Below are 49,830 nucleotides of genomic sequence, written 5' to 3'. Positions count from 1 at the left end.
CCGCGCGTCGCGCATCAAGCGCCCACACTTATCGGCTGTTAATTTTTAAAGATCGAGTCCGCATTCACTACCGAATCCGCACCGTGCTGCCCACCTGCACAACCACCGGTACTGCTTCGTTCTGCGTCGCTGCATCAGCAGCAGAGAAACGAGATTATGGAGATCGGCCCGCATGTCGTCAATCCCCTTTGTGCAATTATTTTCAGAAACCTGATCCTCCCCGAACCAGTCCCACCCAGGCACTCAAAAAATACTTAGTCATCCGATATAATTAACGAGCAATACCAGTGACGGCAATTTTTTGCAAGTCATAAAACGCAAACCCCATTGAAGAACACGGGCAACGAAATAGTGGGGGGACACGAAAGCTGCGGAGGGAAGAGGCCCATAGAGTGCGCAAAATAGAAATGGCACACACCCCGAAGACAAGCAGGCACCCACCAAAGAACACCACCGGGCGTGAATCCGAGCGTGGTTTCAAGAGATGCTCTTCGGCGCGCGCAGCGCCGCCGGAGGTATGACTGCCTTGTCACCAAGGCGAAGTGTGCGAGGCGACAGATTCCAGATGCACCACTACCGCTACTGCGCGGGGGACCCGCTTATGAGCTGGCGGGGTGAAGCCGCTTTCTTTGCTTATCTTTCTTTGCGGCGGCAAAGAAAGTAAGTGCCGCCCCGCACAGGGGCAACACTAATAGACCACTAACACAGCAAGGAAAGGCCAAAGCCCAAAGCCGCCACCCACCATGCAACCAACATAAAAGAGCACCAAGACCACCAAAACCCCTAAAGCCTCCACCCGGCACAGCCGTAAACAAGTAATCCAGTCACATATTTAGCAGCCGACCATGGAAAACCCAGCAGAAGACCAGCCAGAGGCTCAGGCAGAATCTCAACCCCCAAGCCAGTCGCCACTTCTAACGTTAGAAGCGATCCCCATAGGCAGCCCACTGGACTGGCCGATCGCCGATTCCGACGGCACACTCCTCTTCGCCGCCGGCACCATCCTCGCGACCACGGACGAGCGCAAATTCCTGTTCGACAACTTCAACCCGCACCGCGGCGACCTGCTGGACACGACCGCGCAACCCGAACCGCCAACCGATCACCCAGCCAACACCACCGACAACCTCACCCTGAAAGACATGCACCTGACGATAGGTGCATTAATCGGCGTGCGCTCCCAACTCGGCAGCGGCGCCCCGATGCATCCATGCCGCATCATCGGCTTCGCACCCAACCACGCGCTCTTCGTGACACCGCCGCTACAGGACGGCCGCATCCTGCCGCTGCGCCTCGGTGAAAACATCGAGATCGTCGCCATAGCAAGCCATGCTGTTTTTCGTTTTGTCTGCACGGTCGAGTCGGTTTGCCGCGCCCCATTCGATTACGTGGTGCTATCGAAACCCGGCGTGATCCGCCGCCTGCGCGAGCGCAAATCGATCCGCGTCCATGCCCATCTCGCAGTGCGCTTCGGCATCGGCGAAACGGGCGATTCCTATGAAGGTCTGGGCCTCGCCAAAAGCATCAGCGCACTCGGTATGTCGCTGACCACTCCGTGGACGCTGGGTCAAGTCGGCGAGCGGCTACGCGTCGCTTTCAGCCTCCAATCGGCGGTGCTGCCAACCGAGATCGAAACGACTGCCGTGATCCGCAACGTGCAGAAAGGCAATACGCCGGGCGAGCCCTCGACCCATGGCCTCGAATTCGACCAGCTCGACGTCGCGCAACAGATGGCGATGAAGGTCTTCGTATTCGACCGCCAGGACGACGTGCAGTACTGGTCCAACAGTTTGAAATAAACGCACGAAAACGCGCCGCACGGCGCGTGTGCTACTCAGGCTGCGAGGCAGTGGGCCAGTCAGACGATCAGTTCGTCCGGCGTAAGCAGCGCCGCGCCCCACGCATCGGCAAGCGCGCGGCAGCGGCCCAGTCGTATCGCCTCACGCTCGAAATCGACGAACACCACCTCGTCCGCGTGACGCGGCCGCGCCGGTCGATCGCCACTGCGGCCGTCGGTCAGAATCCACAGCCAGCGCTGCTGCGCGGGCTTGCGCCGGGCGTTGCGCTCCAGCACCTGGGCAGCCTCGCGCACACCGGACGCGAGCGGCGTGCCACCGCCTCCACCCACCGGTCTTAGCCATCGCTCGTTCCACCAGCGCGGCACGGCAGGACCGAAACGCAGGGTGGCGCCGGCACCGCCAAAACACACCAGCGCCGCCTCGGCGCGCGCGGCACTCGCGCGATCGAACAACGCAATCAGCAGACCTTTGGCAAGTGCAAGGCACTGCGCGCCAAGCATCGACCCGGAACAATCGAGCACGAAGCAATGCAGCACACCGCCGCGCGGCGCCTCGCGCACGAAGCGCAGGTGTTCGGTACGCAGCGCGTCCTGGCGCCTCGCGGCAAGCGTCGGCAGCCAGGCAATACGCTTGCCCGGCGTGCCTTGCAAACGGCCACGCGAACCTGCCCCAGCACCATGCCGCCATCGAAAACCGCTGCGCGAGTCAGCGGCGGCGCCCTTCCGATGGCTCAGCGTTTTTTTGCGTCGAGCGGGACAACGCCTTTGACCTGCGCGACACCCGCGGGCTGCGGCGGCAAGTAGCCCCAGTCGTTATCGACAGCAGCCGCGCCTGGCACCTCCTCCTGCGAGGATCGCGAAGGCGCGGCATCCGCATTGTCAGCAGCCTGCTGCGGCACTTCGCGCTCAAGTGTCTCGCCACCTGCATGCACCTCGCGATCGTGGCGCCGATGCGCCAGCACCGCCTCCGCAACCCGCCCGACATGCTCTGTCGTGACGGCAGCCGCCTGCTCCAGCGCCGCCAATGCCCGCGCCGCGCGCAGCATCACAAGATCGGCACGCAAACCATCGACCGCCGCATCAATGCATAGCGCGCTGACATGCGCATGCACGGCGTCGTCGAAGTTGAGGCGCGGCAACGCTTCACGCGCCGCACGAATCCGCTGGACATACGTTTCCTGTTGCTGCGTATAGTGAGCACGAAAACCCTGTGGATCGAGATCGAACCCCAGCCGTGCCTTAACGATCTGCTCACGCACCTGCGGTTCAAAACAGTTCTGCAACTCGACCATCAAACCGAAACGATCGATTAGTTGCGGCCGCAACTCGCCTTCTTCCGGATTCATCGTGCCGATCAGCACGAAGTTCGCCTCGTGACTATGCGAAACACCATCGCGTTCGACGGTATTCACGCCACTGGCGGCGGCATCGAGTAACGCATCGACGAGCGCGTCGGGCAACAGATTCACTTCATCGACATACAGCACGCCGCGATGTGCTTTCGCCAGCAGGCCAGGCGAAAAACGCACGGAACCATCGCGCAGCACGGTTTCGATATCGAGCGTGCCGATCAAGCGATCTTCGCTCGCGCCGAGCGGCAGATTCACCCATTGCCCTTCCGGCAGCAATTCGGCAAGCGCGCGCGCCGCGGTCGATTTCGCCGTGCCGCGCGGTCCGCTCACCAGCACGCCGCCCAAACCCGGATCGACGGCAGCCAGCAACAGCGCCTGCTGCAACGGCGTCTGGCCGATCAGCGCCGCAAATGGAAAAATGGGTCGTTGGATCGCAGCGTTCATGTTTGCATCCCTTCGATCTGCTGCTCGCTTGCGAGCAGATGCTGTTCGACTTGCGCACGATAATCGCCGGGCGCCTGCCACAATCCGCGCTGCATCGCTTCGAGCAAACGCTCGCAGATCGAATGCAGCGCGTGCGGATTGTGTCGCTGCAAGAACTCGCGGGTATCGGCGTCGTTCAGATAAGCCTCGGTGACAAGCGCATATTGATGATCGGCGACCACGCGCGCGGTGGCGTCGTAGCCGTACAGATAGTCGACCGTCGCCGCGATTTCGGCCGCGCCTTTATAGCCGTGACGCTTCACGCCATCGAGCCATTTCGGATTGACCACGCGCGAGCGGATCACCCGTGCGATCTCTTCATGCAGCGTGCGCACGCGCGGCGCTGCCGGATTGCTGTGATCGGCGTGATAAACCTGAGGCTGATTGCCCGCCAGATGCCGCACCGCGGCGACCATGCCGCCCTGGAACTGGTAGTAATCGTTCGAATCGAGCAGGTCGTGCTCGCGGTTGTCCTGGTTCTGCAGCACGACATCCATCGCGGCGAGACGTGTGCCGAACGCATGGCGCGCTTCTTCGCCGGCGCTTTTCTGCGTGTACGCATAACCGCCCCAGGCCTGATACGCGTTGGCGAGATCGGCGTCGGTTTGCCATTGCTGCAAGTCGATCATGTCTTGCAGACCCGCGCCGTAGGCGCCGGGCCGCGCACTGAACACGCGCCAGCCAGCACGCTTGCGCGCTTCGGCGGCGTCCATGCCGCGCGCAATCAGCGCGTCGCGTTCGCGCAGCACGCGCGCGCGGATCGGGTTCAGGTCTTCGGGCTCGTCGAGTTCGGCCACCGCCTGCACGGCGGCATCGAACAGATGCATCACGTTCGCGAAGGCATCGCGGAAAAAGCCGGACACGCGCAACGTGACATCGATACGTGGCCGGTCGAATACCTCGATCGGCACGATCTCGAAGTCGGTCACGCGATGACTGCCCGGCGCCCACTTCGGCCGTACGCCGAGCAGCGCGAGTGCCTGGGCGATATCGTCGCCGCCCGTGCGCATGGTGGCCGTGCCCCATACCGAGAGGCCAATCGCGCGCGGATAGTCGCCCTTCTCCTGCAAATGCCGTTCGATCAACTGCTGCGCCGATTTCAACCCAAGCGACCACGCCGCTTGCGTCGGCACGGCACGCGTATCGACCGAGTAGAAGTTGCGGCCGGTGGGCAGTACGTCGGGCCGCCCACGTGATGGCGAACCGCTCGGCCCCGGCGGCACGAAACGGCCCTCGAGGCCACGCTTCAGATTAAGCGTTTCCTGCGGACCGCAAGCGTCGAGCCGCGGCAACACATCATGGCGCAGGCGTTCGATCACACGTTCGGCCTGCGGCAACGTCCCGTTCACGGGCGCCGTATTGGACGCTTCATCGCCGCAAACCTCACGCAACATGTCGGCGGCCAGCAGCTCCAGACGCTCGCGTGTATCGCCGCAGTGCCGCCAGGGCGCATCGCTGACCTGCTGCAACACGTCGGGACGAGGACCATCCCACGCCGCCGACCAGTCCACCGAAAGCGGGTCGAACAGGTGATCCATCTCCAGATCGCGCGCCAATGCATCGATCAATCCGGCCTTGCCGCCCTGGCCATCGCCGACCGGGAAGCGTCCCAAAGCCAGCAACGTATCGCGCCGCTGCACCCCTGCGGGCGATTGCCCGAACGTGTGCAAGCCGTCGCGAATCTGCGCTTCCTTCAACTCGCACAGCCACGCATCGACACGCGTCAGCAGCGCATCTTCATCGTCCTGACCGTTCGGTTCCGCGAGACTCAGCTCGTCATGCAACCGGTGTTCGACGATGGTTTCGAGAATCGTGCGCCTCAACAGCTTCGCGCGGCGCGGATCGACCATCAGCGCCTCATAGTATTCGTCGACCTGGCGTTCGAGATCCTGCAAGGGTCCGTAAGTTTCGGCCCGTGTAAGCGGTGGCATCAGGTGATCGATGATGACCGCCTGCGCGCGGCGCTTGGCCTGACTGCCCTCGCCCGGATCGTTGACGATGAACGGATACAGATGCGGCATCGGCCCGAGAATCAGATCGGGCCAGCAGGCATCGCTCAACGCGACGCTCTTGCCCGGCAGCCATTCGAGATTGCCATGCTTGCCGACATGCACGACCGCGTCGATGCCGAACTGATGACGCAACCAGAAATAGAACGCCAGATACGCATGCGGCGGCACGAGTTCGGCATCGTGGTAGCTCGCGTAATCGCCCTGCTCGCGTGAACGCGAAGGCTGAATGCCGACGAACACCTGCCCGCAACGCCAGCCTGCGATCATGAAGCGGCCGCGCCGCAACGTCGGATCCTGTTCGGGCGAGCCCCAGCGTGCGTTCAGCGCCTGGCGGGCCTCCACGGGCAACGCGTTGAAGTACAGCAGGTAGTCGTCGAGCGCGAGGCTTTGCAACGCGGGCCGCAAGTCACGCACGACCGGATCGTTGGTCACGCCTTCGGTGAGCTTATTTAACAGCGCGTCGCCGTCAGCGGGCACGTCCGCGACGCGATATCCGTCGTCGCGCAACATGGACAGAATGCCGACCACCGAGGCCGGCGTATCGAGCCCCACACCATTGCCGATCCGCCCTTCGCTCATCGGATAGTTGGCGAGGATCAGCGCGAGTTTCTTCTGCGCGTTATCGAGCGTGCGCAGACGGCACCAGCGGCGACTCAGTTCGGCCAGAAAGCCGACACGCTCCAGGTCCGGCTGATAACGAACCACGTCGACCTGCGTGTGCGGACAACGATACGCGAGCCCCTTGAAGCTGATCGCGCGCGTGATGATGCGGCCGTCCACTTCCGGCAGCGCGATATGCATGGCGATATCACGCGAGTTGAGGCCCTGATTGTCCTTGAGCCAATCTTCGCGATTGCCGCCGCTCAGGATCACTTGCATCACCGGCGCGTCGCCGGCCAGCGCTAGCGGCTCAGGGTCGTCGATGGCGGATGCGGCGAATGCGGTCGTGTTCAGCACCAGCGCGGCACGGTGTTGCGCGCACAACTGCTGCACGACCTCGCGGCTCATTGCATCTTTAAGTGACGTAATCGCGATCGGCAGTGGATTCAGACCTTGCGCTTCGAGCGCATCGATTAGCGCGTCGAATACAGCGGTGTTGGCCGCCTGAAGATGCGCCTTATAGAACAGGATCGCGGCAACCGGCGCGCCTTCGCGCCAGCGCGATTGCCAGTCGGCCATCGTAGGCGTGTCGTGTTCCGGATGGTAGAGCGTCGCGGCAGGCAACGCGCGCGGCGGCGCAGGTTCGCGTCCCCAGCCCAATGAGCGGTACGCAATGCAGCGCAGGAACGCCTCGGCATTTTGCGGGCCGCCTTCACGCAGATAGCGCCACAGCTGATGGCACAAATCGGCGTCGGCGGTGCTGCGCGCGAGCAGGTTCGGGTCTTCCTGCAGATCGCCCGAAAACATCGCGAGCGTCTGCTGCTTGCGCTCCGCGAGCGCGACGACCTGTTCGATTCCGTACGGCCAGTACGCCTCGCCGCCAAGATGATCGACCACCACCACACGCGCATACTGCAGCACGTCTTCGATATAGAAATCGACCGACGCCGGCTGCCGCAAATAGGTGACGTTCGCAAGCCGCACGCTCGGAAAGCCGTCGCCCAGACGAGGAAACACGCTCGCCAGAAGCGACAGCGTGGTATCGGCGGAACTGAGCACCACGATATCGGCAGGCTGCTGATCGATACGGATCACGCCTTGCGTATCGTCGACAAAGCCGCCCGGCGTGGTGCGCAGCAGATGCATGAGCGCTTACGCCTGTTGCGGCTGGACGCTCGCCGCAGCGCCCAGGGCGGCGTCGAATGCCTGTTGCAGCGCGGCCTGGTCGAGGTCTTCGCCGATCAGCACGAAGCGGCTTTGCAGACCTTCGCCCACTTCCCCGGCCTGCCAGCGGCGGTCGAAGTAACTATCGAAACGACGGCCCACGCCCTGAATCACGAGGCGCATCGCCGCACCCGGCAGCGCCGCGAAACCTTTGACGCGGTAAATCGTGTTCGTTTCGACCAGCCCTTGCAACGCCGCGATCACCGCCTCACGCGACGAAACGTTCGCCTGCACCACCACCGAATCGAACTCGTCGTGGTGGTGATCGGCGTCGTCAGCCGAACCATGGTGATCGTGGCGCAAGTGGATCGTTTCCTCCGAGGCCGCTTCGAGACCCAGCAGCGTATGCAGATCGAGCTGGCCCATCTGCGCGCGTACGATCTTCACCTGCGCCGGAATTTCTTCACGAATGAGCGCTTCGACCGAAGCCTGATGCGATTCGTCGAGCAGGTCGGTTTTGTTCAGAATCACCAGATCGGCCGCCGACAACTGATCTTCGAACAGTTCGTGCAACGGCGATTCGTGATCGAGATTCGGATCGGCCTTGCGCTGCGCATCCACCGCGACCGGATTGTCGGCGAACTGGCCGCTCGCCGCGGCCGGCCCGTCAACCACGGTGACGACCGCGTCGACGGTAAAGCTATTCTTGATTTGCGGCCAGTTGAAAGCCTGCACGAGCGGCTTCGGCAACGCGAGACCGGAGGTTTCGATCAGCACGTGATCGATCTGCTCGCGGCGCTCCACCAGCTTTTCCATCACCGGGAAAAACTCTTCCTGCACGGTGCAGCACAGGCAACCGTTCGCGAGTTCATACAGTTGGCCTTCGGTTTCGACGCCGTTTTCATCGCAGCCGATGCCGCAACCCTTGAGGATTTCCCCGTCGATACCGAGTTCGCCGAACTCGTTGACGATCACCGCGATGCGCTTGCCGCCCGCGTTCTGAAGAATGTGCCGCAGCAGCGTGGTCTTGCCGCTGCCGAGAAAGCCCGTGACGATGGTGACGGGAATCTTGCGCATTTGAGTTTGCATCGTGAGGTCCATCCGTGGGAGTTGCAGGTGCACGCCGGCGCGTTTGCGCGTTTTGTCTGTATCGGTCATGCAAACGGGGCCGCGCCCCGCAGGCAATAGCGATAACAATGGCAAAACACGGGGACGAACAACGGCGTTGCCGGGGCAACGGAAAACAGTAATGCGATCATGAACGCACCGCCGCATCCCCGCGGGGTCGTTCTTCGTCGTCTGGCCGGTATCCGGGCTGGCGAAAGCGCCGCTTCCCCTTCCCGGACGAGTGGTTTCTCGTCCAGTGGTCATATGCCGACGCGGCCTTGCGCGTGGACATCGAAGCCGGCTCCGCGGCGCCAGACAATCAATCTGGAACCGCATTTCGCTTACCGTTGCGGGGGCAGCACAGGTTAGCCCGGTCCATGGCAGGTGGGCACCCTGTTTCCCGTTTAACTGCATGCGCACGAGCGCGCACACGAGCACCAAAGTGCGTGCGAGTTTAGGCCGAGAGCCCCATGCCGTCAAGGAAACACGGGGTCTGGCAGGGCCTTTTCGCCATGCCGGCGCGACCTGCCGTGTGCTATCGTATGCGCGCGTTGGGTGCCCGCCCCTACGGGCCGCCTGGACCACCGCAACTCTCGCAGACCCTTCATGAAAACACTCAGCATCGGCATCGGTTGTCGCTCGCGCAGTTCGGCTGAGCAGATCGAAGCGGCCGTGCGCGCCACGCTCCGCTCGCGTGCATTCGGCGAAATCGCAGCGATTGCCTCGGTCGACACCAAAGCCCACGAAGCCGGCTTGCTCGAATTCTGCACACGCCACGCGCTGCCGCTGAAGTTGTTCAGCCGCGCGCAGATTGCGGCGATATGTGTCGACGATCCGTCGGCGGCGGTGCGCGAACATCTCGGCATAGACGGCGTCTGCGAGCCATGCGCGCTGCTCGCCGCGGCCGGCGCGTTCGAAGTGGCCGAAGTGGTCGATGCCCACAACGCGCGCTTGCTGGTGCGTAAAACCGTGCACGGCGGCGTCACGGTGGCGATAGCCTCCTCGGGCAGCACGCAGACCGTCAGCGAACAGACAGATAACGACTCTCCAGAACAGGACCTGCAATGAAGACCGACCCCGAATCGCATCAACGCATGACCGAACGCCGGCGCGAAGGCCACGAAAAAAAACAGGCCAACGCTACCATCGAAAAAGGTCTGCTGATCGTCAACACCGGCACCGGCAAAGGCAAAACCACTGCAGCGTTCGGCATGGCCGTGCGGGTGCTCGGGCACGGTATGCGCCTTGGCGTCGTGCAATTCATCAAGGGCGCGCTGCATACCTCGGAGCGCGACTTCCTCGGTGCGATCGCCCAGTGCGACTTCGTCACGATGGGTGACGGATACACCTGGAACACCCAGAATCGCGACGCCGACATCGCCACCGCGCGCAAAGGCTGGGACGAAGCGCGCCGCATGATCGAGAGCGGCGATTATCAGATGGTGATCCTCGACGAACTGAACACCGTGCTCAAGTACGAATACCTGCCGCTCGACGAAGTGCTGTCGGTACTGAACGCGCGCGCACCGATGCTGCACGTGGTGGTAACCGGCCGTCACGCGCCCGATGCGCTGATCGAAGCCGCCGATCTCGTCACCGAAATGCGCATCGTCAAGCACCCGTATCGCGAGCAAGGCGTGAAAGCGCAGCGCGGCGTGGAGTTCTAGGCAATGTCCGCATGCCCCGCCCTGTTCATCAGCGCGCCCGCGTCGGGTCAAGGCAAAACCACGATTACCGCAGGTCTGGCGCGCTACCACCGGCGACTGGGGCGACGCGTGCGCGTCTTCAAGACGGGTCCCGACTTTCTCGACCCGATGATTCTGGCGCGAGCCAGCGGCGCGCCGGTACTCTCGCTCGATCTGTGGATGGTGGGCGAGACGGCCTGCCGGAACCTGCTCGCGCAGGCGGCGGCCGAGGCGGACCTGATTCTGATCGAAGGCGTCATGGGCCTGTTCGACGGCACGCCGAGCAGCGCCGATCTGGCCACCACGTTCGGCGTGCCGGTGCTCGCGGTGATTTCGGCGAAAGCGATGGCGCAAACCTTCGGCGCGATCGCCTTTGGTCTCGCGCAATTCAGGCCGCAACTGCCGTTTTACGGTGTGCTCGCCAATCGCGTCGGCTCGCCAAGACACGCGCAAATGCTCCAGGAAGCACTGCCGCCCGCGCTGCGCTGGTGCGGGCACATCGCCAGCCACGACGGCATCGAGTTGCCCGATCGCCATCTCGGCTTGCATCAGGCAGCGGAGATCGACGATCTGGATGCACGTCTGGAGCGTGCCGCCGATGCGCTCGCGCACACCGCGCTGGCTGAACTGCCGCCACCGGTCGAATTCGGCGCGCCCGCGCCGCAAGCACTGCCGCGTATTCTGCAAGGCAAGCGAATCGCCATTGCGCGCGATGCCGCGTTCTCGTTCATCTATCCGGCCAACGTCACGCTGTTGGAAACGCTCGGCGCACACGTCGACTACTTCTCACCGCTTGCCGACGAAGCGCTGCCCGAGCATGCCGACGCGCTGTACCTGCCAGGCGGCTACCCCGAACTGCATGCGCCCTTGCTGGCTGGCAACACGCGCAGTGCCGCAACGATTCGCGCGCACGCGGCAGCCGGCAAACCGATCGTCGCCGAATGCGGCGGCATGCTCTACCTGCTCGAGCAACTCATCGACACGCACGGCGCCGGCACGCCGATGCTCGGCCTGTTGCCCGGCCATGCGAGCATGCAAAAGCGCTTCACGGCGCTCGGCATGCAACAGCTCGACAGCCTGCATGGTCCGATGACCGGCCACACGTTTCACTACTCGAAGCTGACCACACCGCTCACGCCGCTGCGCTGCGCGACCCGTGCGCATGGCGATGCCCCGGGCGAGGCCGTGTTCCGTGCTGGGTCGATCGTGGCAACCTATATGCACACCTATTGGCCCTCCAACCCGGCCTTCACGGCCGCCCTGTTCCATGGCGAAGCCTTTTAACGATTCAGAACGCGCAGCCGTCTACCGCGCGATTTACGAACGGCGCGACATGCGTCATTTCGTGCGTGATCCGGTCGACCCTGCCGTGTTGCAACGCCTGCTCGACGCGGCGCATCACGCGCCGAGCGTCGGTTTCATGCAGCCCTGGCGTATCGCGCGCGTCACCGATCCGGCCTTGCGCACGGCCTTGCATGCAACCGTCGAAAGCGAACGGCTCGCTACCGCCGATGCACTCGGCAAGCGCCGCGAAGAGTTCATGAAGCTGAAAGTGGAAGGCATGCTGGAGTGCGGCGAACTGCTGGTGATGGCACTGATGGACGGCCGCGAGCGGCACGTCTTCGGACGCCGCACCTTGCCGGAGATGGACCTCGCGTCCGTCGCGTGCGCGATCCAGAACATGTGGCTGGCCGCGCGCGCGGAAGGTCTGGGGATGGGCTGGGTGTCGCTATTCGATGTCGACGCGGTGCGCCAGTTGCTGCGTATGCCCGAGGGCGCGCGGCCGGTGGCCATCCTGTGTCTCGGCCACGTCGATCAGTTCTATTGCGAACCGATGCTGGAAACCGAGCGCTGGGCAAGCCGCATGCCGCTCGCCGATTGCGTGTTTGAAAACCGCTGGCCGCAAGACGATAAAACGCCGGAATAGCACCAGGCTTTACGGCTGAAGCGGCTTGACTGAAACCACCTCCGGCACGCCACCTGTGTTCCCGGTGCGCAGTTTCACGCGCCATTCGGGCGGCGCATCGAACGGAAATCTAGCCAGTGCGCTCTTCACGAGCAGCGGCATGGCGTGCAAGGGATCGGCATCGCGATCGCTGCTGGCCGCGCTCACTTTGTAGACTTCCCGCCCGCTCGATCGCTCGAAAAACCGCAGCGTCAATGTGTGCTGATAGGCGCGTCCGCCGAACAGCGAAAACGGCGCTTCGGGCGAGCGTTCGCACATGCCCGGCGCGCAATCCTTCGTGCCCACGCCGACGGCTGCAGGCCGCGTGGCGTACGCAATCGACAATAGATAGTGCGCGGGCTTGCCCGCCGTATCGACAAGGCCGTTCTTCGCCAGTTCATCGCGCAGCATGGTTTCAAATTGCGGATGATCCGCGCTGGCGTCCTGCGACGGCATCCGCGCAATCGTATAGGTACGCTCGCCCTCTAGCGCGGCTGAAGGGTTCGCCGTGTGCACGTCGGCATTCAGACCGGCGCATCCGGTCAGACTCGCCGCAGCCAGCACGGCACAGATCAATATCGCTTTCACCGGCGTCTCGCTTCGATAAGGTCAATGTTCATAGGTCGTCAGCGCTCGGTCGCGGCGAACCCGGACTGCGCGTCGTCGAGCGCCGGCAGGGTAATCGTGAAAGCCGTGCCCTCGCCAGGCGCGCTGACCACTTCGACATCGCCGCCATGCCGCGTCACGACCGTCTTGACGAACGCCATGCCCAATCCCGCACCGCCCACTTCCGGCCGCTCCGTCTCATGGAAACGCCGGAAGCGCTCGAACAGACCCGCCTGCTGCTCCTTCGGAATACCGTAGCCTTCGTCGCGAATCGTACACGACACGCGCTTCACCGCGCCGGGCGCACCCGCCCGGACCAGCCCGCCGGCTGCACCGAGGCTCGTCAGGCTATACGTGATTCGCGTGTCCGGCGGACTGTACTTGACCGCATTGTTCAGAATGTTCACGAGCGCGCGGGTCATCAGCGAGCGGTCGGCGCAGATCCAGTGACCGTCGTCTTCCGCGCCCGCCCCCTCGGCGTGCGTATCGGTTTGCAGCGTGATGCGTTTGGCGTGCGCCTGCGGCCAGACCTCGTCGCTGGCGTCGATCATCAGCTCGGTCATGCTCACCGGTTCGAGCACGTAAGTCTGCGATTCGGCACGTGCAAGCTGCACGAAATCGTCGGCGAGCGTCAGCGCACGTTGCGCATAGCGCTCGATGCGCTCCAGCAGGCCACGCGCCAGCACCGGCTCGCTGCGCGCCCGTTCGATCTCCACCAGCGCCAGAATCGAAGCCTGCGGCGAGCGCATATCGTGCGACAGCAGCCGCAACGCGTCTTCCCGCTGGCGCTCAGCCGCGTGCAAGGCCGACACGTCGACCAGACCCGCGATCCACCCTGTCGTCTCACCCTGCTCGTTCGTGCAGTTCGCATAGCGCAGCAGATGGTCGCGCGCATGGCTATCGCGCACCTCGACGCCTTGCGCCATCAGCGCGGCGAACTCGCGGCGCGCGGGATCGAGCAGCGCCGGCCACTGGGCATGCGCCAGGAGATTGTTTTCGGCGTCCGACGCCGCGCCGCTGTCGATGGTCTTGACCAGCGTCAGCCCGCCCAGCACCTCCCGCATCGGCCGGCCTTCCGGCAACGGCGCACCGAGGCGCGCGAAATGCGCCTTGGCCGCATGATTCGCGATCAGCACGATACCCTGCACGTCGCTCACGAGGATCGGCTCAGGCATGCTGTCCAGGCTGTCCCACACAAAGCGCTTCATGTCCTGCACGCGCTGCGCGGCCTGCGCCATCAGCGCCATATGCTGTTCCAGCACGTCGCCGCCGAACTCGCGGCGGCGTTGCGGCGTCTCCGGCAGCAGGTGAGGTTCGTCCGCGAGGCGTTGCAGTTCGCCGCGCAGGTACGCCATCGTCATTTCGAGGCGCCGCCAGTTCCAGATCGGGTACACCACGAGCAGGCCGAAGATCGCCGGCACCGGCGACATCCAGAGCCGCGCGCCGTACAGCAAGACCGCGCTGCCCGCGGTGGCGACCATGCCCAACGCCACGGTCAGCAGCAACGAGCGGCGCGGCGACAACACCAGAAAGCCGGCGAGCAGCGCGGCGAGCGGCGCCAGCGACACCGCGAACAGCATCCATGGCTCGGCGGGCTCGAGCTCACGGCCGGTCAGCAGCGTATCGAGCACGTTGGCGTGGATATAGACGCCGGGCAGCGGTCCCAACTCGCCGGACACCGGCGTCGCAAAGCGGTCGTACAGGCCGGAGGCGGTCACGCCGATCAACACGATGCGCCCGCGCAACTGGTCCGCCGGGACGTCGCCGGCGAGCACGCTGGCAAAACTCAGCTTCGCGAAGTCCTGCGCGTTCGGACCGAAGGGGATCAGAAAGCGGCCTTCGCCGTCATCGTTGTCATCGTTAGCCGATGAAGCCGCCGCCTCGCCGGACGACTGCCTGCGCGGCCAGTCGTCGACGCGCAGCGTGCCACGCTCGACGTCCCGCGCGACCGGCACCATCAATTGCGGCCAGCGCGAGTTCGCGTCGCCCTCGAAGCGGGCGACGCTGCGCACGATACCGTCGTTGTCGACTTCAAGATTGATATGCCCCATGCCGGCCGCCGCATGCGCAAGCGGCGCCACCGGTTCGACCACGGCACGCCGGCCCGTGCTGTCCGGCGGTGTCAGCAGCATGGGCAGATAGGTGGGGCTCAGGGCGATTGCGCGGGCAAGCTGCTCGTCTTCCGGATTGGCTTCGGTGAAGAGCACGTCGTAGATCACCGCAGCGGGCTTCGCCTTCGCGATCCGTTCGAGCAGCCGCGCATGGACGCTGCGCGGCCATGGCCAGCGGCCAAGCTGCGCGATGCTGGCGTTGTCGATTTCGACCACCACGATGTCGCGCAGCAACGGTTGCGCGCGCAGGCTCAGAAAGCGGTCGTAGACCAGGTTGTCGACGCTGGCGCTCAGACGGCCGAACGAACTGAGCAGAATCACCGCAATGCCGAGGCAACCGATACCGGCCCACTCCAGCAGGAAGCGGCGCCCTGCGCGCCGCCCGAGGCGGGCGCGCGGGTCGAGACTCAGGCGCGTGTGTGGGTTCGGCAAAGCGTGGCGTGGTTGAGGGCTAAGGGACCGGCGGGTTGCCGGCGCGGTCCCGTGAATCTACCAGCGTCAGCGTGCAAGCGTAAACGAGCGGACCGAACTGCTCTTCTCGTAGAAGCGGCCGTTCTCGAACTGCTCGGCGATGACCGTCCAGTAATAGACACCGCCCGACAGATCGCTTACCACGATCTCGCCGCCGCTCAGATCGGTCCGGTCGACGAGCGGATGACGCAGATCGGCGCTCGTGGCGAGCACGAAGCGAAAGCGCGTTTCGACCGTGGAGCGGCTGACGAACCAGCGGAACTCGTAATCGCGGCTGCCGGCTCGCGGGCCCGCCGACGCAGCCAGACCCAGTTGACGCCGCTCGAAACCGTATACCTGCGGCAAGCCTTCGAGCCCGTTGGCATCGATCGCGGCAATCCGCACGAAATAGGTGCCGTCGGCCAGTTCGCCGAAGTCCGCGTGCGGCGCACTCACGCGCAGATCGCGGATCAGATCGAGCTGATCGGCATCGCGCGCAATCTGCACGCGATAAGCCACGGCGGGGCTGGCGGGTACGAGGTCGAAAGCGACGGTTTTGCCGTCCTGTACTTTGGCCGGGTCGACGAGCGCCGGCGCGGGCAGCAATTCAACCGGCGCGCCAATCGCGCTGCCTGCCCGCGTGACACTGCCAAAGCGTGCCTTGACCAGTTGCGCGGACGCCTGCAGCGGCACACCGGGTGGCGGCGCATAGGCCTTGCCGCCGGCCGCGGCCGGATCGACGCCGACCGCGCCGTCCAGCACTTCCACTGCGGTGGTTTGCGCGTCGCCATCATAGGCGACCTTGAAGCGCGTTCCGCGCACGCCGGCTACAACCGACGGCGAACGGATCTGGAAGCGGTCGTCCTTTTTGGTGGCATGCGTGACTTCGCTGGCGACTTCGCCGCGCCGCAGACCGAGCACCCGATCGCCCGAGCCGGTCAGCACGGTGCGCCGTAGCTTGTCGATGTCGAGCAGGCCGTCCGGCGACATGGTGACGTGCGAGCCGTCGGGCAACTCCAGCGTGACAAAACCGTTATGGCCCGTGCGAATGCGATCCCCCTCACCAAGCGTCGTGCCGGCTACCAGCGGCGTGTAGGGATTATTGCCGGACGCGTGCTCGGCCGGCCCGCTCGTCGCGATCACACGGGCCGACTCGGGATCCTGTTTGAGCCGGTCGACCGGCAGCCGCAGTGAGATTCCGGCCGGCATGCGGCGTGGTGCGGGCACATGATTCAAACGGCTCAACATGGCCCAATCGCCGGCGTCGCGTAAATAGCGGCCAGCGATTTCATACAGTGTGTCACCCTCGTGGGTCACATAGGACACGTAAGCCGGCGCCGTCGTTCGGGCGCGTTGCTTCGGCGCGCGGGACGATTGCGCATCCGCCGACAGCGGCGCAAAGCACGTCAGCGCGATCAGGCCGGCCGCAGCCAGCAGCGCGCCGGCACGGCGCCCCGGTAAGCCTGCGCAACCGGGCGCTACCGCCTCGAAAGAAACCGTCACGCGTCCCCCGCTTCGGGGCGCTGCTGTTCCGCCACCACGGGGGGCGTGCCGGATTCGATCCGCTCGAGCCGGTACCCATAGCCATAGATCGGCGTCAGACGGTAGCCGTGCTCCGGGCGCAAGCCAAGCTTGCTGCGCAGCATCGACACGTGCGTATCCATGGTGCGCGAAGGAATATCCGTGGCCTGCTTCCAGATCACGTCGAGAATATGTGCCCGCGATAAAGGCCGGCTCAGGTGCTGGAATAGCAGCAGCGCAAGTTCGAACTCCTTCTGCGTGACGGCGACGGTCGCGCCGCGCACCACCACGTGCTTCGCGCCCAGATCGAATTCGAATTCGCCGAAAACCTCTTTCGACGCCGGCGGCTTCAGGTGATAGGCCCGGCGTAGCAATGAGCCGACGCGCGCCAGCAGAACCGCCGCGGAGACCGGCTTGACGACGTAATCGTCCGCGCCCGTGTTGAGGATCGAGGTGATGTCAGTTTCGCGGCCGCGGCTCGTCATGAACAGCACCGGCAAACGCTCGGAGAGGCTTTCGCGCACCCAGCGCAACACCTCTTCGCCTGACATGTCAGGCACGTTCCAGTCCAGCACCAGCAGGTCGAAGGTCTGTCGCCGCAATTGCCGCACCAGTTCACGGCCTGCTCCGAAAGCGTGACAGACGTGGCCGGCCGCCGACAGCGTTTGGCAAACAAGATCGGCTTGCGCCGAATCGTCATCCAGAACTGCAATTCTCATAAAACCCCGCAACGCGACATGGTCCTTGGTAACTAACGGCCGGTGAGCCGGCAGATGACCGGGATGACGGCGCTAGCACCGACGATCCAGCTTCCAGTCTTCATCTTCGGCTGCACATTTTTTCGATTAATGGTCCCTTGCCTCGCACCCCGTTCGCTCTGCCGTCTTGCTGTCTCAAAATTAGCGCGTATTTTTGGCTTTAGCGCGCTATTTATTGAGGGGGTAGATCATGATAATCGAAAACGACCCTGCTCTTTCCCGGATGCAATCATGCGGCTATCCATCCGGCACGGTTCGGTCATTGCGAACCGTTCAATGGGATTTTCCCCAAAGGTCTCTCAGGTTCCGCCCGCTATTAAAATCGACCTCGGTGGATCGTCATTCGGGTCGACTGGTCTCGCTCGCACGGTGATTGGCCCCGTCTGCTCTTCGTCGTAGGTGGCCCCGCCCCCAGCGATTTGACAATTTGCGAGTCAGTATAGGAACAGTCTCAAAATAAATCGTTTAAAGATTGTTAGATCGATTGATTGAAACCCGGCTTTTACCTGATTGGCGGGGAATCCGGCGCGCTGGAGTGAATGCGCCGGCTCTAAAACCTCACCGGCCGCCTTCGATCTCCGGCATCGGCGCGAATAGCGCATCGAGATCGTCGTCCGAGAATTTGGCAGCGCCCGCGGCGTCTTCAGAAAGAATGCTGTCGGCAAGTCCCGCCTTCTGTTCCTGCAATTCCACGATTTTTTCTTCGATGCTGCCCGCGGCGATCAGCTTGTAGACGAACACCGGCTTGTCCTGCCCCAGCCGATGCGCACGGTCGGTTGCCTGATTCTCGGCAGCGGGGTTCCACCACGGATCGTAGTGAATCACCGTGTCGGCAGCGGTCAGATTCAGGCCTACGCCACCCGCCTTCAGGCTGATCAGGAAGAGCGGCACCTCGCCTTGCTGGAAACGCTCGACCGGTGTGACGCGGTCCGCCGTGTCGCCCGTCAGGATCACATAGGGAATCGCGGCCTCCTCCAGCGCTTCGGCAATTAGCGCCAGCATGCCGGTGAACTGCGAGAACAGCAGCACGCGCCGGCCCTCCTCGATCAATTCGGGCAGCATCGACAGCAGCAAATCGAGCTTCGCCGAGCGGGTGACGCGCGTCGCCTTTTCGGTTTTTTCCGGCTTGCCGCGCTTCTCGTCCGGTTCGTCCGCTTTTCCCTCAAGCTGGACTTTCCGCACGAGACGCGGATCGCAGCAGACCTGGCGCAGCTTCAGCAACGCATCGAGCACGATGATGTGGCTGCGCGCGAGACCCTGCGCGCTGACCGCCGCCCGCACCCGCTCCTGCATCGCCGTACGCACGGTTTCGTAGAGGTCGCGCTGCGCGCCCTCCAGATCGACTGAGCAGATGATGGTGGTCTTGGCCGGCAGCTCCTTGGCGACCTCGTCCTTACGACGGCGCAGCATGAACGGCCGGATGCGGCGCGCCAGCAGCGCGCGGCGCACGCCGTCGCCGTTTTTCTCGATGGGATTGCGCCAGCGTTTAGTGAAATCTTTCTGACTGCCGAGAAAGCCCGGCAGCAGAAAATCGAACTGCGACCACAGTTCGCCGAGGTGATTCTCCAGCGGCGTTCCCGTCAAACACAAGCGATGCCGGGCGCGCAAGCCGCGGATCGCCTGCGCGGCTTTGGTCGTTGCATTCTTCACATACTGCGCCTCGTCGAGAATCAGCAGGTGATAGTCATGCTCGGCGAGCACCTTCTGATCGCGCCACAGCAGCGCGTACGTCGTGAGAATCAGTTCGTGCTCGCCGATCTGCTCGAAGCGCTCCTTGCGCTGCGGGCCGTTCAGCACCAGCACTTTCAGATCGGGGGCGAAGCGGCGCGCTTCCTCGCGCCAGTTGTGCACGAGCGTGGTGGGCACGACGATCAGCGCGGGCCGCTTGAGCCGCCCGGCTTCTTTCTCCGCGAGGATGTGCGCGAGCGTCTGCACGGTCTTGCCGAGGCCCATGTCGTCGGCGAGCACGCCGGCCAGATCGTGTTCGCGCAGAAACTGCATCCAGTTCAGCCCCTGCTGCTGATACGCGCGCAGTTCAGCCTTCAGGCCACGCGGCACCGGCACCTCGTGCAAGCCAGGGCCGGCCTGCAGACGCTGGGCCAGTTGGCGAATCGAGTCGTCGCCCTGGAACTGCCAGCGGCCCGTGCTGTTCAGTGCTTCGAGCCGGCCGGCGTCAACGGAAGGCACGCGCAGCGGCGCGCCTTCCGCCAACGTGCCGCCAAGCGCGTCGAACAGGTCGACCAGTACGCGCACCACCGGCTTCAGGCGGTCGGCGCGCAGACGCAGACGCTTGTTTTCTTCGGTCTTCAGTTCGATCGGCTCGTCGTCGGCGATGGCTTCGAGCGAGCCGCCCAGCCAGCGCCGGTCGCGCCGGAACAGATCGGCGAGCAGCGGCTCGAGCCGCACCTTGCGCTCGCCGATGCGGATGCCCATCTCCAGATCGAACCAGCCGTCGCCCGCCTGCTGTGCGGTGCCGTCGATCGCATCGATCTCGATGATGTTGTAGCGGAACTCCGGCGCCATCGTCACGCGCCAGCCCTGGCTCACAAGCTCGGGCACGGCGTCGTTGACGAAAGCCGACCAGGAGTCGGCATCGGGCAGGCCGAGCATCGTATCGGGCAAAAGCCGCGATGCGTAGACCCGGCTGGTCGGGACCTTCTGCAGCCCGGTCTTGCGCAGTTCGAGCAAGCGCTTCTTTTCAGCGTCATAGCGCCGGCGGATATGGATGACGTCGCCGCCCGGCATCGGCACCAGTGTGACGCTGCTATCGACATTGATACTCACGCCGTCGTAATCGAAGCTGACACCGGCCAGCTCGACAGCCTCGGACTTGCGCTGCCCCGCCTTGCCGGTTGACGGTAGCGCGTGGCTGTTGAGCGTGAGCACCGGCACGGGATCGACGTCGATCACGCGGATCGCGGAGGCTTCGTGCGTGGGCGGCAGCGGCAGGTCGGGCGCGACCTCGCGCAGCACCGAGGCGACGAGCGGTGCTTCGGCGAGCGAGATCGGCGGCATCGCGAGGTAATCGGGCAGCTGCTGGAACGGCAGCGACAACTCGACAATGCCCGCCTCGTTAGCGACGCCGTCCACATACCAGACCGGCTCGGTGGGCAGCACCATGCTGGCGCGCGGCTCGGTGCACAGCACGGGCCGCAGGCGTTCGTCCGCGAGCGGCTCCCATTCGATCCGGCCGGGCCGGTCGGCACCGCGCGACAGCGGCGTTGGCCCGTCCTGTCCCGGCGCCGGCTTGAGCTCGAAGAACAGGCGGCCCGTGAGGATCAGTTTTTGCAGCATCTCCGCGCCGCTCGTGCCGCGCAGAACGAACTGGCCGAAGTCCTCGCGCGAACGGCCGAGCCACAGGCCACGCAGGATCGACAGGTCTTCGTCGGAGACGAAGCGGGGTTGCTTGAGCAGGGCCGCTTCCACGTTGCCCCACGGCTCGTCGACTTCGACGATCGTGCCGTCGGGCGTGCAGCGCGCCCGGTACAACACGACCTCATGGCGCATATGGAATCTGGACCAGTTCAGCAGATAAGCCAGGGTTTGGGTACGCGTGCCGCCCGACTTCCGGGCGACCGCATCGGCGGCCTCGGCGCGCGCGCGAAAACGCTCCAGCCAGCTGACCAGTTCAGGGCGCACGCCGGATGGCGACTGCGCTGCGGGCCCAGACCACGACTGCGGCGAGCGCGAGTAGCCGGCGGCCGGGTGCGCATCGGTGTCGACGCCAGCATCGATCTCGACATTGGTGATGTGATCCATCTCGTCGTGATACTCGAGCTCGGCGAGCAGCAGCGCGGCGACATGCTTGCAGTTGCGCCCGACCGGACAACTGCAGTCGCTCTGCGCCCATGGTTTGCTGCCATCGGTGCGAAACCGCACCCGCGTGTGATAGGGCAATACACGGGTGCCTTGCACGTAGCCGCTGAGCGTGGCGCCGTCCCATTTCACGTTCGTGACGGCGCCGACCGAACGCGCCTTCGCGACAGTCTGGTCACCCAGCCACTCCGTAATCCTTTCCCGATCAAAGAAAACTGACGACATCAGGACCCATCCCTATTCAAGCCGGCGGGGGCAACCATGCGCGGACGCGGCAGACGGTGTACAGCGCCTGCCGGTGCGATCGCGGCCCGGCACGATTGCCCGTGATAACCGGCCATTTTACGCGTTGACGGCAATGGGCTGTGGAGACGGTTTTGAACGCGGTACGAAGGGCCGATGGCCTGGCTTCGCCTAGAGCGAGGGATCGCTTGACGCCCCGACACGGACCTCCAGGCCCGCCGCCGCGAACACCTGAGCGAGTGCGGGCGCCGGCGCCTCGTCGGTCACCAGCAGATCGACCGCGTCCGCGCCGAACGCGTGAACTAGCGCGCTATGGCCGAATTTCGCGTGATCCGCCGCGACCACGCGCTGCTCGGCCTGCGCAAAGGCCGCGAGCGAAAACGCGACGTCGCCTGGCAGCGCGTCCATGAAACGGCCCTGCATGTCGATCGCCGTGACCGAGACGATCGCGTAGCGCACGTGGAACTGGCGCAGGAACGCCAGCACGCTGTCGCCGAAGGAGGCGGAGTCGTCGGGACGCAGTTCGCCTCCCGCGATGAACACACGGTTGCCGTTGCGCGGCGCCAGCACGCGAGCCACTTCGATTGAATTGGTCACCACCGTGAGGCGGGAACGCGCAGTGAGCGCCTGAGCGATATGCAGACAGGTGGTGCCGCCCTCGAGGATCAGCGAGTCACCGTCCCGCACCAGTTCAGCAATGCGCGCGCCAATCGCCTGCTTGCCTTCGCGGCTTGCCACCATGCGCCGCTGGAACGGCGGCTCGTCGAGACGCTCGGGCACCATGATGCCGCCATGAACCTTGATGAGCAGGCCGTCGGCGATCAGCGGCTTGATATTGCGGCGGATGGTTTCGTCGGAAACCTCGAAACGGCCCGCCAGATCGGTAATCGTGCAGGTGCGCTGCTCGCGGACGAGTCGCAGGATTTCGGCTTGGCGTTGGGTAGAGAACATAGGGTACGGATCAGGATGGCAGCGCCCAGTCTAGCAAACACCCTCATTATTCGCCAAGAAAACCCAACGCATTTCCATACAAACCCACAATCCGGATGGCAACGCTCAACTCGCCCTGACTTCTTCCAGCAGCTCCGGATGCCGGTCCAGCACTTTCAACAGTTTGATTAGAGCGAGCGGCGGCCGGGTCTTGCCATTTTCGTAGCGCGAAAAGGCGTTCACCCCCCCGCCGAAAATCTCCGCTGCCTCGCGCTGGTCCAGATCGAGCTTCTTGCGCACAGCGGCAATGAAGGCAGGATCCACTTGCGAGGCATTCACCTCTTTGTTGAAAGCCAGCATCATTTGCCCGGTGCGTGTGGCTTCGTCGATGTCGAGCACCGCCTCGTCACACGCCGGACAATAGTCACCCGTGACGGCTTCGAATACAGCCGTCTCGCCCTTGTAGACATAGCGCATATTGCGCGTATCGCGCACCAGTTCGGCCGCGCCGCAGTTCGGGCATTTCATGCTCACCACTCCTTGAATGACACGACAAGAACGTCGTCGATCACCGTCAATTTCAAATAGACCATGCCTGCTTCCGTGACGGCACAGTAGACGTCCTGCCAGACCCGATGGTCCGCGTACGTGGTCATGCTTTTTCGAAAATTCCCGCGCTCGAGCGACAGCAATGTCTCGACGATTGCCGCGGGTCCGAGGCCAAGTGCCGCGGCTCCAATCACGGCCGATTTCGTGATTCTGATGTTCCCCGCACGCGCCAAGCTTTGAACCTCGGCCAGCTTGCAATGAGGCGTACTTTTTTCCAATCTCGCCTCCGGTGAATATTAACCTACTTGGTTATTAAAAGATAGTTTTGCCGTCTGCTTACCAACGCATCACCCGCATCCTTTGACCCCTCGCGAGCCAAATCGGTCGTTGCTTTTTGTCAAGTTTTGTTGCAATCTACGCGCGTTAATTCAACTTATTTCCACATATGTCCACACCCATCCCCACCCACGCTCGCGTCGTCATTGTCGGGGGCGGCATTATTGGCTGTTCGGTCGCCTATCACCTCACCAAGCTGGGTTGGACCGATGTGGTGCTGCTGGAACAGGGTCAACTGTCGTGCGGTACGACCTGGCACGCGGCCGGCCTCGTCGGCCAGTTGCGCGCGCAGGAAAGCATGACCAAACTGATCCGCTACTCGACTGCGCTCTACGCCGAACTCGAAGCCGACACCGGCCTCGCGACCGGCTGGAAGCAGTGTGGCTCGCTGTCGGTCGCGCGCACGACCGAGCGGATGACGCAACTCAAGCGCACCGCCGCCGTCGCGCGCGCCTACGGCGTGGCGTGCGACGTGATCAGTCCCAAGGAAGCCGGCGATCTATGGCCGGTGATGCGCACCGACGACCTGCTCGGCGCCGTCTGGCTGCCAGGCGACGGCAAAGCGAATCCCACCGACCTGACCCAGGCGCTTGCACGTGGGGCTCGCACACGCGGCGCGCGCATCGTCGAGAACACTCGCGTCACGGCGATCCATACGCGCACCGCGCTCGAAGACAAGGCCAACGGCACAACCGGTGCACGCGAAGTCAGCGGCCTCGCGTGGCGCAACAAGGATGGCGAAGAAGGCACGCTCAGCGCGGATATCGTCGTGAATTGCGCGGGCCAGTGGGCAAAAGCGGTGGGCCGCCTGTGCGGCGTCACGGTGCCGCTACATTCGGCCGAGCACTACTACATCGTCACCGAGCGCATTGCCGGCGTGCATCCGGACCTGCCGGTGATGCGCGACCCGGACGGCTTCATCTACTTCAAGGAAGAAGTGGGCGGTCTCGTGATGGGCGGCTTCGAGCCGAATGCGAAGCCGTGGGGCATGAACGGCATCCCGGAGAATTTCGAATTCCAGTTGCTGCCCGATGATTGGGATCAGTTCGAAATCCTGATGGAAAATGCGCTGCAACGCGTGCCCGCGCTCCAGACAGCGCAGGTTAAACAGTTCTACAACGGCCCGGAGTCGTTCACGCCGGATAACAATTTTATGCTCGGCGAAGCGCCCGAATTGCGGCGCTTTTTCGTCGGCGCGGGTTTCAACTCGATGGGTATTGCCTCGGCGGGTGGCGCGGGCATGGCGCTCGCCGAATGGATCGTCGCGGGCGAACCTACGATGGACCTGTGGCCGGTCGACATCCGCCGCTTTGCGCGCTTTAACGGCAACGACACGTGGCTGCACGATCGCGTGAAGGAAACGCTTGGCCTGCACTATGCGATGCCGTGGCCAAATCGTGAACTCGACAGCGCGCGGCCATTTCGCCGCTCGCCGCTGTACTCCCTGCTTCGTGACAATGGCGCCTGCTTCGGCAGCAAGATGGGCTGGGAACGCGCCAACTTCTTCGCGCCGACGCCCGCCGAAGCTCGGATCGACTACGCGTTCGGCCAGCAGAACTGGCTGCCGTGGAGCGGCGCCGAACATCGCGCGTGCCGTGAAGGCGTCGCGCTGTTCGACATGACGTCGTTCTCCAAATTTCTGGTCAAGGGACGTGATGCAGAAAGCGTGCTGCAAGGCATCGTCACCAACGACGTTGCCGTACCGCCCGGCACCACCGTCTATACCGGCATGCTCAACGAGCGTGGCACGTACGAGTCCGACTTCACGCTGACCCGCCTTGCCGACGACCAGTATCTGATCGTCTCCGGCTCGGCGCAAACTACGCGCGATTTCGACTACATCGAGAAGTCGATCCCCCACGACAAACACTGCACGCTGGTCGACGTCACCGGCCAGTACGCGGTGCTGGCCGTGATGGGTCCGCGCTCGCGCGAACTGCTGCAAAGCGTGTCGAAAGCCGACTGGAGCAACGAGGCGTTTGCGTTCGGCCAGAGCCGCGAGATCGATCTCGGCTACGCGACGGTGCGCGCCACGCGGCTGACCTACGTCGGCGAACTCGGCTGGGAGTTGTACGTGCCCGTGGAATTCGCGGTGGGCGTCTACGAAACACTGCATGCCGCGGGCAAGGCGTTCGGTCTCGTCAACGCAGGCTATTACGCCATCGATTCTTTGCGTATCGAGAAAGGCTATCGCGCGTGGAGCCGCGAGTTGACGCCGGACACCAATCCATTCGAAGCCGGTCTGTCGTTCGCGTGCAAGCTCAACAAGGACATTCCGTTCCGTGGCCGCGATGCTTTGCTGAAATTACGCGCCGAACCGCTGCGTCGACGCATGGTCGTGCTCACCGCGGACGGCGCCGCCGATCGCATGCTGTGGGGCGGCGAAGCGATTCTGCGTGACGGCAAGCCCGTCGGCTTCGTCAGTTCGGCGGCGTTCGGGCACACGCTCGGCTGTCCTGTTGCGATGGGCTACATCAACAATCCGGACGGCATCGCCGATGCGGCGTATCTGAACGGCGGACAATACATGATCGACGTCGCCGGCGATCTGCTGCCGGCAACCGTGCATCTGAAAGCGCCTTATGATCCGCGCTCGGAACGGGTGAAGAGCTGACGGCCGCCGCGCGCCATACTCGAGAACACCCCGTCGCGGCGGATCAGCCCATGAAACAGCGCTGCCGCCAGATGCAGCAGCACGGTGGCAAACAGCGCGAATGCGAGCCACGTGTGCAACGCGCGCAGTACCGCGAACAGTTCGACGTTGTGCGGCGCGATCGGCGGCAAATGCAGCGGACCATATAGCGCGACCGGATAGCCCGCTGCGGACAACATCGCCCAGCCGATCAATGGCATCGCCGCCATCAGCGCATAGAGAACGAGATGCGACAGCCTGGCGGCGATGCGCTGCGGCGCCGGCATGTCCTGCGGCAGCGGCGGCGTGCCGCGCCTGATACGCAAGCTCGCGCGCAGCACCACCAGCAGCAGCAACGCAATGCCAAGCGGCTTGTGAATTGCGATCAACGTGTTATGCGCATGCGACACCGTCGCGACCATCGCCACCCCGATAAACAGCATCGCGACGATCAGCGGCGCCATCGTCCAGTGCAGAACGCGCGCGAGCGGACTGAAATGTGCGTGCGTCTGCCTCATGACTGGCCTCCGTTTTTCCGTGCTTGATGGATCTCGGGATGCAGCGTTTCTTCGCGCGTGCGGCGCTGATAGGACAACGCGTAAGCCGCCGAGCGTGCCGCGAGCAGCGGATCGTTCGACGGACGAATACCCGTCGGCAAGATGGTCGGATCGAAATTGACGTCGCGGCACGTACCGTCTTCCTGCGACGTCGAACGATCGATCACCAGCGTGCCGGCATCGATATGCTGACGATCGTCGGGCCATTGCATCGTTGCGTCGTCGATGGGATCGCCCGGCTGCGCGACTGTCAGAATCAGATGCCAGCGCAGCGGTCCGGTTTGCAGGCGCTGATCGAGATCGGCCGCGAGAAAATTCTTTTCGGTTTTTTGTGCATCGGTGATCGGCGCGTACGGCGTTTCGGGCACCATGGCCCAACGCACGGCACGCTTGTTGCCGGCACCGTCGGTAAACCAGAATGCATTGATGCTGTAGTACGCGGCGTTCGCCAGACTCGATGACGGCGGATGCGCTTTCACCCATGCCTGAAACGGTCTGGTTTCCGGATTCGCGTCGTAAAACGCTTTCAGTCTGGCTGGATTCGGTTTGCCGGTCACGGCATCGGGTTTCGCCGCCACCAGTTGCTGATAGAACTGCTCGGGCGTATGAACCGCGAATACGGGTGTGGAATTCATTCCCGTGCGCCATTGCTCGCCGTTCTGCAATTGAAACAGCAAAGCCATACTGCGCACCGGAGAGCTGGTGTCGGGCGCCGACGGGTTGCCGCCCGGCACCGCAAAGCGGCCCGTGACCGGCGTGCGGCCGGCGGCGAACACGGCGGCGCGCGATAGCGCCGTGCCGTTGCCGTTACTGTCGAAATAGCCGGCCACGCACAGGCCTTTTGCATGGTTGCGGCGGTAGCCCGGATGGGGCTGCCCGGCCACCGCTTCGAAGGTATTGATGAAACGCGGCGCAGTGAGCCGCGCGGGCGTCAGCCAGCCCGCGGTATAAGCGAAGCCGCCGGCAAGGACAGCGACGAGCGCGCCGATCGCGGCAAGCCGGCATGGCACGCATAAGGGTTCAGAATGGGGAACGGATGGTTTTGTCACTACGACTCCTTGACGCCCGGAAAGATGCACTCATCGGTGAACACCGAATTCAGCGATCTATTCCATCCGATATCCGGCGCGTCCGTTCGCGCCGGATATCGATCCCTTCAATTGGCGTTGCCCGTCGCCGCGCTGCCGCCCGCGACATGGCTCGCGGCGGCCGCCTTTGCGGCAAGCGCCTGCTTGTTGTGCTCGACCTGCTGGGCAAAGACGGGACTCACATCCGGGTACGATGCATCGGTGACGTAATCAAGGCCGTTCTGTTGGGCTTCGATCAATTCCTGGTACACCTGAGCACGTGTCTTGCCCTCGGCAAAGACGCTCGATGAAGCGGCAAGAATCACAACGGACAATGCGGCAAAAGCGATCTTCTTCATGATGAACTCCAGAGAGTTTTGTGCGGGTTCGCATGAGGGAAAACCACAGGCTGGCGGTTTTTATTCCTGCTTTGACGCTTCGAAAAAAACAAACTTCAACCGGGGAATAAAACCGCCTCAGCGCGTGTTTGCCGTTTGCTAGCTGAAATCCGACGCACGCCGACACCATGACCTCAACCGACGCCCCCTCCGACTCGCCGCTTTCCGAAGCCGATATTCAGGCCTACGCCGATGGCACGCTGAGCCCGGAACGCGCCGCGTTTCTGCGGGACTATCTGGGCAAGGATCCGGCGGAGGCACGCCGGGTGGCGTTCTACGGGAGATTGAACGCACAGATGCAGCAAGCCTTCCAGACCACCGGCGAACCCGTTTCGAACCGCGCAGAGGGAGCGCACGGCGTGCCCGGCCGGCTGAAAGCCGCGAAGCGTCCGGGCAAGGTCTTCAACACACTCGCAGCGCTGGTTCTGGCGCTGGCGGCCGCGAGCGGCTGGCTTGCCGCCACCCAGGTGTCCAGGCAGGCGCTCGACAATGCCGCCGTGATGGCGTTGGCGGAAATCGCCGCCGCGCCCTATCCCGCCGCGTCGCCGACGCGAACGGATTTGTCCGCACCCGGACTCGCCGCGATAGGGCTGCGGCTCGTGGATCAAAGGGCCCTATCGCTCGGCCCGTTCCAACGCGCCAACGAATTCGTCTATCTGAACGAAGACAATCAGCCCGTCGTGGTGATGTCCACCCTGGCACTGTTTGCACACGCACAGCCGCAGTGGACCGCCCGCCGTATCGGTGAAATCCGCTTGCTGACGTGGACGGCGCAGCGCCAGCACTTTGTCGTCGCGGGCGATGCTCGTACTCGTCGCCTGATGCGCGCCGCCGACGCGATGACCATGCGCTAATCCGTGCGCTGACTTTTCCCGCCACGCTGCAAAAAACAACGGAATAAAATGCGCTCACGCGTGTTCGCAGTTTGAATGCGCGTGGCGGTCCAATCGACCGCCGCCTACCCGGCGCCTTACGAGAAGCCCCATGATCGGGATGAAAAATGGATGTCCGTGACGAGTTGATGGAACATGTGCCGCGCTTGCGGCGCTATGCGCGAGCGCTAATCAACAATCGCGATCTCGCCGACGATCTGGTGCAGGACACGCTCGAACGCGCGCTCGGCCGCACCGGCATGTTCCAGCCCGGCACCGACCTGCGCGCGTGGCTGTTCACGATCATGCATAACGTGTTCGCCAATCAGGCGCGTAAGGCTTCGGCGCGCGCCGTCCACGTGGCGGTCGACGATGCAAGTGTCCACGAAAGCGAGTTTGCCGTGCCGTCCGATCAAACCCGCTCGCTGGAAATGCGTGACCTCGACTACGCGTTGCAGCGCCTGCCGATCGAGCAGCGAGAAGTCGTATTGCTGGTCGGCCTCGAGGAAATGAGCTATGCCGACGTGGCCCTCGCGCTGAACATTCCGCTCGGCACGGTGATGTCGCGTCTTTCGCGCGGACGCGAGCGGCTTCGGGCGTTGATGGCGGGCACGCAGCCCGGTGCAAAATTACAGGTGGTGCGATGAGCGACCAACATACGCCGATCGGCGAAGAAGACCTGCACGCCTACGTGGACGGAACGCTGTCCGACGAACGGCGCGTCGAAGTGGAGCGCGCGCTCGAACAGAACCCCGAACTGGCCGCCCGCGTCAGCGACTATTTCTCGCTGAACAACATGTTCCATGAACGCTATGACCGCGTGCTGAGCGAGCCCGTGCCCAAACGTCTGCAGACCCCGGCGGCCGGCAAGCGCCGCTGGAATATTGCTGCCAACTGGCCGCAGGTTGCCGGCATGGCAGCGGCGCTGGTGATGGGTGTAGGCATCGGCATGGGCACGCATATGGGCCGGGACGTGGTCGCGCCGATTGCAGGTCAGGCGGATATGCGTCCCGTTAGCGCGGATAGTTCGGAAATGCTTGCGCGGCAGGCCGCGGTGGCGCATGTGGTCTACATGCCGGCTATCGATCGGCCGGCTGACATGACCGCGGATCACGAACAGGATTTCGTGCAATGGCTGTCCAACCGGCTCGGCACCAACGTGCATCCGCCGATGCTCTCGAAGAGCGGTTTCAACCTGTCGGGCGGCCGCCTGTTGCCGGGCGCCGACGGGCCGACTGCGCAATTCATGTATCGCGGGCCAAACGGCGAACGCGTGACGCTGTGCATCTCGCATCGTCAGGTGAGTTCGAATACCACGGCGTTCAAGCTGTATCAGGACGGGCCGGTGAACGTGTTCTACTGGGTCGATGGCGACTTTGGCTATGCCGTGTCGGGCGGGATCGATCGCAAGGTGCTGTTGCAACTCTCGCACGACGTGTATTCGCAGTTGACGGGCGTGGCGCCGGGTTGAGAGGCCAAGCCGAACTGCAATAGCGGGCTCAGTTGGCTGAACCGCTGCCGCGATCGAGCGACGCCGCGCGCATGGCGTCGCCCGGATTGCTGAAGAACTGCTGACGCAGTTGGGCGACCTGCGCGTCGTGTTGCTGAGGCGGCAAACCCTGTTTGTCAATTTGCGCGCGCTGGCTCGCGTAGTCCGCATAGCGGGCTTGCCAGGCGTCGTCGGCTTGCTGCATCTGCACGACGCGCTCCGCCGCTTCGGGCCCAAGTGTCTGCGTGATCTGCGCACGCATTGCATCGAGCGAACCGCCTTGCTTCTGCGCCTGAGCGATCGCGTCGAGCGCGGCCTGCTGCTGGCGTGCACGCTCGTGAGCCGCGCGCACTTCCGGCGGGAGTGCGGCGTCGAGCGCGGCGAGGCGGCCCGCTTTCTGCGCGTCGCTGAGCGAGTTATTCGACGCGATGCGCAGGCGGGCCAGATCGGTGTGTTGCCGCTGCGATTCAGCGCCGAAGAACGGCTCGTTCCATTCCCCCAGCAATCGCGCGCCCAACGCGTCGCGCTGATCGAGTGAGAGTTGCAGCGCGTCGAAGTTCGGCTTTGCGCCGCCCGGGTTCTGGCTTTGGCTCTGCGTCGGAGAACTGTCCGGTAATTGCGCGAGCGCCTTGAGATACGCGTTGTAGCGCTGCCAGACGGTCAGCGCTTCGTCGGCGGCCGACGTGCCGTCGAGTTGTGCCGCGATCTGACGGCGCACCACGGCGTCGAGCGTCGCCGCTGAAATTTCATTTTGCGTCGTCAGGAAGTAATCGAAGAAATCGCGGACAGCACGCGTCCGCGCGAGGTGGCCATGACCGTCGGTTGCCAGGCGCGGCGGCGACGATCCGTCGAGCGAAGCGGGCAATGCTCCGGACATCGATGCGTCTGCGGTCGCGGTTTTACTCACAGCAGGCGCCTGTTGCGCAGCACTCGCGGCACGCGCAGTTTTTTGTGCCGACGCTTCATGCGTGAGCGGCGCACGACTCAGCCACAACGCGGCGCCGGCCGACAGCACGCCCACAGCGATAAAAGCCAGCCATTGACTCCGCGCACTGCCCCGTTGCCGCCCAAAACGTCCTACTCGCCCCAATCGACCCAATCGCCGCATCCGCTCACACGCCTTGCGTCTTCAACCGGTTAGCCTGCGTACGGATCACCGCAACCGGATCCGCTGCATTCGCGCCGCGTACGCCGAGCAACTGGTTGATTTCGTCGAGGTGATTCCACTTATAGCTGGTACTGAGCACCTTGCCGTAGAGCGCGCTGCACACCGAGACGAGGCCGTCGTTCTGCCCCGACTGTCGGCTCAGCATGATGGCGCCGGTGCCGTACAAAACGAGTGTCGACGGATCGAGGACGTCGGCGGCATCGAGCGGCGCGACACTGGTGTCGGTAGCACCTGGAATGCCCAGTATCGACGTGGGTTGAATCGCGCTGCCCGCCCACGAATACAACAGATGCGTGTTGCCGTTGACGGTTTCAGTCGCCGCGCCGGTTTGACACGAACCCGGTGCGCCGAGACCCGCGCTCGGATAGCGCAGGTTGTAGGCGGCGGCGTTCGCTGTGGTCAGCGTTTGCAGCGCGGCTACCGCGTTCTGGTTGGTGTTGTGACTGCTACTCGTCAGGATGCCGAATATATTCGCGAAGGCGCCGATGATCGGCGTCGAAAGACCGGTCGGGTCTTTTTTCAACGCGTCCTGCACGAAGTCGGCGAACTCCGAACCGCGATGCGGCGTGCCGATGGTGGTCACCGAAGCGACGAGTTCCGGCGCGACCGCCGCGACATAGCGCGACGTCAAGCCGCCCTGGCTGTGACCGATCAGGTTTACCTTCTGCGCACCGGTTGCCGCCAGAACCTGCTTCACGTAAGCGAGCAACTGTTCGCCACGGCCGTTCGGACCGTCGTCGCTTTGAAAACCCGAAAGGTTCGCCACATACACGGTTGCACCGTGCTGCTGGAGGTCCGACTGAATGCCGTACCAGTAGTCGAGTACGCCGAGGTACTTGTCGGTGCCGGTAAGGCCATGTACGAGGATGATCGGATAGCGTGTTGCCGCGTAATCGTCGCTGGCGGTATTCGATGTCGCGGCAACCGCGCGATCGATTCCGGCCGGCGTGGCAAGTGTCAGGAGTACGGCGAGCGGCGCGTTGGCAACAGCCGCAGCGATCGCCCAGGCGACGATGCGAGAACCCTTCGATTTCGACATATGACGGCCTCCGGTTGCGAAGTCCGCGTATTTAGCTATACAAATCGAGTGAGGGCAATAGAGCGGGAACTCCAAACTGCTTATGCTGCAGTGCGCTCTGAAGCCCTATCGCAGTGTCGCGATGCGGCGGGCATTGAAGCGTTCGAGTTCGATCATGTTGTCTGGATTCGCGCTTGACTTGACCAGTTCCCGCGGCGTTACCCCCAGCAACCGCCCCATCCAGTGCGCCATATGACTCTGATGCGCAAAGCCCGTCTCCAACGCGATCTGACTTGCGCTCAAGCGGCCTTGCAGCAGGAGCGCACGGGCCCGCTCCACGCGCCGCTGCACCACGTATTGATGCACCGGCATACCGAGCGTCTCGCGAAACAGCACCTTGAAATGTGGCACGCTCAACTCGGCGTGCGCGGCCAGTTCGGCGAGCGTGAGACGTTGATCCAGATGCGCTTCGATAAACTCGATCACGCGCGCGGCAGTTTTCGGCGCCAGCGTACGGCGTTTGTTTTCGAGCTTGTCGAGTATCGGCGCGCTGCCGATCAGCCGCACCAGCATCGCCGTACACAGGCTTTCAGCGTAAAGCGGATCGGACGCATCATCCGCTTCGAGTTCGGCGCGTAAGGCCCAGGCCAGATGCTGGAAGCGCGGATCGCGCATCTGGAGCTGCGGACGCAGCCGCGCTTCACTCGTTTTCAGTTCCAGTTGCTCGACGGTGCGCTGCGCGAAGTCCTCGCCGATCCACACGCTGAAAATCGTGCAGGCGGCTTCATCGGTCCACTGCCCGTCGACGCCCGCGGGAATCACATCGGTGTCGCCATGCGCCTGAATCCGGGAGTAGCGCCGCTCGTTGCACATGCAACGCGCCTTGACCGGCGCGCCGACATGCACGCCCACGCGATGATGCTTGAGCGCCGGAATCCGGTGCAGTCCGGCTGACACGTTGACCAGATCCGCGCCAAAACCCTGCCAGCCGAGCGCCTTGCTGGAACGCAATACCAAGCGGGAACCACTGTGCGGTTGCAGTATCGGTGTCACGGCATTCATTGCTCTCCCTCGTGGATGACGGCCAACGTGTGTGCATTGTGCTGCGTTTTTCGTCGCGATGCTTGAGCTCGCGCTGCCACAATCGGCATGCTGCGTCGCCGCAGAACAAAACAATCATCCGAATCTGCGCAAGACGATCCGCGCCCGCGCGTTTCTCGTTCCCGGCCTCCCTAAGATGACGACATACCGAATCAGCGAGGAGCCGAACGTGTTTGTGATCTTTGGAGCAGCAGGCAATGTAGGTAGAGTGAGCGCGGCGGCATTGCGCCGGGCGGGCTGTGACGTGCGCGCGGTGGTCCGTAACGGCGAGCAAGGCGCGCTGCTGGAGGAAATCGGCTGCGAAATCGCCGTTGCCGATCTGCTCGACGCCGCCTCGGTCGCGCGCGCTGTCGAAGGGGCATACGCGGTACAGATACTGTGCCCGGTGCCGCGCGCCGATGCCGATCCCGCAACCACGATGCGCCGCGTGATCGACGTGAGCGCGAACGTATTGCGTGCCGACCCGCCGCAACGCGTGCTCGCGCTCTCGGACTACGGCGCGGAACATCCGAGCGGCACGGGCATTACGACGCTGTTTCACACCCTCGAAATGCGGCTCGCGCCCATTGCCGCGCAATTGACGTTTCTGCGTGCAGCGGAACACATGCATAACTGGGCGCGCCTCTTACCCGTCGTGCTCGCGAGAGGCGTGCTGCCGAGCCTGCATCATCCGTTGACCAAGCTGTTTCCGACGGTCGCCGCCGAGGACGTCGGACTGCTGGCCGCCGAACTCCTGCTCGACGAGAGGCCGGCGAAAGAGGCGCCGCGCGTGGTCAGTATCGAAGGCGAAACGCGCGTCAGCGCGTTAGACCTCGCACACACGCTCGGTGCATTGACGCAGCGTCAGATTACGGCCTACGAAGTGCCCCGCGGCGAATGGGCCGGGATGCTCGAGGGCGCGGGACTCGGCGCGAATCACGCACGTCTCATCACGGATCTGTACGACGCGCACAACGCGGGCCGCATCGACGTCGACACCGGGATCAGCGAGCGGCGCTTCGGCTCGACCACGCTCGCCGACGCCTTCGCGGCGATCCTGGCGCGCGTCGCCGCAGCCTCGCCGGCAAGCGCCGCCGCACGCTGAACGGCACTCGCGATAGGAGAAACGGCATGCATACCTGCCCTTTGCTGCGCGTATCGATGAAATCACGGAAAATCGCCGCGCGGCGTCCACTGCACGCGCGCGGAACGACGAGCAGCCGCGACTGGACGGCGATTCTGGAGATTTCCGCGGGCCTTGCGGGACTGGTCGGCTGGCGAGCGCTTCAGGACGTGCTCAACGCGATTCCCGACAGTAACGACGACTTCAGTCTGTTCTGACTCACCGGCCCGGGCGAACCACCTGTGCACCGTGGGCGCGCCTCAGTTCCGCCAAAGCTGGCCACCTGAGGCCGCACTCTATTGACGAAAACAACGTGTTAGCGCCGGCTGCCGTTTGCAAAAGGCGGCCGGCGACTACGCGTCGGTTATTCGTTCTCGTCGAAATAGTGCCCAAACTTCAATTGCTTGGTGCGGATATAGCGCTCGTTTTCCTCGCGCATCGGAATCGCCAGCGCGACCCGCTCGCATACCGGAATACCGTGCTTCGACAGCGTGTCGAACTTCTCCGGATTGTTGCTCATCAGGCGCACCGAGGTCACCTTGAGCGTGCGCAGAATGCCCGCCGCCGAATCGTATTCGCGCGAGTCGTCGGGCAAGCCGAGATCGAGATTGGCCTCGACGGTGTCACGGCCCTGCTCCTGCAGCGCATACGCGCGAATCTTGTTCGACAGGCCAATGCCGCGCCCTTCGTGGCCACGCAGATAAAGCAGCACACCGCAGCCTTCGGCCGCGATATAGCGCAGCGCCAGATCGAGCTGCTCGCCGCAATCGCAGCGGTACGAGCCGAGCACGTCGCCCGTCAGGCACTCGGAGTGCAGGCGCGTCAATACGGACGACTTGTTGGCGACGTCGCCCATCACAAGCGCGAGATGTTCGGCGCCGCTTTCGCACACGCGAAACACGTAGGAGGTGAACGTGCCGTAGCGCGTGGGGAGCGTGGCGGTAGCGTCGAGGATGACGCATTCGCCGTTGATTGCGCCGTCTGCTGCTGGCGACGGATCGTGAGACGTGAGCATGGCGTTGGACAATGGTGCTGACATGAACCCGATCAAACCGGGGATAAGGTACAGACAAGTACGGACTGGGAGTTTACCGCTAATCGGCGCAACGCACCCGGATGTCCATGCGCCGCGCAAGGAACCGCCGTGGCGCCGCGCCGCTCCCGAACGCTAACCCATGCCGGATATGCTGCGCGCCACAGGTATTCCCGAAGTACTTCCAGCGGCGCTGCGCGCCTATACTGGAATGGCCTGTCCCTCACGACAGCGCGCCGCATCGGCGTGCTGCACTGCGAAACGGAGCCGCTCCATGACAAGCGTTGCACAGCTTCTGAAAACAAAACCCAATCACACCACCGTCTTTACTGTCGAGGCCGACGATTCCGTCTACGACGCGATCAAGCTGATGGCTGAAAAAGGCATCGGCGCACTGGTCGTAACCGAGGGCGACAGCATCGTCGGGATCGTGACGGAGCGCGACTATGCGCGCAAGGTCGTGCTGATGGACCGTTCGTCGAAGGCCACGCCGGTGCGCGACATCATGAGCAAAGCCGTGCGTTTCGTGCGCCCGGACCAGAGCACCGACGACTGCATGGCGCTGATGACCGAACGGCGCATGCGCCACTTGCCGGTGATCGAAAACGACCGGCTGGTGGGCATGGTCTCGATCGGCGACCTGGTGAAGAACATCATCGCCGAGCAGCAATTCACCATCCAGCAACTGGAGTTCTATATCCACGGCGAGCGGCCCTGAGATTCGCCGCAAGTCGGGTGTGCGACTCGCTGCCGGGCGTAAGCCGGCCTAGGCGGGCACACGCGGGCGCAAAAAAAGCCCAATCCTTGAAAGAGGTTGGGCGAAGCTACCTTGCGGCAGCGGAGGTTCCTGTTTTGACAATGCGCGCCGCGTCCGGTGCGCATTGTCATATCCGTATCGAACTGCTGACTGCTTGCTAAACGTCGAGCGTGCGCTCAATCGATGCACGCTCGACGAACTTCATGAGGCTACGCACCTGAGCGCTTGCAACGCTTCATTGCGGCCCCTCATTGCAGCCCTCCAATCAGTTACCGAAATAAACCGACTTCGGGCCGGACATCGGCTGGACCACGCCACCCGCTTGTGACGAACCGCTCACCGTGCCGCCATAACCACTGGTATTCGCGACCGGTTCCTGCGTCTGCGCGACGGCCGGATTCTGCGCCTGCACACGGCTTTCGGCGGCCTGAATGTCAGACGGATAGTTTGTGTCGTTGCTGGTGGCGGGGTTGTAGCCCGCCTGTTCCAACTGGATCAACTGGCTGCGAACTTCCGCGCGGGTCAAGGGTTGTTGGCTCGTTTGAGCGAAAGAAGCGACCGGGGCGGCCAGAATGGCTGCAATAGCGACTGCCTTGATGAGCGATTTCATGATGACTTACCTCCAGATCTGATTTTTTGCTTCGCTTGCCACACCATGTGAGAAGCGAGTGATTCCAGTCTAGTCACCCGATCATCGAGGGAAAACCCTTAATTACGAGATACATAATTGTTCGATTCGAAAGAATGCGGCGGAACCGACGTAGGAGCCTGATTGAAGTGCCGTCCTTACCGTAATAATTGTCGGGATCGTAACCTTTCTGTCTGATGTTCCGACAATTTCACTCATTACGCATGTTTCGCCGCATCACACGTCACTAAAGATCAATCCGGCGCGTGGGTCAAAGTTTCGGCGTGCGGGGGCAGCAGCAGCTTTCGTGGTCCGCTGACGAACGCACTGCCGGGTTCAAAAAACCGCAATGGCCGATGCATTTCGCGCGATAAGCCGATGCGTGTCGTCACGCCGATCGGCACATCCTTCTCTATCACGCCGATCCACAGGTCACGCCCGGTGCAAAGATCGCGGCCGTCGAACGACTGACCGATGCCCAAGGCCGTGGTGAGCCGGCCAGGACCTCGCGCAAGATCGCGCAGCGGCACGCCCGGCCGCCGCGCTTCCATCAACGGCAAGCCTTCCAGCGGTTCGATGGCGCGCAGCAGAATACCGGCGCCGATATCCTCCGCTTCCGCGGACATGTTCAGCATGTACGAGAGCCCGTACGTGAGCCGGATATAAGCGTGGCCGGGAGCGAGAAACATCGAGCCGTTATACGGGCGACGGCCAATAAATGCGTGGCTGGTCGAGTCACCGACCGGATACGCTTCAGTCTCGACAATCCGGCCGCTCATACGGCCTTCGGGAAGATCGTGCACCAGGTATTTGCCAACCATGAAACGCGCCAACGCGGTCGCATCAGGCGGCAAATCGTCACGAAGCAATGGCAAGATGGGTAGCGGTTGTTTCGGCATGCGGTCCGGATGGATCGTTAGGCGCGAGGCGCAAGGTCGACGCAGGCGCGAGCGGGGCACTCAGCGGACACGCCCGAGCGTGTCGCGCACTGCATCAAGCGATAAGCGACATAAAGCGCCATCGGCCCGTACTCATCCGCCCATTCGTTGTACCAAAACCTCACTTCCGGGCAGCGGCGCGATCACCATGGCACTAATTGGAGTATCGTGTGTTTCCGGCCCGCAGCACAGCCCTTGCCGGCATGCGTGTGTTCAAGCGCACCTGTTCAACTTACAGTTTGCAAGAAGTCGCACGATCCGCAGCAACGTTCCATTCAGGTTTGATCCCGAAGTACCGCTGGCGTAGTACACCGGCCCATCCACGGGCCGTCGTGTTCATGACAATAGGAGAGAGTTGAATGAAAGCATTCCAGGCAATCAAGATGGTCGGCGGCGCGCTGATCGTTCTGGCATCGGTCAGTGCGTACGCGCAAACCAGCGATGCCGCGGCTACGGCAGCCCCCATGGCTGCTTCGGCGGCGCCTAACGCCAAGTCGGCCAAGAAAGCCGACCGTGCATTGGGACGCAAAGTGCGCAGCGCACTGTCGAAGACCAAGGGCCTGACGGTCAGCAATATCACGGTGCGCGCACGTGGCGGCGCAGTGACGCTGGCCGGCACGGTGCCTGAGCAGCCGCAAGTCGACCTCGCCACGCAGGCCGCGCAAGCCGTGCCGGGCGTGACGTCGGTCAAGAACGCACTGTCGATCCGTCCGGTCGGACAGTAAAACCGCGTCAGCAGCCTTAGTGCTACACCGGGCGCAATGCTTCTCGCAAGGCGGCGCGTCCGGACTGAAACATCCAGTCTGTTTCCCCTGAATTTCCACGCAATTGCCAAACCCGGCTGTTGCGCACCTTCGCCACTGCGTCGGCGCAATCCGTCCCGCAGGCTCACAAAGCCTCGTCCGCCGAAAACTTTCCTTTATAATTTAATGCGTTAGGGCGCGTTGTTGACGGGATGGTTTAGCAACTTACGCTCGCTCGCAGGTCTTGCCGGCGCCCCACCTGTCCATCTCGCGCCAGTCAGCTACAGGCAACAAGAACCCGCAACGAAAGGAAGCCCGAATGACCACAACCGCGACCGCCTTGCCCCGCTGGACCATCGCCGCGCCTTTCGCCGCCTGGATCGTGCTGGGAGCCGCGTATGCCCTGCCGGGTAACGGGCTGCTGCTCGCGCTGATCGGCGTCGCACTGTGCGCTGCCGTGTTCACGGCGGTCCACCATGCGGAAGTGGTGGCGCATCGTGTCGGCGAACCGTTCGGCACCCTGGTGCTGGCGGTGGCCGTGACGGTGATCGAAGTTGCTCTCATCGTTTCGGTGATGTTGACGTCCGGTCCGGAAAAAGCCGGTCTCGCACGCGACACGGTGTTCGCCGCGGTCATGATCGTGTGCAATGGGATCGTGGGTATTTGCCTGCTGGTGGGCGGCATCCGGCATCGCGAGCAGGACTTTCAGAGCCGTGGCGCCGCGGCCGCGCTGGCGGTGCTTGCGTCCTTGTCTGTATTGACGCTGGTGATGCCGAATTACACGACAACCAGCGCGGGCCCGCTGCTGTCGTCGTCGCAACTGGCCTTCGCGGGCGTCTCGTCGCTGGTGCTGTACGGGGTGTTCGTGTTCGTTCAGACCGTGCGACATCGCGACTACTTTCTCGCCGACGTCCCCGACGAGGACGTCCATGCCGCCCCGCCGAGCATCGGTGTCGCGCTGGCGGCCGGCGGTTTGCTGGTGGTGTGCCTGGTCGCTGTGGTGTTGCTGGCGAAAGTGCTCTCGCCGGTGGTTGAAACCGCGGTGCAGAACGCGGGCGCGCCGCCGGCGGTGGTCGGCATTATCATCGCCGCGCTGGTGCTGCTGCCGGAAGGACTTGCCGCCGTGCGCGCGGCGCGCGCCGACCGTTTGCAGAACAGCCTGAATCTCGCGCTCGGCTCGGCGCTGGCCAGTATCGGGTTGACCATTCCAACGGTTGCCGCGGTGTTCTTGTGGACCGCCCAGCCGCTCATCCTCGGTATCGACGGCAAGGAAACCGTACTGCTGATGCTCACGCTGGTAGTCGGCACCCTGACGCTGAGCTCCGGGCGCACGACGATCCTGCAAGGCGCCGTGCATCTGTCGTTGTTCGCGGCGTATCTGTTTCTGTCCTTCGCGCCCTGACGGCGGGTCTCGGGTCTCGGGTCTCGGGTCTCGGGTCTCGGGTCTGAGGTCTGGCGCCTTGCTCCCCGCCCAGACACCCGGCGCCACCTGCTCCTATTACTCCTCCCAATGCGCCGCGATCCAGTCGCGAAACAGATTCAGCTTCTGCTGATGCGCGACTGAATCCGGATACACAAAGTAATAGCGCCAGCCGGTCTTGAGCACTGTCTCGAATGGCCGCACGAGGCGCCTCGCCGCGACGTCCTCATCGATCAACGCAAGGTCGCTGATGGCGACACCGAAGCCCTGCAGCGCGGCGTTGGTCGCCATGTCGAGGGTGTCGAAGCTCGGGCCGTGCTCGGCGTCGATAGCTTGCGCATTCGCTGCATCCATCTCGCTCACTCTGGCAAGCCACATCTTCCAGTCGCGATGATCGCGCGTCGGATGCAGCAGCGTGTGGCGCGCCAGATCCGCGACCTGGTCGAGCGGCTTGTCTTTCAGCAGATCGGGCGCGCACACCGGCGTCAAACGCTCCTCGAACAGAGGCACCGCCTGCACGCCCACACCCGGAGACGAACCATAGATGATCGCCGCATCGAACGGCTCGAGCTGAAAATCGACGTCGTGCTGCCAGGTCGTCGTGATCTGCACGTGCAGCTCGGGATACTCGGCCTGGAAACGCATGATCTTCGGCAACATCCAGCGCATCACGCAGGTCGGCACCTTCAGCGCGAGGTCGGTGCGCTGCCGCGTGAGGCGCAGCGATATCTCCTCGATACGCGCGAAGCTCTCCTTCACGGCCGGCAGCAGCAACTCGCCTTCGGCCGTCAGCGTCAGACCTTTGGCGTGGCGTTTGAAGAGGGGAAACTTGTAATAGTCCTCGAGCGCGATGATCTGCCGGCTCACCGCGCCTTGCGTCAGGCATAGGTGATCCGCGGCACGCGTGAAGCTGCGATGCCGGGCGACGGTTTCGAAAATCTGCAACGCGTTGAGCGGAGGAAGACGTCGCATCGGGTAGTCCAGTCCGGAATCAGGAAAAATCATCGCATGGTGGCGGCGTTGTACGCCGTCACGCCCTGTGAGCCCACAGCATACGCGATCAGAAGTTCTCGCACGTGGTGCGCTCGGGCAAACCGCATGCATTTCACTCATGACGTGACCGTCAATTCAAGCCTTGGCACGCCGGCTTGCACCGACTCGGGGCAGATCCTGCCGGACATCGCACCAGAACCGAGCTTTCCTCATACCTCCGTCAAGCCCCTCTGCGCCTGAAAATCATGGACGTTAACCCCGATAAGCCACTGGATTGGGGCTCGCAAGGATCGTAGCAAAGCCTCCGCTAGCGTCGCGCGACAGTCAACCCATGAGATTCTGTCATGCGCTCCATGCGCATATTTCGTTTGTTGGGGGATTTTGGCAAATCTAGAGTGCATCCACACGCAACGCAACGGGTATCGCGTGAGGTCGGGAACACAAGGTTGGGCATCACAAGCAGCGCGAATGGGCGATGCAACGGCAGCGGTCAGAGCGAAACTCACCAGGCAACAGGCGTTCAACACAGGAGACCGCCATGCAAGAGATCAAACGGGGTAGAAGGCAGGCCATCAAGGCGATCGGCACGGCGCTCGCGGCGTCCACATTGCCGATGCCGTTTATCAATCTCAGAGCACAAGAGCACAACTTCTCCGGCAAGACACTGCGCTTGCTGACCTGGTCGGACGACACGGGCGCCGCTGCTTTGCGCAACATCGCCGCCACGTTCACGGCGAAGACCGGCGCGAAGGTGATCGCCGACCGCGCCGACGGCACCTCCGGCATGGTCGCCAAGGTCAAGGCCGCGGGCGATCGTCCCACTTACGACGTCATCACGCTGGCCGGCGTCGGCGCTGCGGGCCTCGGCGACGCGGGTCTGTTGATGAAGCCCGATCTCGACAAGCTGCCGAATCTGAAGGAGGTCGCGCCGCAATACCGCACGGGCGCGAATGGCTTCGGCGTGGGCTATCTGCTGTGGTCGGACGGCTTGATCTACAACACGTCGACGGTCAAGACCGCGCCGTCTTCGTACGAAGCACTGTGGGACCCGAAGTACGCCGGACGCCTGTTCCTGCCGCCGCCGGAATGGGCCGAAGCGGTAGACCTCGCCATCATCGCCGCAAAAATGAACGGCGGCTCGCAACAGAACATCGAGCCGGGCTTCAGGAAGCTGATGCAGTTGAAAGACCACGTGATGACGCTCGGCGAGAACCCGAATCAGGTGGCCGACCTGTTCCGCACCGGTTCGCTCGATATCGGCGGCATCTATTCGCCGGCCTTTTTCCCCGACCAGATCCGCAAGCCCGAGTACAAGATGGGCGTGACCTACGGCATGAAGGAAGGCTTCGCCACGCAGTTGATGTTCACGGTGATCCCGAAGTCGCACCCCGCCGACAGCGATCTGATTCACGCCTTCATCAACCATTCTCTCGATGCGGGCGTGCAAGGCCGCATGGCCGCCGATGTGCTGAACGGACCCGTCAATTCGAAAGCGGTGATTCCGGCCGAGAGCCGCGCGTTCGTGCCGAGCCCGCAGCAGATCGCCGAGAAAGCGATCCTGCATGACGACAAGGCGCTCGCCGTCGTGCAGCCGGCGTGGATCAAGCGCTACACCGAAATTTTCTCGGCATGACCGCAATGCTCGCGCGGTTTTCACGGCGCGCATCGTCGGCGTCGGACGCTGGATCGGGTGACGCGCCGGGCGCCGCACCCGGCTCGCCCGACGCGGCTTCCCGCGCACCGGACGAGCAGGCGCCCACTGCGCTCGCGAAAGCGCGCCCCTGGCTTCTGCTCGCGCCGATCCTGCTGTTTCTCGCCATCCTCGGCGCGGCGGCGCTCGTCGTACTGCGAATGAGCTTCGGTACGCAAGGCAACGAATGGCATGGCTTCACGCTACAGAACTACGCCGATCTCCTCGACGGCTATTTCCTGAAGTCGCTGTGGCTCACGCTGAAGCTCGCCTTTCAAAGCATGGTCTGCGCCGTGCTGCTGGCTATTCCCGTCGCTCTTGCGATGGCGCGCACCAAGTCGCGGCTCGCGCGGCGGCTGCTGCTCGCGGGCGTGCTGCTGCCCTTGCTCGTCAATCTGCTGCTGCAAGGTTACGGCTGGCTGATCATTCTTGGCCCGGCCGGCCTGCTCAATCACGCGCTGCTCGGCAGCGGCTTGGTCGACCGTCCGGTGATGTGGCTGTATCGCGAACACGGCGTGTTGCTCGGCCTGATTCAGACCGCGTTTCCTCTGGCTGTACTGCCCTTGTCGAGCGCGATGCGCGCGGTCTCGAGCTCGTATGAAGAAGCCGCGGCCACGCTCGGCGCGACGCGTTGGCAAACGCTGCGTCACGTATTGCTGCCGCTCGCCATGCCGGGGCTCGTATCCGGCGCGTTGCTGGTGTTCGCCTACAACGCCAGCGCATTCGCCGTGCCCCTGTTGCTCGGCGGACGCCGCGTGCCGATGCTTGCCGTGCTGGTTCACGACCAGGTCGCACCCCTGCTCAACTGGCCCGCGGCATCGGCGTCGGGGGTCGTATTGATGATCGCGACGCTCACCGTGATGGCACTGTCGCAACGGCTCGTGCGCCGCACGCAACGTCTCGCCGAGGAGCCTCACGCATGAGCACGCCGACCCAGACTCCCCTGACGCGCCCACCGCGTTCACCGCGCCTGCCGCGCCTGCCGCGCTTGCCGCGTTTGCCGACCACCATGCCCGGCCAGCTCGGCAAGGCCACCGCGCTGCTCGCCGCCGTCGTGCTGTTCCTCGCCGCGCTGCCGATCCTGACGATGATCACCATGTCGTTCAGCGCGGCCGACACGCTTGAATTCCCGCCGCACGCCTACGGCCTGCATTGGTACCGCGCGGCATGGCACAGCTTTGTCTCGCCGGATGCGAGCGATTCGCTCTCGATGGGCGCCGCGCTCAGCACGAGCCTGATCGTCGCGCTCTCGACGATGGTCATCGCCACCCTCGTCTCGGTGCCGGCCGCGTACGCACTGAGCCGCTACCGTTTTCGCGGCAAACCGGCGGTCGAACAACTGGTCGCGCTGCCGCTCGTCTATCCGCTGGTGATGCTCGGCTTGTCGCTGCTGCTGGTGTTCAACGTGCTGCCGGTCGAGCTCGGCGTGTTCCGCCTGATCATCGCGCACGTCATTCTGGCGTTGCCGTTCACGGTGAAGAACTGCGCGGCATCGGTCGCCTCGATCGGCCCGGAGTTCGAAGAAGCGGCCTGCGTGATGGGCGCAAGCCCGGGCCGCGCGCTGATCGACGTGATCCTGCCGCTGATGCGCCCCGGTATTCTTGCCGGCATGCTGTTCGCGTTCATCGTCTCGTTCAACGAATTCACAGTGACTTTCTTTCTGTACGGCATCGACACGATGACGCTGCCGGTGTGGCTCTACAGCCGTACCGTGTCGTCGCTCGATCCGACTGTGTTCTGTTTCGCCGTATTCATCGTCGCGATCGACTTCGCGCTGATCTGGCTGCTCGAAAAGCTGATCGGCGACGAAGGGGTGGCGCTTTGACCGCCCTTTGCCTTTCGATCCGCGCTGCGCTGATGCCTTTTTGCTGGAGCATTCGATGACCCATCTGACCTTGCAGGCCGTGACCAGGCGCTTCAATGCGACCTATGCCGTCGACAGCGTCGATCTGAGCGTGCCCGACGGCAAGCTGGTGTGCTTTCTCGGGCCGTCCGGCTGCGGCAAGACCACGCTGCTGCGGATGATTGCCGGACTCGAGACGCCGAGCGCGGGCAGCATCCATTTCGCGGGCCGCGATATTACGCATCTGCCGGCGAACCAGCGCGACTTCGGCATGGTGTTCCAGTCGCTCGCCCTGTTTCCGCATATGACAGTGGCGCAAAACGTCGCGTATCCGCTCAAGCTGCGCAAGACCGCGAAAGACGCGCAAGCACGGCGCGTCGCCGAGTTGCTGGATCTGATCCAGCTACCGCACATGGCGAACCGGTCCGTCACGCAACTCTCCGGCGGCCAGCGGCAACGCGTGGCGATTGCGCGCGCAATCGCCTCGCAACCGAAACTGCTGCTGCTCGACGAACCGCTCTCCGCGCTCGACGCCAAGCTGCGCGAAGCGATGCAGGTCGAGATTCGGCTGCTGCAACAGCGCCTCGGCATCACGACGATCATGGTCACGCACGACCAGCGCGAAGCGATGACCATGGCCGACGAAATCGTCGTGATGGAGAAAGGCCGGATTGCGCAAGTCGGCAAACCGCTCGTTATTTATCGCGACCCGGTCAGCGAGTTCGTCGCCGACTTCATCGGGCTCGGCAATATCCTGCCGGTCACTTACGACGGCGCGGGCGGCGTCAGCCTGCCGGGAGGCCGGCGCATTGCGGTGGCGCAGCCGGCACGCGTGCCGCAAGCCAGCGGCGACATCCGTCTGTTGATCCGGCCGGAAGATGTGTGCGTCAAATCGGCCTCCGACCATGCAGGGCCGAACCGCCTCGCGGGCACGGTGACGTTTATCCGCGACGTGGGAGCCTCACTCGAAGCGACGATCGATTGCGCGGGCTTCACGCTGACGGCCGCCACCACCCCGCGAGAAACGCCGGGACTGGCGCTCGGCATGCCGGTGCTCGCGGAATTGCCACCGCATGCATGCAAACTGATCGCTGCCCGCGCGGCGCATTGAAACGCTCATCCAGAAAAACCATTCCAGTACCGAGTTTTCGACAGAGGAAAGACCATGAACCAGCCCCAAGTTGCCCAATCGAACGCGCGCCGTGTCTTCGCCACGCTTGCCGCGACGCTCGCCATCACCGGCCTCGGCGCGCTGTGCGCGCTGGCGTCGCCGGCCGCGCATGCCGACGCGCTCGACAACATCGCCAAAACCGGCACGGTGCGCATCGGCGTGTTCGAGGACTATCCGCCGTTCGGCTCGATCGGCCCGGACATGAAGCCGATGGGCTACGACATCGACGTCGCCAATCTGATCGGCCGTGCGCTCAACGCAAAGGTCGAACTCGTGCAGGTGACGGGCGACAACCGCATGGCCTACCTCGCCGACCACAAGGCTGACATGCTGCTTTCAGTCGGCCAGACGCCGGAGCGCGAAAAGGTGATCGACTTCTCCCAGCCCTACGCGCCCTACTACCTCGCCGTGTTCGGCCCGAAAGCGCTGCCCGTGAAGAACGCCGCCGACCTCGCCGGCAAGACGATTTCGGTCGCGCGCGGCACGCTGGAAGATCTGAGCGTGACCAAAATCGCGCCGCCCAGCGCGACCATAAAAAGATTCGACGATCCTAACGGCGCAATTTCGGCGTTTCTTTCTGGTCAGGTACAGTTGATGGTAGTCGGCAACGACGTCGGCGCCACGATTCTCGCGCGTCATCCGGCGAACGATCCGGAGCAGAAGTTCTCGCTGTTCAGCTCGCCGGATCACGTCGGTTTGAACAAGAACGAGCCGCGTCTGAAGCAGAAAGTCGACGAAACGATTGCCAAGGCCCGCAAGGACGGCACCATGAATGCGATTTCGCAGAAGTGGCTGCGCGCGCCGCTGCCGGCCGATCTCTAAACCTTGTTTGCACGGACGTCTTCGGAGCGTCCGCGCCGGAGTTTGACCTCACGATGAGCGCCACGTCATGACCTACGCGTTCGATTTCAGCGGCTTCGGCCTCTATGCGGGGCTGCTCGCGCGCGGCGTCGCCGTCACATTGGGACTGACCGCCGTGTCCACCGTGCTCGGCGGCCTCGTCGGCATTGGCGGCGCGAGCATCGCGGTGGCCGGTCCGAAATGGGCGCGCGGCATGGTCGCGGCTTACGTCGAGTTGATCCGCAACACGCCCTTCATCGTGCAGTTGTTCTTCATCTTCTTCGGCTTGCCGAGCCTCGGCATTCATATCGACGAGGTACAGGCCGCGATTCTGGCGATGACCGTCAATCTCGGCGCGTACGCGATCGAAATCGTGCGCGCCGGGATCGATTCGATTTCGCGCGGCCAGGTGCAGGCGGCGCAGGCGCTCGGCCTGCACGGGCGCCAGGTGTTTCGCTACGTCGTGCTGCCGCAGGCGCTCGCCAATGTATTTCCCGCGTTGTTGAGCCAGGTGCTGATCGTGATGCTTGGCTCGGCGGTGGTTTCGCAGATCTCGGTACCCGATCTGACTTACGCGGCCAACTTCATCCAGTCGCGCAACTTCCGCTCGTTCGAAAGCTACCTGATCATCACCGCGACGTATCTGGTGTTGTCGATCGTGTTGCGGCAACTCATGAACCGGCTCGGCCGCAATCTCTTTGCGGGCCGCGTGGCTCGCGGCGGCAATAGCGGCAGCGCGCCGCGTAACTGGCGTACCCGCCTGATGTGGCGCGGCGCCCGCACTCTGCCGACGGAGCGTTGATCATGGTCGAATTCACGCTGTGGGACATCGCCCGCAATCTGTTGCTCGCCGCCCGCTGGACGGTGTTGTTGTCGCTGATCGCGTTTGTCGGCGGCGGCATTGTCGGGCTGATCCTGCTCGCGATGCGCGTCTCGCCGTTGCCGTGGCTGCGGCACATCGTGGTGGTGTACGTGGAGGTGTTTCAGGGCACGCCGCTGCTGATGCAACTGTTTCTGGCGTTTTTCGGCCTGCCCTTGCTGGGCGTCGATGTGTCGCCCTGGGTCGCGGCAACCGTCACGCTGACGCTTTATACCAGCGCGTATCTGGTCGATATCTGGCGCGGCTGCGTGGAAGCCGTGCCGCGCGGCCAGTGGTCCGCGGGGGCGAGTCTCGGCATGACGTTCGGCCAGCAACTGCGCTACATCGTCTGGCCGCAGGCACTGAAAATTGCCGTGGCGCCGACCGTCGGTTTCCTCGTGCAAGTGGTAAAGAGCACGGCGCTGGCATCGATCATCGGCTTCACGGAATTGACCAAGACCGGCACGATGATCACCAACGCCGCTTTCCGCCCGTTTCCGATCTACGGCATGGTGGCGATGATTTACTTCGCGATGTGCTTCCCGTTGACGTGGTATGCGCGCGTGCTGGAGAAACGGCAGAAGGTGGGGCAGCACCGTTGAGGCTTCCCCTGGTCGATAAAAAAGCGGCAACCGTGCAAAACGGTTGCCGCTTTTTTTCGTTGCGAGCCTCGAGCGCGGCGCCGCTAGCGAGCCGCCTCAGTCGACTTGCGCAGCTTCGCCACGTCGGCCGCCGTCACCGCCGGTCCACCGTTATTCCAGCCGGCGCGCACGAAGGTGAGCACGTCGGCGATCTGCTGGTCGTTGAGCACCGGCGCGTACTTCGGCATCGGATACGGCGCGGGAATGCCGCCGATCACCAGGTCCTCCGTGCCGTTCAACGTCACGTTGATCAGCGAGGACGGATCCTTTTCCAGCACGTTCGGATTGCCGGCCAGCGGCGCAAGCATCGGTGCAAAGCCGCGTCCGTCGACACCATGGCAGTGCATGCAATACGCCGTATAAACGCGCGCACCGGCATCGTTCGCGGGACGGTTCAACGACACTTTCGTCGCCTGTGGATCGTACGAGTAAGGCGGCGCGCCACTGCCACCCGCCGGCGGCAGCGACTTCAGGTACGTGGACATCGCGGCGATGTCGGTGTCGTTCATGCCCTGCGTGCTGTTGTTGATCACACTGGTCATCGAACCGAACGCCGATGCATGGCGATTGGCGCCGGTTTTCAGGAACGCCCGCAAGTCCTGATCGTTCCAGCGGCCGAGGCCAACGTTGTGCTCGCCCGTCAGGTTGGCCGCGAACCAGCCGTCGAGCAGGCCGCCGGTCAGGAACGCGCTGCCGCTTTCATCCAGCGCCTTTTCCTGGAACGCAATGCCGCGTGGCGTATGGCACGAGCCGCAGTGCCCGAGGCCCTGGATGAGATACGCGCCACGATTCCACGCCACATCCTTGCCCGGCTTGTCCTGATAGATGCCCTTCTCCAGGAACACCATGTTCCAGAACTTCAACGGCCAGCGCATATTCAACGGCCATTTGATGTCCGGTTCGCGGTTCGCCTGCTGCACCGGCGCGACGCCGCTCATGAAGTACGCGTACAGCGCTTTCATGTCGTCGTCGTTGACCTTCGCATAGGACGGGTACGGCATCGCCGGATACAGGTTGTGACCGTCTTTCGCGACGCCTTCGCGCATCGCTCTCGCAAAGTCCTCTTCCGTGTAGTTGCCAATGCCGGTTTGCTGATCCGGCGTGATGTTGGTCGTGTAGATGCGGCCCATCGGCGTGGTCATCGGCAGGCCGCCCGCGAACGGCTTGCCCTTCGGCGCCGTATGGCAAGCAACGCAATCGCCGACCTTCGCCAGATAGGCGCCGCGCTGCACCTGGGCCTGATCCGCGGCTTGCGCGTGGGTCTGCGTCAGGAACGGCAAAGCCACGCAAAGCGCCGCGCCGAAACCCTTGAGTGTGTTTTTCATGTTGGGCTCCTGTCAGTCAGGCGGTTTGCAGTTGGCTGCCGACCGGCAACTGGCGCAGCCGCTTGCCGGTGGCCGCGTA

The 49,830-nt window shown here is 63.6% G+C and carries 45 protein-coding genes and 1 riboswitch (1 of these 46 running past the window's edge); of the genes, 21 read left to right on the top strand and 24 right to left on the bottom strand.

The window, feature by feature from the left end; all coding sequences use genetic code 11:
• The first annotated feature begins 845 nt into the window (after window positions 1–845).
• On the top strand, window positions 846–1,799 hold the full coding sequence (locus HWX91_RS35055) for a flagellar brake protein (RefSeq protein WP_028197192.1): 954 nt from the start codon (window positions 846–848) through the stop codon (window positions 1,797–1,799).
• Window positions 1,800–1,858: 59 nt separating this feature from the next.
• Here the strand turns inward: HWX91_RS35055 and HWX91_RS35050 are convergent, their stop codons facing one another.
• The 4 genes from HWX91_RS35050 to cobW form a co-directional block, all read right to left on the bottom strand.
• Entirely contained in the window at window positions 1,859–2,449 is a 591-nt protein-coding gene (locus tag HWX91_RS35050) for a vWA domain-containing protein (RefSeq protein ID WP_028197193.1), read from the bottom strand.
• Window positions 2,450–2,529: 80 nt separating this feature from the next.
• Window positions 2,530–3,594: a magnesium chelatase ATPase subunit I gene (locus HWX91_RS35045; protein WP_028197194.1), complete on the bottom strand. Its 1,065-nt coding sequence runs from the start codon at window positions 3,592–3,594 to the stop codon at window positions 2,530–2,532.
• The gene (gene cobN / locus HWX91_RS35040) at window positions 3,591–7,391 is read right to left on the bottom strand and encodes a cobaltochelatase subunit CobN (protein ID WP_028197195.1); all 3,801 of its coding nucleotides are present in this window, start codon (window positions 7,389–7,391) and stop codon (window positions 3,591–3,593) included. Before cobN ends, HWX91_RS35045 begins: the two co-directional genes overlap by 4 nt.
• A 6-nt stretch (window positions 7,392–7,397) precedes the next feature.
• Complete coding sequence (gene cobW / locus HWX91_RS35035) at window positions 7,398–8,498, bottom strand: cobalamin biosynthesis protein CobW (protein WP_028197196.1); 1,101 nt, start codon at window positions 8,496–8,498, stop codon at window positions 7,398–7,400.
• Between the two features lie 195 nt (window positions 8,499–8,693).
• A riboswitch (cobalamin riboswitch) is annotated at window positions 8,694–8,973 on the bottom strand.
• 149 nt (window positions 8,974–9,122) lie between these two features.
• Here cobW and HWX91_RS35030 point away from each other — a divergent pair.
• Genes HWX91_RS35030 through bluB form a run of 4 tightly spaced genes read left to right on the top strand, consistent with a single transcriptional unit; the run spans window position 9,123 to window position 12,128 of the window.
• Window positions 9,123–9,584 (top strand): cobalamin biosynthesis protein, encoded by a 462-nt coding sequence (locus HWX91_RS35030; RefSeq protein WP_028197197.1) that lies wholly within the window; start codon window positions 9,123–9,125, stop codon window positions 9,582–9,584.
• The gene (cobO, locus tag HWX91_RS35025) at window positions 9,581–10,183 is read left to right on the top strand and encodes a cob(I)yrinic acid a,c-diamide adenosyltransferase (protein ID WP_102857514.1); all 603 of its coding nucleotides are present in this window, start codon (window positions 9,581–9,583) and stop codon (window positions 10,181–10,183) included. Before HWX91_RS35030 ends, cobO begins: the two co-directional genes overlap by 4 nt.
• Before the next feature lie 3 nt (window positions 10,184–10,186).
• A complete protein-coding gene (locus HWX91_RS35020) occupies window positions 10,187–11,485 on the top strand; it encodes a cobyrinic acid a,c-diamide synthase CobB (protein WP_028197199.1) in 1,299 nt (432 codons plus the stop codon).
• Window positions 11,469–12,128, top strand: a complete 660-nt coding sequence (gene bluB, locus HWX91_RS35015) for a 5,6-dimethylbenzimidazole synthase (protein ID WP_028197200.1) — start codon at window positions 11,469–11,471, stop codon at window positions 12,126–12,128. Before HWX91_RS35020 ends, bluB begins: the two co-directional genes overlap by 17 nt.
• 9 nt (window positions 12,129–12,137) lie before the next feature.
• Here bluB and HWX91_RS35010 read toward each other — a convergent pair whose 3' ends face one another.
• From HWX91_RS35010 to HWX91_RS34975, 8 genes are all read right to left on the bottom strand, one after another.
• Window positions 12,138–12,734, bottom strand: coding sequence for a DUF4136 domain-containing protein (locus HWX91_RS35010; RefSeq protein ID WP_028197201.1), 597 nt, complete (start codon window positions 12,732–12,734; stop codon window positions 12,138–12,140).
• 38 nt (window positions 12,735–12,772) lie between these two features.
• A complete protein-coding gene (locus HWX91_RS35005; RefSeq protein WP_028197202.1) occupies window positions 12,773–15,295 on the bottom strand; it encodes a CHASE2 domain-containing protein in 2,523 nt (840 codons plus the stop codon).
• A gap of 66 nt (window positions 15,296–15,361) precedes the next feature.
• Window positions 15,362–16,816 carry a FecR domain-containing protein gene (locus HWX91_RS35000; RefSeq protein ID WP_028197203.1) on the bottom strand — a complete coding sequence of 485 codons (1,455 nt, stop codon included), beginning with the start codon at window positions 16,814–16,816 and terminating at the stop codon, window positions 15,362–15,364.
• Window positions 16,813–17,553: a response regulator transcription factor gene (locus tag HWX91_RS34995; protein WP_028197204.1), complete on the bottom strand. Its 741-nt coding sequence runs from the start codon at window positions 17,551–17,553 to the stop codon at window positions 16,813–16,815. Before HWX91_RS34995 ends, HWX91_RS35000 begins: the two co-directional genes overlap by 4 nt.
• 597 nt (window positions 17,554–18,150) lie before the next feature.
• Complete coding sequence (locus HWX91_RS34990) at window positions 18,151–21,633, bottom strand: DEAD/DEAH box helicase (protein ID WP_028197205.1); 3,483 nt, start codon at window positions 21,631–21,633, stop codon at window positions 18,151–18,153.
• A 189-nt stretch (window positions 21,634–21,822) separates the two neighbouring features.
• Window positions 21,823–22,602, bottom strand: coding sequence for a DeoR/GlpR family DNA-binding transcription regulator (locus tag HWX91_RS34985; RefSeq protein WP_028197206.1), 780 nt, complete (start codon window positions 22,600–22,602; stop codon window positions 21,823–21,825).
• Between the two features lie 105 nt (window positions 22,603–22,707).
• On the bottom strand, window positions 22,708–23,109 hold the full coding sequence (locus HWX91_RS34980) for a type II toxin-antitoxin system MqsA family antitoxin (protein WP_028197207.1): 402 nt from the start codon (window positions 23,107–23,109) through the stop codon (window positions 22,708–22,710).
• 2 nt (window positions 23,110–23,111) lie between these two features.
• A complete protein-coding gene (locus HWX91_RS34975; protein ID WP_028197208.1) occupies window positions 23,112–23,408 on the bottom strand; it encodes a type II toxin-antitoxin system MqsR family toxin in 297 nt (98 codons plus the stop codon).
• 167 nt (window positions 23,409–23,575) lie between these two features.
• Between HWX91_RS34975 and HWX91_RS34970 the strand changes: the two genes are divergently transcribed.
• On the top strand, window positions 23,576–26,080 hold the full coding sequence (locus HWX91_RS34970) for a GcvT family protein (protein ID WP_028197209.1): 2,505 nt from the start codon (window positions 23,576–23,578) through the stop codon (window positions 26,078–26,080).
• On the opposite strand, the gene HWX91_RS34965 is transcribed toward HWX91_RS34970, so the two are convergent.
• The 3 genes from HWX91_RS34965 to HWX91_RS34955 all read right to left on the bottom strand — a co-directional run bounded on the left by HWX91_RS34965 (window position 26,047) and on the right by HWX91_RS34955 (window position 28,081).
• Window positions 26,047–26,616 carry a cytochrome b gene (locus HWX91_RS34965; RefSeq protein ID WP_028197210.1) on the bottom strand — a complete coding sequence of 190 codons (570 nt, stop codon included), beginning with the start codon at window positions 26,614–26,616 and terminating at the stop codon, window positions 26,047–26,049. The two genes, HWX91_RS34970 and HWX91_RS34965, sit on opposite strands and share 34 nt — an antisense overlap.
• Window positions 26,613–27,704 carry a catalase family peroxidase gene (locus tag HWX91_RS34960; RefSeq protein WP_028197211.1) on the bottom strand — a complete coding sequence of 364 codons (1,092 nt, stop codon included), beginning with the start codon at window positions 27,702–27,704 and terminating at the stop codon, window positions 26,613–26,615. The genes HWX91_RS34965 and HWX91_RS34960 overlap by 4 nt, the downstream gene beginning before the upstream one ends.
• Before the next feature lie 107 nt (window positions 27,705–27,811).
• Window positions 27,812–28,081 carry a DUF4148 domain-containing protein gene (locus HWX91_RS34955; protein WP_028197212.1) on the bottom strand — a complete coding sequence of 90 codons (270 nt, stop codon included), beginning with the start codon at window positions 28,079–28,081 and terminating at the stop codon, window positions 27,812–27,814.
• Between the two features lie 167 nt (window positions 28,082–28,248).
• Between HWX91_RS34955 and HWX91_RS34950 the strand changes: the two genes are divergently transcribed.
• The 3 genes from HWX91_RS34950 (at window position 28,249) to HWX91_RS34940 (ending at window position 30,463) form a co-directional block, all read left to right on the top strand.
• The gene (locus HWX91_RS34950; protein WP_028197213.1) at window positions 28,249–28,974 is read left to right on the top strand and encodes an anti-sigma factor family protein; all 726 of its coding nucleotides are present in this window, start codon (window positions 28,249–28,251) and stop codon (window positions 28,972–28,974) included.
• A gap of 146 nt (window positions 28,975–29,120) precedes the next feature.
• Window positions 29,121–29,639: a sigma-70 family RNA polymerase sigma factor gene (locus tag HWX91_RS34945; protein ID WP_028197214.1), complete on the top strand. Its 519-nt coding sequence runs from the start codon at window positions 29,121–29,123 to the stop codon at window positions 29,637–29,639.
• On the top strand, window positions 29,636–30,463 hold the full coding sequence (locus tag HWX91_RS34940) for an anti-sigma factor family protein (RefSeq protein WP_028197215.1): 828 nt from the start codon (window positions 29,636–29,638) through the stop codon (window positions 30,461–30,463). The genes HWX91_RS34945 and HWX91_RS34940 overlap by 4 nt, the downstream gene beginning before the upstream one ends.
• 28 nt (window positions 30,464–30,491) lie before the next feature.
• Here the strand turns inward: HWX91_RS34940 and HWX91_RS34935 are convergent, their stop codons facing one another.
• From HWX91_RS34935 to HWX91_RS34925, 3 genes are all read right to left on the bottom strand, one after another.
• Complete coding sequence (locus HWX91_RS34935) at window positions 30,492–31,589, bottom strand: lipase secretion chaperone (protein ID WP_081833096.1); 1,098 nt, start codon at window positions 31,587–31,589, stop codon at window positions 30,492–30,494.
• A 4-nt stretch (window positions 31,590–31,593) separates the two neighbouring features.
• A complete protein-coding gene (locus tag HWX91_RS34930) occupies window positions 31,594–32,688 on the bottom strand; it encodes a triacylglycerol lipase (RefSeq protein ID WP_028197217.1) in 1,095 nt (364 codons plus the stop codon).
• Between the two features lie 105 nt (window positions 32,689–32,793).
• Window positions 32,794–33,729: an AraC family transcriptional regulator gene (locus HWX91_RS34925; RefSeq protein ID WP_028197218.1), complete on the bottom strand. Its 936-nt coding sequence runs from the start codon at window positions 33,727–33,729 to the stop codon at window positions 32,794–32,796.
• Window positions 33,730–33,937: 208 nt separating this feature from the next.
• Between HWX91_RS34925 and HWX91_RS34920 the strand changes: the two genes are divergently transcribed.
• Together HWX91_RS34920 and HWX91_RS34915 are read left to right on the top strand one after the other, a co-directional pair.
• The gene (locus HWX91_RS34920) at window positions 33,938–34,852 is read left to right on the top strand and encodes an NmrA family NAD(P)-binding protein (protein ID WP_042275324.1); all 915 of its coding nucleotides are present in this window, start codon (window positions 33,938–33,940) and stop codon (window positions 34,850–34,852) included.
• Between the two features lie 26 nt (window positions 34,853–34,878).
• The gene (locus tag HWX91_RS34915) at window positions 34,879–35,088 is read left to right on the top strand and encodes a hypothetical protein (protein WP_028197220.1); all 210 of its coding nucleotides are present in this window, start codon (window positions 34,879–34,881) and stop codon (window positions 35,086–35,088) included.
• Between the two features lie 146 nt (window positions 35,089–35,234).
• On the opposite strand, the gene ribA is transcribed toward HWX91_RS34915, so the two are convergent.
• Window positions 35,235–35,885, bottom strand: coding sequence for a GTP cyclohydrolase II (ribA, locus tag HWX91_RS34910; protein ID WP_028197221.1), 651 nt, complete (start codon window positions 35,883–35,885; stop codon window positions 35,235–35,237).
• Window positions 35,886–36,177: 292 nt separating this feature from the next.
• Here ribA and HWX91_RS34905 point away from each other — a divergent pair, with 292 nt between their 5' ends.
• Window positions 36,178–36,621 carry a CBS domain-containing protein gene (locus tag HWX91_RS34905; RefSeq protein ID WP_028197222.1) on the top strand — a complete coding sequence of 148 codons (444 nt, stop codon included), beginning with the start codon at window positions 36,178–36,180 and terminating at the stop codon, window positions 36,619–36,621.
• A gap of 304 nt (window positions 36,622–36,925) precedes the next feature.
• Here HWX91_RS34905 and HWX91_RS34900 read toward each other — a convergent pair whose 3' ends face one another.
• Window positions 36,926–37,270 (bottom strand): DUF4148 domain-containing protein, encoded by a 345-nt coding sequence (locus HWX91_RS34900; RefSeq protein ID WP_028197223.1) that lies wholly within the window; start codon window positions 37,268–37,270, stop codon window positions 36,926–36,928.
• 272 nt (window positions 37,271–37,542) lie between these two features.
• Window positions 37,543–38,187, bottom strand: coding sequence for a DNA-3-methyladenine glycosylase (locus HWX91_RS34895; RefSeq protein WP_028197224.1), 645 nt, complete (start codon window positions 38,185–38,187; stop codon window positions 37,543–37,545).
• A 398-nt stretch (window positions 38,188–38,585) separates the two neighbouring features.
• Here HWX91_RS34895 and HWX91_RS34890 point away from each other — a divergent pair, with 398 nt between their 5' ends.
• Together HWX91_RS34890 and HWX91_RS34885 are read left to right on the top strand one after the other, a co-directional pair.
• Window positions 38,586–38,951 carry a BON domain-containing protein gene (locus HWX91_RS34890; protein ID WP_028197225.1) on the top strand — a complete coding sequence of 122 codons (366 nt, stop codon included), beginning with the start codon at window positions 38,586–38,588 and terminating at the stop codon, window positions 38,949–38,951.
• Between the two features lie 337 nt (window positions 38,952–39,288).
• Window positions 39,289–40,371, top strand: a complete 1,083-nt coding sequence (locus HWX91_RS34885; protein WP_028197226.1) for a calcium:cation antiporter — start codon at window positions 39,289–39,291, stop codon at window positions 40,369–40,371.
• A 96-nt stretch (window positions 40,372–40,467) separates the two neighbouring features.
• Here HWX91_RS34885 and HWX91_RS34880 read toward each other — a convergent pair whose 3' ends face one another.
• Window positions 40,468–41,361, bottom strand: a complete 894-nt coding sequence (locus tag HWX91_RS34880; protein ID WP_028197227.1) for a LysR substrate-binding domain-containing protein — start codon at window positions 41,359–41,361, stop codon at window positions 40,468–40,470.
• A gap of 559 nt (window positions 41,362–41,920) precedes the next feature.
• Between HWX91_RS34880 and HWX91_RS34875 the strand changes: the two genes are divergently transcribed.
• The 7 genes from HWX91_RS34875 to HWX91_RS34845 all read left to right on the top strand — a co-directional run bounded on the left by HWX91_RS34875 (window position 41,921) and on the right by HWX91_RS34845 (window position 48,387).
• Window positions 41,921–43,015: an ABC transporter substrate-binding protein gene (locus HWX91_RS34875; protein ID WP_028197228.1), complete on the top strand. Its 1,095-nt coding sequence runs from the start codon at window positions 41,921–41,923 to the stop codon at window positions 43,013–43,015.
• Complete coding sequence (locus HWX91_RS34870) at window positions 43,012–43,995, top strand: ABC transporter permease (RefSeq protein ID WP_028197229.1); 984 nt, start codon at window positions 43,012–43,014, stop codon at window positions 43,993–43,995. The genes HWX91_RS34875 and HWX91_RS34870 overlap by 4 nt, the downstream gene beginning before the upstream one ends.
• A complete protein-coding gene (locus HWX91_RS34865) occupies window positions 43,992–44,897 on the top strand; it encodes an ABC transporter permease (RefSeq protein ID WP_028197230.1) in 906 nt (301 codons plus the stop codon). The genes HWX91_RS34870 and HWX91_RS34865 overlap by 4 nt, the downstream gene beginning before the upstream one ends.
• 55 nt (window positions 44,898–44,952) lie before the next feature.
• Complete coding sequence (locus HWX91_RS34860; protein ID WP_028197231.1) at window positions 44,953–46,026, top strand: ABC transporter ATP-binding protein; 1,074 nt, start codon at window positions 44,953–44,955, stop codon at window positions 46,024–46,026.
• A 54-nt stretch (window positions 46,027–46,080) separates the two neighbouring features.
• Window positions 46,081–46,908 (top strand): transporter substrate-binding domain-containing protein, encoded by an 828-nt coding sequence (locus HWX91_RS34855; protein WP_028197232.1) that lies wholly within the window; start codon window positions 46,081–46,083, stop codon window positions 46,906–46,908.
• Window positions 46,909–46,975: 67 nt separating this feature from the next.
• Window positions 46,976–47,728: an amino acid ABC transporter permease gene (locus HWX91_RS34850; RefSeq protein WP_028197233.1), complete on the top strand. Its 753-nt coding sequence runs from the start codon at window positions 46,976–46,978 to the stop codon at window positions 47,726–47,728.
• 2 nt (window positions 47,729–47,730) lie between these two features.
• Window positions 47,731–48,387 carry an amino acid ABC transporter permease gene (locus tag HWX91_RS34845; RefSeq protein ID WP_028197234.1) on the top strand — a complete coding sequence of 219 codons (657 nt, stop codon included), beginning with the start codon at window positions 47,731–47,733 and terminating at the stop codon, window positions 48,385–48,387.
• A gap of 83 nt (window positions 48,388–48,470) precedes the next feature.
• Here the strand turns inward: HWX91_RS34845 and HWX91_RS34840 are convergent, their stop codons facing one another.
• Window positions 48,471–49,751, bottom strand: coding sequence for a c-type cytochrome (locus tag HWX91_RS34840; protein ID WP_028197235.1), 1,281 nt, complete (start codon window positions 49,749–49,751; stop codon window positions 48,471–48,473).
• A gap of 16 nt (window positions 49,752–49,767) precedes the next feature.
• On the bottom strand, window positions 49,768–49,830 hold the end of the coding sequence (locus HWX91_RS34835) for a xanthine dehydrogenase family protein molybdopterin-binding subunit (protein WP_028197236.1). It continues 2,181 nt past the right edge of the window; the window shows 63 of its 2,244 coding nt (coding positions 2,182–2,244); the start codon falls outside the window, past its right edge; its stop codon occupies window positions 49,768–49,770.

The sequence above is a fragment of the Paraburkholderia fungorum genome (genome assembly GCF_902833645.1).
GTDB lineage: Bacteria > Pseudomonadota > Gammaproteobacteria > Burkholderiales > Burkholderiaceae > Paraburkholderia > Paraburkholderia fungorum.
This window is presented reverse-complemented; position numbering and strand designations above follow the sequence as displayed.

Bases quoted from the DNA above. Each gene is read 5' to 3' on its own strand.
- HWX91_RS35055 (WP_028197192.1), top strand. From the start codon at position 846: ATGGAAAACCCAGCAGAAGACCAGCCAGAGGCTCAGGCAGAATCTCAA.
- HWX91_RS35045 (WP_028197194.1), bottom strand. From the start codon at position 3,594: ATGAACGCTGCGATCCAACGACCCATTTTTCCATTTGCGGCGCTGATC.
- cobN (WP_028197195.1), bottom strand. From the start codon at position 7,391: ATGCATCTGCTGCGCACCACGCCGGGCGGCTTTGTCGACGATACGCAA.
- cobW (WP_028197196.1), bottom strand. From the start codon at position 8,498: ATGCAAACTCAAATGCGCAAGATTCCCGTCACCATCGTCACGGGCTTT.
- HWX91_RS35030 (WP_028197197.1), top strand. From the start codon at position 9,123: ATGAAAACACTCAGCATCGGCATCGGTTGTCGCTCGCGCAGTTCGGCT.
- cobO (WP_102857514.1), top strand. From the start codon at position 9,581: ATGAAGACCGACCCCGAATCGCATCAACGCATGACCGAACGCCGGCGC.
- HWX91_RS35020 (WP_028197199.1), top strand. From the start codon at position 10,187: ATGTCCGCATGCCCCGCCCTGTTCATCAGCGCGCCCGCGTCGGGTCAA.
- bluB (WP_028197200.1), top strand. From the start codon at position 11,469: ATGGCGAAGCCTTTTAACGATTCAGAACGCGCAGCCGTCTACCGCGCG.
- HWX91_RS34995 (WP_028197204.1), bottom strand. From the start codon at position 17,553: ATGAGAATTGCAGTTCTGGATGACGATTCGGCGCAAGCCGATCTTGTT.
- HWX91_RS34990 (WP_028197205.1), bottom strand. From the start codon at position 21,633: ATGTCGTCAGTTTTCTTTGATCGGGAAAGGATTACGGAGTGGCTGGGT.
- HWX91_RS34985 (WP_028197206.1), bottom strand. From the start codon at position 22,602: ATGTTCTCTACCCAACGCCAAGCCGAAATCCTGCGACTCGTCCGCGAG.
- HWX91_RS34980 (WP_028197207.1), bottom strand. From the start codon at position 23,109: ATGAAATGCCCGAACTGCGGCGCGGCCGAACTGGTGCGCGATACGCGC.
- HWX91_RS34970 (WP_028197209.1), top strand. From the start codon at position 23,576: ATGTCCACACCCATCCCCACCCACGCTCGCGTCGTCATTGTCGGGGGC.
- HWX91_RS34965 (WP_028197210.1), bottom strand. From the start codon at position 26,616: ATGAGGCAGACGCACGCACATTTCAGTCCGCTCGCGCGCGTTCTGCAC.
- HWX91_RS34955 (WP_028197212.1), bottom strand. From the start codon at position 28,081: ATGAAGAAGATCGCTTTTGCCGCATTGTCCGTTGTGATTCTTGCCGCT.
- HWX91_RS34950 (WP_028197213.1), top strand. From the start codon at position 28,249: ATGACCTCAACCGACGCCCCCTCCGACTCGCCGCTTTCCGAAGCCGAT.
- HWX91_RS34945 (WP_028197214.1), top strand. From the start codon at position 29,121: ATGGATGTCCGTGACGAGTTGATGGAACATGTGCCGCGCTTGCGGCGC.
- HWX91_RS34940 (WP_028197215.1), top strand. From the start codon at position 29,636: ATGAGCGACCAACATACGCCGATCGGCGAAGAAGACCTGCACGCCTAC.
- HWX91_RS34935 (WP_081833096.1), bottom strand. From the start codon at position 31,589: ATGCGGCGATTGGGTCGATTGGGGCGAGTAGGACGTTTTGGGCGGCAA.
- HWX91_RS34930 (WP_028197217.1), bottom strand. From the start codon at position 32,688: ATGTCGAAATCGAAGGGTTCTCGCATCGTCGCCTGGGCGATCGCTGCG.
- HWX91_RS34925 (WP_028197218.1), bottom strand. From the start codon at position 33,729: ATGAATGCCGTGACACCGATACTGCAACCGCACAGTGGTTCCCGCTTG.
- HWX91_RS34915 (WP_028197220.1), top strand. From the start codon at position 34,879: ATGCATACCTGCCCTTTGCTGCGCGTATCGATGAAATCACGGAAAATC.
- ribA (WP_028197221.1), bottom strand. From the start codon at position 35,885: ATGCTCACGTCTCACGATCCGTCGCCAGCAGCAGACGGCGCAATCAAC.
- HWX91_RS34905 (WP_028197222.1), top strand. From the start codon at position 36,178: ATGACAAGCGTTGCACAGCTTCTGAAAACAAAACCCAATCACACCACC.
- HWX91_RS34900 (WP_028197223.1), bottom strand. From the start codon at position 37,270: ATGAAATCGCTCATCAAGGCAGTCGCTATTGCAGCCATTCTGGCCGCC.
- HWX91_RS34895 (WP_028197224.1), bottom strand. From the start codon at position 38,187: ATGCCGAAACAACCGCTACCCATCTTGCCATTGCTTCGTGACGATTTG.
- HWX91_RS34890 (WP_028197225.1), top strand. From the start codon at position 38,586: ATGAAAGCATTCCAGGCAATCAAGATGGTCGGCGGCGCGCTGATCGTT.
- HWX91_RS34885 (WP_028197226.1), top strand. From the start codon at position 39,289: ATGACCACAACCGCGACCGCCTTGCCCCGCTGGACCATCGCCGCGCCT.
- HWX91_RS34880 (WP_028197227.1), bottom strand. From the start codon at position 41,361: ATGCGACGTCTTCCTCCGCTCAACGCGTTGCAGATTTTCGAAACCGTC.
- HWX91_RS34875 (WP_028197228.1), top strand. From the start codon at position 41,921: ATGCAAGAGATCAAACGGGGTAGAAGGCAGGCCATCAAGGCGATCGGC.
- HWX91_RS34870 (WP_028197229.1), top strand. From the start codon at position 43,012: ATGACCGCAATGCTCGCGCGGTTTTCACGGCGCGCATCGTCGGCGTCG.
- HWX91_RS34865 (WP_028197230.1), top strand. From the start codon at position 43,992: ATGAGCACGCCGACCCAGACTCCCCTGACGCGCCCACCGCGTTCACCG.
- HWX91_RS34860 (WP_028197231.1), top strand. From the start codon at position 44,953: ATGACCCATCTGACCTTGCAGGCCGTGACCAGGCGCTTCAATGCGACC.
- HWX91_RS34855 (WP_028197232.1), top strand. From the start codon at position 46,081: ATGAACCAGCCCCAAGTTGCCCAATCGAACGCGCGCCGTGTCTTCGCC.
- HWX91_RS34850 (WP_028197233.1), top strand. From the start codon at position 46,976: ATGACCTACGCGTTCGATTTCAGCGGCTTCGGCCTCTATGCGGGGCTG.
- HWX91_RS34845 (WP_028197234.1), top strand. From the start codon at position 47,731: ATGGTCGAATTCACGCTGTGGGACATCGCCCGCAATCTGTTGCTCGCC.
- HWX91_RS34840 (WP_028197235.1), bottom strand. From the start codon at position 49,751: ATGAAAAACACACTCAAGGGTTTCGGCGCGGCGCTTTGCGTGGCTTTG.